A 41,465-nucleotide genomic window follows, 5' to 3' on the forward strand; every position below is an offset into this window, starting at 1 on the left:
ACAGTTGTGCTGGCGACCATAGCAAGAGTGAACCACCTGATCCCTTCCCGAACTCAGAAGTGAAACCTCTTAGCGCTGATGGTAGTGTGGGATTACCCATGTGAGAGTAAGTCATCGCCAGCTCATTATTCCAAAACACCCCCGACCATAAGGCCGGGGGTGTTTTTTTTATGCGTGGGATTTGGTCAAATAACTGTTGTTTATCTAATTTCCATAAGAATTTAATAGGTACTCATCTTTTTATAAGTAGTATTTGGGCTGCTAGAGCTGCCTAAGCTAAGTACATAGAAGTATTGCTGATTCCTGTTGATCTTATGGGATTTTAAGCCTCGAGTGTTTAATCTAAAAGAGTTCACAGGCTGATCTTATAAATCTTAGCAAATAAAAAACCAGCGAATCGCTGGTTTTTTATTGCAAACTATCTTAGCCGAATACATATCTCATGGCTGAGATTAATAGGTTGTAGATATACTTTCAGGTTAAAGATTTTAATGAGCACAATTAGCAATTACTATTTACCAAATATTAAATAAAATAGCCTAAGCATAGTTGAATTACCTCTCTTTATTCAGTCATTAGAGAGAGTCTTTCAGCATTTTTTTATGTTGTTTTACTTGTTTGGCATAACGTTTACCTTGTTTACGCATTTTACGATTATTTTCATAACCCGACGGACCTACATTATAATAGGCGAGCGCTTTCTTCCAGTCACCGGATGATTGATTATATTTAGAAAGAATATATGTACCACATTGGATATTACTGCTTTCATTGTATAAATCACCTGGACAAGTTTGTTGCCAATATCTCGGAATCACTTGCATCAAGCCTACCGCACCTGCTGGCGAAGTTGCTTGGCTACGATAAGTAGATTCCTGACGAATCACAGCCGCCACTAGAAGCGGATCTACACCCTGATTTTGTGCATGTTGAACAATTAAAGGTGAAACACGATTAGCTGTACTCGATGGGGTAGAATAAGCAGTTTGAATGCCTTTAGACAGCTTAGCTGCGCGTTTTTCTACCGAGCCTCCGCCCAAGGATGAGCAACCCGCAAAAAGAAAAGTGCCCAATAAAATAGAAGAAAATTTAAAAGAATGAGAATTAAATAGTGAACATTTAGATTTAATTGGATTTAATAGATGAGAAAAAAACAAACTGTGAATTCCATGCCTGAATAAACGTATTTTGATGTTAGGCAGCCTATATACAAGAGTCAAGCTTGCTGCTGATGAAAGCACTTTATTAATGTACAAATTTTATCTATCTACTAAAAAATCTCTAAGTTGAAAGGTTTTTCAGCATCCAGATTTCACAGGCTTCACTATGTCCGGTATTGCCTTGAGGATGATCAAGATGCTGAAAACCTAATTTTTCATAAAGTTTCACCGCTTGCCAAAGCGCTTTAGTTGTTTCTAGATAGACTGACTTAATCTGATGAGCCTGTGCAAATTCACAGGATAATTCTAAAATTTTCTTGGCAAAACCCTGCTGACGGATTTCAGGTAAAAAGTACATCTTCTGAATTTCTAAAATAGTTGCATCACCTTTTAAGGGCGCAATTCCACCACCACCGTAAATTTTATTTTGTTGATCTACAACAACCCAGTAAGCTGATTCCGGTTGCTGATAAACTTGATATAGTTCATCTAGAATAGAATCACCTACGGCAAAACCAGATTCTGCTGCCAGTCCAAACTCTTGGGAAACACCACGAATAATGCTTGCAATTTGAGCATTATCTTCAGGCTGAATAGGACGAATAGAGTACATATTGGACTGATTTTATTTTGAAAAAACGATGAATTTTTATAACGTTAAATGCTTAAAAAAGCCATCGTTTATTCAATTTAGATAAGTTTAATTCGCTATTTAATGAGCAATCATTATTTTAATTCGCTCGATGATTTTCCTAATTCCCGACGGGCAATAATCAGTTGCTGAATTTGCTGGGTGCCTTCAAAAATATCCAGAATCTTGGAATCACGCGCCCATTTTTCCAAAAGTTCAGTTTCGTTATAACCAATGGCTGCTGCCAGTTCGACACATTTTAAGGTAATTTCATTACCGATCCGACCGGCCTTGGCTTTGGCAATAGAGGCTTCACGTGAATTTGGTTTGTGATTATCGGCCATCCAGGCGGCCTTCAGCATCAGCAAGCGTGCTGCTTCCCATTCAGCTTCCATACGATAGATTTGTGTTGCGATATTAGAGCTTTGTAAATACGGTGTGGTATAAGTGGAGTCCAGCTGATCCTTAAAAATCTCCTTGATGCGTTCCAGCGAGGCTTTCGCACAACCAATCGCCATGGCGGCGACCAGCGGGCGAGTATTATCAAAGGTTTCCATCACGCCAGCAAAGCCTTTAGCAACATCGATTTCTGCATGGCCGAGCAAGTTTGCAGCAGGTACTCGACAGTTGATAAAGCTGATCGTGGCGGTATCGGATGATTTAATCCCTAATTTATGTTCCAGTCGTTCGACCTTCATTCCTGGAGTACCTTTGGTCACCACAAATGATTTAATAGCTGATCGTCCCAGCTTTTTATCCAGAGTTGCCCAAACGACCACTGCATCAGCACGCTCTCCAGAGGTCACAAAAATTTTCTCGCCATTCAGAATATAGTCATCACCGTCTTTAGTCGCAGTGGTACGAATTGCAGCGGAATCTGAACCGCAACCTGACTCGGTAATCGCCATGGCGGCCCAAGTTCCATGAAAACGGTGCAATTGTTCCTCATTGGCAACAGCTGCAATGGCTGAGTTTCCTAATCCTTGGCGTGGCATCGAGAGTAATAAGCCAGTATCGCCATAACACATTTCAATAATGCTTAGGGCGGTAGACATATTGATGCCATTTTTATTAGTCGTATCTGCATCGCCACGTTTATTGACTGCTGCACCGGCATTCATGCCTTCGCTACCATGATTCATACCGTCGACCACAGAAGCGAGCATGTCTAGTTCTATCGGATAAGCATGTTCAGCCTTGTCATATTTACGTGAAATCGGACGCAAAACATTGAGGGCAACTTCATGTGCTTGATCAATCAAAAGCTTAAATTTTTTTGGAGTTTGTAGATTCATCATTGTTCTTCTTTATGTTCTGATCAGGCATGTAAGCCAGAATGGAGAATGGCAGTGGCTCTTAGGTCTCTATACCAGCGTTCTACCGGATGTTCTTTGGTAAAACCATGACCACCCAAAATCTGTACACCATCGGTGCCTATTTTCATGGATTTTTCTGCGCAGAGCAGACGCGCTAGATAAGCCTCACGATGGAAAGCTTGACCGGATTCAGCCAGACTGGCGGCATTCAGGATCAGCATTTGCATCGCGTCAATTTCAATGGCCATATCAGCAATCATAAAGGCGACACTCTGACGATGAGAAATTGGTTCGCTAAAGGCAATACGGTCATTGGCATATTGCACACAGTATTTTTTGACTGCTTCACAGGTGCCCACTGCCATCGCACACCACATTAAATTACCCAGATCAACAAAAGCTGCATAATCAAAATCTTTATCTCCCAGACGTTGAGCTGGAGTATTTTCAAATTTGAGCGTAACGGTTTCAGTGGCCTTTAAACCCATAGCCGGCGATTTTTTCGCAGTGATGGTACTGTCGCGTTGCACCACAAAGACCTCAGCTCTGCCATCCAGATCAGCACTGACCAGATACAGATCGGCACTTTCTCCCAAGAGCACTAAGGTCTTTTCACCCAGAATTAGATAATGTCCCTGATGTGCAACAGCCTTGGTTTTAAGTTGCTCCGGGTTAAACGCTGCTGTTTTTTCCTGTACTGCAAAGGTGGCCTTTAACTCAGGATTCTCTGCGAAAGCGCCCAGATATTCTGCCTGAATCTGCTCTGAGCCCCAGCGGGTAATGGCGTTAATGACACTAAAAGTCGAAAGTAAGCCAGCCGTCAGACTGAAATCACCCTGAGCCAAATGTTGAGCGATTAAAATATTGCTGACGATATTCTGTTCCGATGCAACGCCCCCCAATGCTTCAGGCAGGGCATAGAAATTCAAACCTAAATCAGTGCTGTATTGCGAGAGTTCATGGGGAAATAATTCATGCTGATCTGCATTATGCGCCAAGGGATACAGCACCTCTTGGGCAAATTGCTGCATGGCATTACAGGTCATTTGCTGCTCTTCAGTCAGGTTTAGATCAAATAAGGATTTAGACTGATGCGGGAGACGTTGTTTTTGAATCTTCTGGCCAGATTTCAGGATTTTCTGGGTTTGACTCAGTGTTTTGAATCCTGCTTTTGAACTTTGATAAAGCGATTTTTCAACAAATTTACGCAGTTTTAATTGGTCTAATACTTCGCTACCCGCGATTTTGGTCAGTATGGACAAGCCAAATCCTTGGGCTTTATTCACCATATTATTCATTCTGATTATCCTAAAGGTGTTGTCACGTCATTTTTTTTAATACTGACATGCACTCAGAGATAAAACCATGTCATCCCTGACACGAATGATTGACAATTTTTAGGTTTCAGGGATTGAAGAAATGGAGGAATAAATTAATGAAAAATAAAAGAAAGATAAAAATATAAAAAATCGAATATGTCTAAAAATTGACCCGAATGACAAAATCATCCGGGTCTTTTTGATGCAGATTTTATTTTAAGAGAGATGATGTCTAATCATGGCACGCACATTGGTTTTGGCATCAATCACGGTCATAAAGGTATAGGCACCAATAAATTTACGGCTAATAAACATAAATTCTTTGGGTGGAACACTGAAATAACGTGAAGCCATAGATCTCGATGCCTGTTGCATCACACGGCTATGCAGCTGGCTTTTTTTCCAGTCATAGCGATTATGTTCATCCATGATGCCAGCTGGCAATTCTTGATTATTTAGCGGTGAACTAAACGCTTCGGTGGCCAGTAAAAAGACTTTGGCCATATCCGGTTTGATGCTTTGCGGAATCGAATCAAAAAACTCATAACCAGTCATCGCCTTGACCATCATATCCGAGTCATGATGATAGCCTGCCTGGATCAGGTTACGCGCAACACTGAGCAGATGCTGGTCAAACTGGCGGATCGCGCCAAAGTCGAGCAGAATGATCTTGTCGTGCACATCTGCGCCATTGCCCAGACGAACCAGATAATTACCAAAGTTCGGATCGGTTTGCATCTCGCCCCATTCGAAGATTTCACGCACTGCAATTTCCAGTGACGCTTCACCTAACAGGTTGCGGCGTTCTTGGGGCAGGGATAACATTACCGGGCTATTGATCGGCACACCACGTTCAAAAGTCATGCATAGCACACGATCTGAGCAATATTCATTAATAATGGTTGGGACGATATAACGAGGATCATCTTTTAAACGCGCCGCAAAACGACGCGTGGTATCTGCTTCAATCTGATAATTTACTTCACGGTGCATCATCTCACGAACTTCATCGAACCACTGGTCGAATTCGCGGGTCTGCGGCACGATGCGAGTCAATTTCAGCATGTTTTTAAACAGGCTCATATCCGAATCAATGGCTTCTGCCACACCCGGATACTGAATTTTTAACACCAGTTCCATGCCATCAGATTTTCGGGTAGCGCGATGTACCTGTGCCAAAGAAGCTGTGCCCAAAGGTTCATGATCAATGGTGAGATCGTCGAGTTTTGAACCGAGTTGTTGCTGTAACTGGGTCTTGATGGCTGGCCATGCCAATGCCACCGTCTGATTGTTCAGGGTATTTAGAGCTTGAGTGACTTCTTCTGGCAGAAAATGCTCACCATACAGTGCCATCATCTGGCCAATTTTAACGATAGACCCTTTTAGCTTGCCAATTTCTGCCACCAGATAATCAGCCTGTTCTTTCATGGCTTTTTTACGTTTCTTTTCTTTTTCTTCTTCACTTGAGAACATGGAGCTTGCACTAGAAGCCGCCCAACGCGTGCCTGCCAGCAAGGATGCCTTTGCGATCGATAAGCGTCGATCCATAGAGGAGGTTTTCAGTTGTTTAAGCTTATCGTTCTGATCTGACATGTAAACTCGATCCTTTCATCATCAGCATGAAGCAGAATAAATCATTGTAAGGGATAGTAGCGTTTCTGCACGTATTAAAAAAGTTTAAGCTGCTGAATTCATAGTAAAAGCTAGGCAAGCTTTCATTTATTCACCAACTTGTATCAGTTTAGACGGGGCATTATGCCATTTGAAATTGGATTTTTAATTCAGATCGTTGCTGTAACTGTTGTTTATTTGTTTGAATATGTTGATGAATCAGGCGCTGTACGCTGTCATGCATGAAGCCCAAAGCATAGCCTTTTACAATCACAATACTTGGCAAGCCAAAAAACAGATATTTAGCATCGTCCAGTGTCGCATCGGTAAATACGCCATGTTGCACTAAGGTCGACTGCAAAAATACCTTTTCTTGCTGCACCTGACTGGAGGCTTTATCATTCCAGTAATTCTGGCGCATCGCCATAAGATTATTGTGCTTATAGCTCATAGATCTGGGCTCATTTGAAGATTGAATGCGGATTATATGTGGGTCATGTGCCAATTTTCAATTGTGCAACTGTTTAATCTTTCAGTCCGAGAAAGGCATAGGATTTTTGTCCGGACTGCGTTAATATCAGTGGATAATTTAAACAATATTGATTGTTAAACATTTATTGGGATTGTACCGGTTTCGGTCAAGGGGAAGTTATGCGTCTTGCATGGTTTTTAGTTGCAATTTTTGCGGGTACTGCGGTTCAGACGCAGGCTGCTATTGGGTATTCCAAGGAATATACACAGTGCATGAATTTTAGTTATGGTAATACACCTAAAGCGGAAAAATGCCTGGAAAAAGAGCTGAAAGTTCACAATAAACGTCTGAAGAAAAACTATAAAACTTATCTTAAATTGAATCCGAATCAAACCGCCGCCATTCGCAGTCAGCATGTATTGTGGGAGCGTAAACTGGCCCAGCAATGTAATTTTAGAATGTCAGGAAAATATGCCAAACAGCAACAAGGGCAATGTATGCTGGCTTTGATTATGGATCAGGCCAATCTTTATCAATCCCGTTCTTATGCGTCCGGTTTTCGATAAGTCGTCATACCATTAACATGGATATTTAACAAAAACACCTCTGAATAAAGTAAACATTTATCTGCATAATCGCTCACAAAAACAGGAGTTTTATAATTTTTGTGAGCGTAGAGAATTCGTGTTTTTCATGCTTTTAGCATTATAAAAGCAGGCAAAACAAGGTATCATAAGGCGTTTAAAAAAATGACCTTGGAGACGCCTTAAGTGGATCGACCGACTATTAGCCCTGAACATATGCAGGAAGCCGCTGAAAATTTAACCACCATTCGTGATTTTATTCGTTTTGGTGTGACAGCATTACGTCAATACGATGCACATTTGGGCCAAGGCACAGAAGATTATTTTGCTGAAAGTTCAGCGCTAGTGTTGCAAACCCTGTCACTAGAATGGAAAGCGGACGCTGAAATTCTAGATGCCAAATTATTGCCAAGTGAAAAAGCCGAATTTTTAAGTCTGCTGGAACGCCGTATTAATGAAAAAGTTCCAACTTCATATTTATTGAATCTGGCTTACTTTGACGGCAAACCCTACTATGTCGATGAGCGTGTGCTGATTCCACGTTCACCGATTGCTGAACTGATTCAGAACCGTTTTGCCCCGTATTTCCTGGGTGAACATGGTCAAATGGGTGAAGCGGTTAATAACTTGCCGGAAAACCCGAATCCGAAGATACCACAACGCATTCTAGATATGTGTACCGGTTCCGGCTGTATCGCAATTGCCTTGGCTTATGCTTTCCCTGAAGCGGAAGTAGATGCGACTGATATTTCGAAAGAAGCCTTGGAAGTTGCGCAAATCAATACTGAGCATCATGACAAGCAATATCAGATCGCTTTGCTTGAATCAGATCTGTTTGAAAAAATTCCAGCTGAAAACCAATACGATTTAATCGTATCTAATCCGCCGTATGTCGATGCGGAAGATATGGCTGATTTGCCTGAGGAATTCCATCATGAGCCTGAGCTTGCACTTGCTGCAGGTCAGGACGGTCTGGATCTGGTGCGTAAAATGCTGGCTCAAGCAGCAGATTATCTGACTGAGAATGGCCTGATCGTGATCGAAGTGGGTAACTCAGAATGGGCGATGCGCCAAAACTTTAATTCGGTTGATTTCTACTGGTTACAATTCCAGAAAGGTGGTACGGGTATCTTTGCATTGACTGCAGAGCAATGTCGTACCTACCGTGATTTATTCATACAGTCTATTCAAGCATAAGGAGTCGTTTGACATGGCAGGTAATAGTATAGGGCAACTGTTCCGTGTAACGACTTGTGGTGAATCTCACGGTGTTGGCCTGATGGCGATCATCGATGGGGTTCCACCCGGCATTGAGCTGACTGAAGCTGATTTGCAAAAGGATCTGGACCGCCGTAAGCCGGGTACATCGAAATTTGCAACCCAACGTAAAGAACCCGATGAAGTAGAAATTATTTCCGGTGTGTTTGAGGGTAAAACCACCGGTACTTCAATTGGTTTGTTAATTCGTAATACGGATCAAAAATCGAAAGACTACGGCAATATTGCGCAGACATTCCGACCGGGTCATGCTGACTATACCTATACCCAAAAGTATGGTTTCCGTGATTACCGTGGTGGAGGCCGTTCAAGTGCGCGTGAAACGGCAATGCGTGTTGCTGCGGGTGCAATTGCCAAGAAATTCCTTTTCGAGAAATTTGGCATTGAGATTCGTGGTCATGTAACCCAGATTGGTACTGAAAAAGCAGAGAAACTGGACTGGAACGAAGTTCCAAACAATCCGTTTTTCTGTGGCGATGTGGATGCAGTACCGCGTTTTGAAGCGCTAGTAACTTCGCTTCGTGAACAGGGCACAAGCTGTGGTGCTAAACTTGAGATCATTGCATCTAAGGTGCCAGTGGGTTGGGGCGAGCCAGTCTTTGATCGTCTGGATGCTGACATCGCGCATGCCATGATGTCGATTAATGCCGTTAAAGGTGTCGAAATCGGTGATGGCTTTGGCGTCGCTGAACAGTTTGGTCATGAAAGCCGTGATGAACTCACCACAGAAGGCTTCCTGGCCAATCATGCTGGCGGTATTCTAGGTGGTATTTCTAGCGGTCAAGACATTCGTGTTGCGATTGCCTTGAAGCCAACTGCGTCTATTACCACGCCGGGTAAAACCATCAATATTGAGCGTGAAGATACTGATGTACTGACCAAAGGCCGTCATGATCCTTGCGTGGGCGTGCGTGCAACCCCGATTGCTGAAGCGATGCTGGCGATTGTGCTGATGGATCACTTCATGCGTCACCGTGCGCAAAATGCCGATGTAGTTGCGCCATTTGCACCGATTGAACCTAAATAATTTGCTTTAACTTTAAAGTGAAATTGTTTTGAAGTCAGACTCCGGTCTGACTTTTTTATTTATAAAATGAATCACTATAAAAATATACGATTGGCAAGCAAAGCTGATATTCAGCAACTTACCATACTAATTAATACAGCTTATCGTACTCGGGGTGGATGGACCACAGAAGAAGGAATGATCCAGGGTGATCGTATTCAAGAACAACAGTTATATGAATTGCTCAATTCAGCAGATTTTCAGCTGTTTGTGTTGGAAATTGAAAATAAGCTTCTTGGTTGTATTGGCGTGAGCTTAGGGCAGCAAGTAGCAGAGATTGGAAGCTTTGCTGTTGCACCTGCTGAGCAAAACTCGGGTTATGGCAAGCAATTATTGGACTTTGCCGAATCCCATATTTTCGAAATATTTAAGAAGAACGTGATTCAGATGTCAGTGTTAAATGTTCGTACTGAACTGTTGGCATATTATCAGCGCCATGGCTATCAGCTGACTGAAAAGATTGAAGCATATCCACTGGGTCAAAAGCTCGGAGAACCTTTGATTCCGTTACATTTACTGATTTTAGAAAAAATCATCAGATCAATATGATTGGTTGGTGAAAATTCAAGCTTTTTGCTACTTAAATTGAGTGGTGAAAAAGCTCATCAATATGCTAAGTTTTCTGTTCAGTCTAAGCGGCTTAAGATTAGGCAGAAAACAGACCAGGATGTCACATGCTGCATATTATTTTAACTTCTTTATTTCCCCTCATCGGACTGATCAGCTTTGGTTATCTGCTTAAGCGTAGGCAATGGTTGAGTGATGATTTTTGGCGAGGCGCTGAAAAGTTAAATTATTATGCATTGTTTCCGGTAATGCTGTTTTTAAATCTGGCCACTGCCAAGATTCAAATGAATGTCATTCAGGATGTAGTACTGGTCGTATTTAGCATCATGGCTGTGGTCAGTATTGCGCTGTATATCTTGCGCCAAATTTACCGAATTTCCTATGCGCGTTTCGGCGTCTATGTTCAAGGTTTACTGCGCTTTAATACCTATATTGGCCTTGCTGCTGTCAGCGCCTTATTTCAGCAGCAGGGTATGACTATTTTCGCTGTGATCATGGTGCTGTGTATTCCTTTGGTGAATATCTTGTCAGTGCTGGCATTTACCCGTAGCCACGATATGCAGCTGAAAAAAATCGTCCTGGATTTGTCTAAAAATCCATTAATTTTAGGCTGTATAGTGGGTGGTTTATTTAATCTTTCCGGTTTGTCACTCTGGACTGGAACAGAGCAGTTCCTTAAACAGATTGCACTGTGCAGTTTGCCGCTCGGTTTGATGTGTGTGGGAGCAGCCTTACAGTTTCAGGGTTTTCAGCGTGATGTATTGCCACTCAGCCTGATAACCTTTGGTCGCCTGTTCGGAATGCCGCTGATTGCATTTTTAGTGTGTAAAATTTTCCAGATTGATGCATTAACTACTCAGGTATTGGTCTTGTTCTTTGCACTTCCTACCGCCTCAGCTTCTTATGTCTTAACCCGGGTGTATGGTGGCGATAGTGAGTTAATGGCTAGTATTATCAGTGTACAAACAGTGGTCGCAGCAGGAAGCTTAGTACTGATGCTTTCTTGGATTATCTAAAATTCTAGAATAAATGATAAAAGTCTAAATTTTGCTTTGGATGACATATACTTTGAATTATTAAAATAGCCTAAGCAAATGTTGAGTTCTATTTAAACGCCAAAATTAAATAAGTTCTGGAATTTTATAAAGGATAGAACTTGCTCATTTTACTTAGGACAGCAAAATCTAAAAATTTGATATCTAGGCAATATCCTCCATCACCCATGTATGCTCTTAATTAAAAAGAATCACAGATAAATTCACGTGAATTAACATAAATAAAAACTGTGTTTTTCCTAAAAATGGTATATAAATTGCTCATGATAATAAAACATTATTGCAGGAGAGAAATGCTTCTGCATTCGCCGAAGGAGCAAGTTCCCAGGAAACTCTCAGGCAAAAGGACTGTGATAATGGATAAAAACTCTGGAGAGAAGTGTTCAATCACTCACCGAAGGGGAAGGTGGCCGCATTGATGTGCAATGTATCTACCGAAGCTCTCAGGTACACATGACAGATGGGAAAAGACATCAATATAATCAAGGAGGTGTCTATGCGTCATGTCGTGGTGATTGGGGCCGGTATTACCGGAGTAACCACAGCTTATGAGCTGGCACAATCAGGCTATCAAGTGACTGTGGTTGATCGGCATCTTTATCCGGCAATGGAAACATCCTTTGCCAATGGCGGCCAGCTTTCTGCCTGTAATGCCGAAGTATGGAACCAGAAAGCCACGGTACTCAAAGGCATCAAATGGATGTCACAAAAAACCGCACCACTTTTGCTCAATCCTTCTTTCAGTGTGCATAAATACAGCTGGCTCATGGAATTTCTGGGCAATATCAAACATTATGAAGCCAATACCCGAGAGACTGTACGGCTGGCTTTACTGGCAAGAGCACGCTTATTTGAAATTGCCGAAACAGAAAATATTGATTTCAATTTAGAAAAACGTGGAATTTTACATTTTTATCATAACAAGACAGATTATGATGTTGCGATCAAAGTCAATGATCTGTTGTGTAGCGGTGGTCTGGAGCGCAATGCCATTTCCAATGCAGAAATCAAGCAGATCGAACCTGCATTAACTGGCGATTATTATGCAGGATTTTACTGTCAGAGCGATGCCACCGGGGATATTCATAAATTTAGTACCGGTTTGGCCAAAGCCTGTATGCAAAAAGGCGTGAAATTTGAGTTTGGTCAAGATGTTTTTGTTGTTGATCATCAGGCTCAGAATATTCGGGTTAAATGCAAACCTAGTACTGAAAATGTCCATTCCTCTCCAGAGGATGTTCTGGAAATTAATGCAGATGCCATTGTGGTCTGTGCAGGGGTTGGCAGCTATCAATTGGCTGAAATATTTGGTGAACGAGTCAATGTCTATCCAGTCAAAGGCTACTCGATTACCGTGCAACTGAATGATGAGCAGAGCCAGAACAACGCACCTTGGGTCAGTCTGCTAGATGAAAGTGCGAAAATTGTCTTGTCACGCCTAGGCAAGGATCGTTTGCGTGTTGCAGGAACAGCCGAGTTTAATGGCTATAACCGGGATATTCGTGCTGACCGAATTCAACCTTTAATTGACTGGACCAATCGTAATTTTGACCTGTGTACTGAGCATGTTGTTCCGTGGGCAGGCTTACGCCCCATGATGCCAAATATGATGCCTGTGGTACGCCGTGGCAAACATGAGCGGGTCTTTTACAATACCGGACATGGTCATCTGGGCTGGACTTTATCAGCTGCAACGGCTGCGATGATTAGTCAGGAAATTGCGCAATACTATCCAGCTTAAATTGATAGCCCGCTTGCGGGCTATTTTTTACATCAAAGATATCATTTTATATAACAATAAATTTTAATATTTTTAAATTAAATCAATCATATAGTCGATAAATACCGGTAAATCGTTCACAGCCTTTCTGCTGGCTACTGACCGCTAAAATGGCTTTACTATAGTTAAACTCATAGCGGCAGTCATTTTCATTATCGGTGATCTGGTTTTTTGTCTCAGGCGTGGTATAGGCTAAAAAAGGAACGGTCTGCTTCTCGGTCCGGTTATTTGGATTACGATATGCCAGGCCTTCAATCTTGATCCGGTCTTTGGTCAGTTGATGAATCTTGAGATGCACGGGCTGCTTGGCGATTTGTCCCTGTTCAAACTTAATATAATGCTGGGTCAGACTTTGATTCAGTGAAATATAGACATTTAAATCATCTAAACGCCATTCAAACTGCTGTTTAAAACAGTCTAGCGTTTTGCATTGCTGTAAGCGGGTCGCCCATAGTTGTTGGCTATCTTGTAATAAACGCACAGGTGCATCAGTAATCAGAAAAGCAGTAAAGTATTGGTCTGCGAGTTTTGCACGAGATTCAGCCAGCGATGCTGAGCAGACTTTATTCATGGCAGCCGTTTTTTTGCTGTCATCGCTACAATCCATTGTGATCGCTGAGCTACCCGTAGAAATCGTCCCCAGACCGAGCATCAGGCCAATTATTTTCAACATATTTATATCAGTTTTCAGTAGCATGATCGCTTATACTTTCACTGTGTTACGCTTGGTCTAACTATAGCGAAATAGAAAGCAAGTGTACAAGATTTCAATGGGCTATTTCTAAAGGATGTATAAGGTGATCGCACAAATTCGTATTGGCCAGGGTCTGGATGTGCATGCATTTGAAGAAGGTGATTTTATCACTCTGGCAGGCATTCAAATTCCGCATACTCACGGTCTGAAAGCACATTCGGATGGTGATGTAGTGCTGCATGCACTCTGTGATGCTTTGTTGGGTGCTTTGGCGCTCGGAGATATTGGCCAGCATTTCCCTGATACAGATCCTGAGTTTAAAGGTGCAGATAGTCGGGTATTACTCAAGCATGTTTATCAGCTAATTCTGGATCGTGGTTATCACCTGAATAATGCCGATATTACCGTGGCCTGTGAACGTCCAAAACTGGCGAAACACAATTTGGCCATGCGTCAAAGTATTGCAGATGTCTTGGATATTGATGTGACTCAAATCAGTATTAAAGCCACCACCACTGAACAGTTAGGTTTTACCGGTCGTCAGGAAGGCATTATGTCGATGGCAACCGTGTTATTGAGCCATAGTAAATAAAATCAGGCAAAATAATTTGGATTAATTAAGGAAAGTTCCAGTTCCTGCGTTGCTTTACGGCCTTGTAACTGTAGGGCAACTGCATGCATTAAACCAGTCCAGGTTTCATTTGGTTCCCAGATCTGATGCAAGTATTCTTGTGCTGTAGGTAGATCCATATCCATATAGTACTGACGATATAAGTACATCAGACAGCTGACATGGTAGTTTTGCGAACAATGTACCCAGACCATTTGCTCTTTTACCAGATGATCGATCAGATCCAGTACCAGCAGGCATTGATTGTCTGAAGGGGTTTCCCAGGAAATCGGAACCTGAATATAGTTCAGTCCCAGCTCAAGGCAAATTTTATCTTCATGCGGCAGATACTGTTCGCTATCGGTCAACGCCACATTGATGACTGTAGATACACCGTATTCTTTCATCAGCTGTAATTGGGTAGTGGTCGGTTGACCGGAGCTAAACAGATGTTCGTGTATGAACTGAAAATTCTCAATCTGGCTTAATGCCGTTTCAATATCATTCATCAGATAAATTTTCCTTGTTCTAGAAATGCAAACGCCATCTTGGCGATGGCGTTGGTCAGATCATTTAACGATTAGGTAAAATGTCTTTCAATGCCTCATGCATGTCGAGTAAAACTTTTTCAGTCGTTTCCCAGTCGATACAGCCATCCGTAACGGATTGACCGTATTCCATATCATTCAGGTTCGCCGGAATGTCCTGACGACCACCCTTAAGATGACTTTCTACCATAATACCAACAATTGACTTGTTTCCATCAAGAATTTGTTCGGAAATGTTTTTAAGTACAAGTGGTTGCAGGTACGGGTCTTTGTTAGAGTTGGCGTGGCTGGCATCAATCATGATCTTGGTGCTGACTTTGGCCTTGGCTAGAGCAGCTTCTGCATCGGCAACCGAGCCTGCATCGTAGTTCGGCTTGCCATTACCGCCACGCAGTACCACGTGAGCATAAGGATTGCCTGAAGTGCGAATCACAGCCACCTGGCCTTGATCATTCAGACCGAGGAAGCTGTGACCATGTTTCACAGATTGCATCGCATTGGTCGCGACCGTTAAACCGCCATCAGTACCATTTTTAAAGCCGACTGGTGAAGAAAGACCAGAAGACATTTCACGATGGGTCTGGCTTTCTGTGGTACGTGCACCAATTGCTGACCATGAAATCAGGTCTTGGTAATACTGTGGCGAGTTTGGATCAAGTGCTTCAGTGGCACATGGCAAGCCCATTTCATTCAGTTCAAGTAATAGCTTGCGACCGATACGCAGACCTTTTTCAATATTGAATGAATCATTCATGTCTGGGTCATTGATCAGGCCTTTCCAGCCTACGGTAGTCCGTGGTTTTTCAAAATAAACCCGCATCACGATGTATAAGCTGTCTTTAACTTTTTCGCTCAGTACTTTTAAGCGTTCAGCATATTCATGCGCCGCCGCCGGATCATGGATAGAACAAGGGCCAATTACAACGAACAGGCGTTTGTCTTCACCATCCAGAATTTTACGAATCGTTTCACGACCATGCAGTACGGTTTGATAAGCAGTTTCAGTCAACGGTAACTCTGCTTTAAGCTCAGCAGGGGTTACAAGAGGAATCATGCTGTGGATATTCACGTCATCAATATCTGATGCTGAAATAGGATTTGACTGTTGTGTATTCATTGCCGTCACTGGTTCGATCATACAAAAGGTTGTTTAATAGCCCGAATATAACATGAATGATGCGTCACTTTGTTATAAAAAAGATGAATACTTCTTTGAAAAAAAAGTGATGAATCGGATAGTTAACTTAAACGGACGGGGAATTTTGATTCACAATTATCATTGCTGTTTCAGCAGGTTGAGCCGGTTTTGATTTCACAGGATTAATCATGAAATTCACGCCCAGCGCAAATAGGGTAATACCTAAAATTTTGCGGATCAGTTTTTCCGGCATACGTGAGCTGAGTAAAGTGCCGACAATAATCGCCGGAATAGACCCCACCAATAACCACATGAGCAGCATGAAATCGACGTTGCCTGAAGACATATGACCTAGACCTGCGACCAGTGTCAGTAATACCGCGTGCACCACGTCAGAGCCAATAATACGAATCATCGGCAGATTCGGGAACATCACTACAAGTGCCATGATACCAAATGCACCGGCACCCACTGAAGATAGCGTGACAAATATGCCCAAGATAATGCCCATGATGATGATAGCAACGCGCTTTTCTTTGGCTTGCAGCTTCACTTTTTCCAGATCCTGCGTCATATCCGGTAGTTCTTGTTTTCTGTATTTATTAAAAAGATTTTCGATCTGGGTGCGAAACAGAATGGATAAGCCGGTAATAGTCAGCATAAAGCCCAAGACCATGGTCAGGACGGCTTTGTAATGCGTCGATTGGCTCAGATAGTTCTCGAGTACCCAATGCGTTGCAAAAGATGCGGGAATACTGCCAACGGCCAGCCAGATCACAATCGGCCAGACAATATTCATTTTCTTGGCATGCACAAACGAGCCACAGAATTTAGAAATCGCGGCATAGAGCAGGTCAGTACCAATCGCGATATGCGGTTCAATCCGGAATAAACTGATAAGAATTGGCGTCATTAATGAACCGCCACCGACACCGGTGACACCTACACAAAAACCTACCAGAACGCCTGCTAAAATAAATTCAATCGGACCAAACATGCATATATGCCAAAATCAAAAAACGAGCATATCTTATGACTTTTGGATATAAGTCGTTGTCTTGATTATTGATTTACTTATGCATAAAAAAGATAAAGCTAGGTGAAGAATATTAGGTGATCTTTCATATTTATTCGCTGGGTTATGTATAAAGTGCGAATATAATGATTGATTTTAACTGTCCGATTTGCCCCATTTCTGTCTAATTGAATGTACCTGTAAATGTCGATTTAATTCTTTTTATGCAAGCTCCCTTATTGACTAAGTTATTCTAAACGGTGGGTTTCTTAAAATTAGAAGATACTTAAGCTTCTTCCGGAATAGCCATAGGATTATGTTAGAATCCCGATTCAATAAATTTCCATGCGGATCTGAGAGGAAACCCACTTGCTAAATCGAAAACTTAAAATTGGAATCGTGGTCGGTGAAGTTTCTGGAGATACGCTTGGCGCAAAATTGATTCGCCGTTTTAGTGAGCAAGGCATTGATGCTGAATTTGAAGGTATCGGTGGGCCACAAATGATCGCTGAAGGCTTTAAAAGCTATTATCCGATGGATATTTTATCGGTGATGGGCATTGTCGAAGTTTTAAAAGATATTAAAAAACTGTTTGCTGTGCGGGATGGTCTGGTGGAAACCTGGACTAAAGATCCGGTCGATATTTTTATCGGGATTGATGCGCCTGATTTTAACCTGCGTTTGTCAAAAACCATTAAACAAAAACAGTTACCGATTAAAACCGTGCAATACGTCAGTCCTTCGGTCTGGGCATGGCGTCAAGGCCGTATACATGGCATTAAAGCCAGTATTGATCTGGTGCTGTGCCTGTTTCCATTTGAAAAAGCGTTCTTTAAAAAATGGGATGTTCCTGCAGCTTTTGTCGGACATCCGCTCGCTAGCCAATTGCCGCTTGAAAATCCAATTCTGGAGGCTCAGACAGAATTAGGCCTAGACCCAGATCAGAAATATATTGCATTATTACCGGGAAGCCGCCGTGGCGAGATTGAGCGTTTGGGACCTTTGGTTCTGGATGCAGCTAATATTCTGCATCACAAATATCCGGATTATACCTTTCTGATTCCTGCGATTAATGATGCACGCAAGCAGCAAATCGAAAGTTTACTGGCCACTTATCCTGAGAGCTTAAAAACCCAAATTCGCTTGATGGAAAATACCAGCGCTGAATCCAAAATTGGCCGTCAGGTCATGAATGCATCCAATATTATTGCACTGGCGTCTGGAACTGCAACGCTTGAAGCGATGTTGCTGCACCGTCCGATGGTGACTTTTTATAAATTGCACTGGCTGACCTATCGAATTGCCAAATTACTGGTAAAAATCCCATATTTTTCATTACCAAATATAATTGCTGGCAAAAAAGTGATTCAAGAACTCATCCAATCCGCTGCTACACCTGAAAATCTGGCAGCTGAAATTGAAAAACTGATGGATATTGAAGCAGCGCAGATTCAGGTTATGCAGCATATCACCATGCACAAGCAGCTACTTTCTGGCAATAGCGAAGATCCGGTCACAGCAGTATTGGCATTAGTCCAGTAATTTTAGTCTGGTAATAAAGACTGGTTCTTCTGACAATTCAGCCGGTATTGGGTCGGCGTCTGTTCAAACTGTTTTTTAAAACTTTGACTAAACGCCGTCTCGGATGAATAACCAACCAGATAAGCGATCTGCTGGATACCAAATCCACTATTTCTCAAATATTGCGCTGCCAGACGCAGGCGGTGCTGTTGCAGATAGGCAAGGGGTGGCTCACCGACAATCTGGGTAAACAGTTGGGCGAATTTGGAACGTGACATATGACATTGTTCGGCCAGACTTTCTACAGTCCAGAATTGTTCAGGTTTGCCATGAATCGCTGCCAGTGCATTGGATAGTTCCGGATGCGAGAGCGCATTTAGCCAGCTCGAGGCATTTTCCAGGTTTAAAATATAATCACGTACGCATTCAATCAGTAAAATACTGACCAGATGATCCAGAATCTTGTCACGTCCGGGACGAAGCTGCTGGGTTTCCAGTGCCAGAAACTGCAAGCCAACCTGTAACCATTCTGGCGCCGTATCACCCAGAATATGTTGAATATGCAGGTATTTAGGTAATGCACTCAAAAGAGGTTTGGCCATCTGGATATCCAAGCTAGAACGAATAGCCAGTATGAAACTATGCTCCGCCGAATTTTCCCGATTGAGATCAACACATTGCTGTGCATTGCTCTGAAAATAAGGATTAATCGCATGGTGCTCAGAAAAATCGGCATTGTCTGGGCAGGAAACATGATGGGAGGAACCTGCGGGTAATAGCACCAGATCACCTTGTTGCAGCTCCAGTCGATCACCATTCATGAACTTTAATTGGGCCTGTCCTTGTAACAGGATATAGGCCAGCATAAAGGGTTCATGTTGATAGTCAAAGCCGCCCGGATGAAATACATTCAGATAAAGATATTCCGATTTTTCCAGATGAATATCATCAAAAATTTTACTTAAAGCATCCATGCCTAACTCTATTCTTCTGTTTTATTTCATTTAATTGACTATAAATTTTTTAACTTTGTGATTTTAGGCCAGAATTTGGCAGCATGTGCCAAAGACGCTGACATAGCTTTTCTGGACGTTGAATACTGTTCGCTACTGCTGAAATAATCAACTATAAGTGCAGAGTAACATAAAAAAGGAAGGTCGCAATGAATGCCCCTGCACAAATCCAGAAAGCGCAGTTTACGCAGGAAGCGTCGGCACTAAAAGGTGTCAAGCTGGATAAAAAACGTTTTGGCTGGTTGCTCAGCCCAGGTCTGCCTGTGATCGGAATGGGAATTCTGGCCGGTTATCATTTTGGTCCCAAAGCCACTCAAAAAATCTTTGCCATGGGCGGACTATTATTACTGCATGTCATCATTCCGACTCTGGATGCCCTGATTGGCGATGATGCCAATAACCCAAATGATGAGCAGATCAAGGCACTGGTTAACGATCCTTATTATGACCGCATTGTAAAAGCATTTATTCCCTTGCAAATGGCAGCCAATGCCTTTGCCGGTTATGTCGTAAGCCGGCCAAATGTGTCTTTGCTGGATCAGGTACTGCTTGGAGTTTCTATGGGTGCGATTAATGGTGTGGGGGTGAATACCGCACATGAACTCAGCCATCGTCCCCAGAAAAAAGACCATTACTGGTCTCATGCCAGCCTGATGCCTTTGGGCTATAACCATTTCCGGATCGAACATCCTTATGGACACCATAAACGGGTGGCGACACCAGAAGATCCGGCATCTTCAAAAATGGGTGAATCTTTTTACCGTTTCTGGCCACGTACCGTAATAGGCGGATTAAAATCTGCAATCCAGATTGAAAAAAGACGGCTCGAGCGTAAGGGACTGAAATTCTTTAATCAGGAAAATGAGCTGTTTCATGGTTGGGCCATGAGTGCCGGCTATCATGCCTTGATGCTAAAGGCGTATGGCAAGAAAATTATTCCTTATACACTGACACAGGCATTTTATGGCGTTAGCCTGTTTGAGATTGTGAATTATATCGAGCACTACGGACTGAAACGTGGACAGAAAGCGGATGGCAGTTATGAGCGAACCTTGCCGGAACATAGCTGGAATAACAACAATATCGTAACTAATCTGTTTTTGTATCAGTTACAACGGCATTCTGATCATCATGCTTTTCCAAGCCGTCCATTTCAGGCGTTGCGGCATTTTGATGAAGCGCCAGAATTACCCAGCGGTTATGCAACCATGCTGATTCCAGCCTTGATTCCACCTTTATGGTACAAAATCATGGATCAGCGGGTATATCAGCATTATCAGGGCGATCTGACGAAAGCTAACATTTTGCCTTCCAAACGTGCCAAACTTTTTAAAAAGTTTGATGTGCAAGAATCCGCAGCTTGATGATTCAAAAAATAAAATGCGCCTAATACAGATAATGCTGATCAGTTAAGGAGTTTAGAAATAAACTCCTTAATTTTTAGCGGAGCCTTATTGTTTTAAATCAAAATTTTGCAGCTCATTTGTTACTTTGGTTTCGCCCAAAGTAACCAAAGGCATTTTTCATCCGCAAAACTCGTCAGCCCCTATCAACTAACAAATTTATCGCAGAAACAATCATTTTTTAATGTAGTCCGGCCTCAAACAGTTGCGGATGACTTTTCTACATATCAAATACAGCCATGAATCTAAAAAAGAAAATGCCAGTCAATTTTGTAAGTGACTGGCATTACCTAATACAGGCGCATTTTTTGATAAATTCTGTCTAGAACCAGTCGCTTTGCATATTCAGGCAAGTATCATCCATATTCATCAATAATTTGGCCTGATGCTCAATTTCAGGGAGTTCCCAGCGAATAAAATATTGAGCTGCTTGAATTTTCCCTGCCAGAAAAGTCTGATCTTCTGCCTGCGAAGATGTGCCAAACTTGAGTTGAGCCTGATTCGCCATTTCTAGCCAGAGCCAAGATAGAATAGTTTTGCCCATCATATCCAGATACAATCCTGAATTGGCCAAAGCGTCACTGACTTTTCCTTGATGTAAGGCCTGGCCTAAAACCTGAGTAGTTTTTTGTACAGTCGCCAGATGCTGTTTGTAGATCTCTGCGAGTTCCACTATCTTAGGTTCATGAGTCTCTGACAAGGTCTTCTGGATGCGCTGCATGAGCAGATTTAGCCCTTTGCCATTATGCTGCCAGAGTTTACGTCCCAGCAGATCCAGAGATTGAATACCGTAAGTGCCTTCATGAATCGGATTGAGTCGGTTATCACGATAACATTGCTCCACCGGATATTCACGGGTATAACCCGCGCCGCCCAAGACCTGAATGGCCAGATCATTGGCTTTCGGACCATAGGCAGAAGGGAAAGATTTGACCACCGGGGTAATGAGATCAAGCAGAATTGCACTATCTTCATCTTGAGCTGCCTGAAGTTCATCAATTAATCGGGCTGCAAATAAGCAAAGTGCCAGCGAACCTTCTACATATGACTTTTGCGCCAGTAGCATGCGTTTGACATCGGTATGTTCAATGATATTCACTGGTTTCGAGTCAGGTGTTTTTTCATGAACTGGCCGGCCTTGCGGACGGTTTTTAGCATAATCCAGAGATTCCAGATAGCCACGATAACCAATCATGGCTGCGCCCAGACCGACACCCACACGTGCTTCATTCATCATCTTGAACATATATTTTAAGCCATGACCGGGTTCACCAATTAAATAGCCTAAGCAATTATCATTTTCTCCAAAGCTTAAAACTGTAGATGTAGTACCTCGATAGCCCATTTTGTGCAGTAAGCCAGCCAGCTGTACATCATTAGCTTCACCGAGTGAACCATCCTCGTTGGTTTTGAATTTTGGTACGATAAACAGGGAAATTCCTTTCACGCCTTGCGGCGCATCCTGAATCCGCGCCAAGACCAGATGCACAATATTTTCGGTAATGTCCTGATCGCCACCCGAAATAAACATTTTCTGGCCTTTAATTTTATAAATTCCATTTCCCTGAGGAATGGCTTTAGTGGTCAGATCGCCCAAAGAGGAACCTACATTCGGCTCTGTCATGGCCATGGTGCCAGCAAAGCGGCCACTCAACATATGCGGTAGGAATATTTGCTTTTGTTTTGGGGAGGCAAAAGCCTGTATCAGGTTCGCCGCAGCGGCCGTTAGAAAAGAATAAGCCACGGTGGACGGATTGGCCGACATAAAATACGCATTGCAGGCCATATTCACCAAAGTGGGCAGTTGCATGCCACCATCTGCATAATCATGCTGGGCGCAAAGCAGGCCGGCATCGGCAAACTGTTGCCAGGCTGTCTTCACTTCATCAATGGTTTTGACCTGTTTGCCATCAAAGTTCGGTTCTTGTTGATCAGCTTTGGCATTATGCGGTGCAAAATAATCAGTCGCGATACCTTTTGCCGTTTCCAGAATACTGTCGAAAGTATTTTTGTCATGATCCTGATAGCGTTGCAGTTTAGTCAGCGCTTCAAGTTTGAATACGTCATAAAGCTGGAAATGCAGATCTTTATCATTAATCAGTTGGGTCACGGTACTATCCTGAATGTGCAATCCTTGAGATAGCATCAAGACTAGCAGTTGCTTTTATTGAGGAGGATTGTCAATAATGACATGAATCGGGTGAAAAGTGACAATTAGTAAAGTATGCAACAGGTGGTGATTTTAGGCTTTCATGGGGCTCTGGCTTCGGCCATTACGGGTGTGGTCGATTTATTTACAATGGCTGGCGTAAGCTGGAACCGGATCCAGCAGCAGGACGTACAGCGCCTGTTTAAGGTGAGTATCGCCAGTCCGGAGGGACATCCGATTCGGTGTATCAATGGGCTGCAGTTGCAGGCACATTTTTCTTATCAAGAGATTCAAACTGCAGATATTCTGGTGGTACCGACCATCGCTGCACCGATTCAGGATGTATTGCAACAGAATCCAGAACTGATTCATTTTTTAAAATCTGCACATGCAGAGGCGACTTTAATTGCAGGAAACTGTACGGGGAATTTTTTTCTGGCAGAAGCAGGCATTTTAGATGACCGGATTGCAACAACACATTGGGGTTTTCAGGAAGTGTTTCGTTCACGCTATCCTAAGGTGAAACTGAATGCCGATCTGATGATTAGCCGGGATCAGAATATCTATTGTGCAGGTGGAGGCCTGGCCTGGTTTGACCTAGGTTTGCATCTGATTGAGCGCTTGTATGGCTTTGAGGTGGCCATGCAATCGGCTAAATCTTTCGTAATTGATTACCGCCGTGATAGCCAGTTGTCTTATTCATTGCTGAATATTGGCCAGCCGCACCATGATGAACTGGTACAAAAAATCCAGAACTGGCTAGAGCAGCATTTTCATGAAGACTTTAGTTTGAACCAGCTGGCGGAACAGTTTAATGTGACCGGCCGAACCCTGATTCGACGTTTTAAACAAGCCTTAGACATACCGCCCAATCAGTATCTACAAGCGATCCGGATTGAAGCCGCACGTAAACGACTGGAAGAAACCGATCAAGCTGTGGATGTGATTATACAAAATGTCGGCTATCAGGACCCAAGTTCATTCCGTCGTTTATTTCATAAAAAAACCGGTCTGACGCCGTTGGAATACCGGCGCCGGTTTAGCCGGCGCTTTTAAAAGCGTTTAATGAGAAGGCTGCACTTTTCCTACTTTACGGCCATGCAGAAGGTAATACCAGACCAGACAGCTCAGGGTGAGCAGCGCCGAGAACAGATAAAGCTGGCGATAACCAATTTGGTCCAGCAGCATACCTAGGAAATACGGGCCAAAACCAAGACCGGCATCCAGGGCAATAAAGAAGGTTGAGGTTGCGAGTCCCATACGCTGCAATGTCGTACTTTTCACCGCAATGGTTTGACACACCGACTGGATATTCCCAAAACCAAAACCAAGCAAGGCAGCACTGGCAAGTAACATCACAGAGTTTTGCGCCTGACTGAGTAGCAATATCCCCAGTGCCATAATCACAATGGCAGGATAGATAATGATATTTTCGCCTTTACGATCCATGAGCGGGCCGGTAAAAGGACGCGAAAGCAGAATGGCAAAGGCATACATCAGAAAGAAAAAAGATGCTGCTTCGACCAGATTGATTTCTTTGGCATAAAAGTGAATAAACGATAATATGCCTGAATAAGAAGTAGCCACCAGCAGAACAATCAGTGCAATCGGTAGGGCATTCGGTTCAATATATTGGGCTAGTTTGCTGGTGCTTTGCGAAGTAGAATCTGCCGACGAATGACTTGCCTTAAGGCGTGGTGGCTGGATAAACAAGCCACAAATCAGGCAGCTGAGCGCAACGATACTGGTAAAGATGAAAATTACCTGATAATTAAAATTTGTCATCAGCCAGATTCCGACAAAGGGACCAATCGCTGTGCCCAAGGTGCTGCTCATGCTGAAATAGCCAATTCCTTCACCACGCCGTGTGGCAGGAATGGTCTGTGCAATCACTGTACCCAGTACAGTAGAAGCCATACCCATCATAAAGCCATGTATCAGACGGATGCCCAGTAAAACTTCCAGCTTGGCCGGAATCATATATAGTCCGGAAAAGAGCAGAAAGCCAGTCAGGCCAATGACAAGCGTATTTTTTAGGCCCAGACGATTCAGTAATTTTCCGATCAATAGTCGTCCGAATAGGGTGCCGACAATAAACAGACCTGATACCAGACCGGCTTGTGCAGTCGATGCACCTAGCTCAGCAACCGAGTAGCCGACAATCACAATCACCAGCAGATAGAACACCAGAACCAGCTGGAAATTCACCAGACTGATCAGGATAAAATTGGGCGTCCATAAAGGCGTTTCTTGTTCTTGGCTCATTGAGGTCTGTCCTGAGATGAGGGATATAACTGCTGAATGAGTTGCATCAAGGTATTTTTACTGCCTTCAAGATCATCTGATTCAATGTGCTCAAGCAACTGATCTTCAAATGCATCGATCTGTTTGGAACACATCGCAAAGGTCTCAATTCCTTGCTCACTCAACTTGAACAGCTTTTGACGTTTGTCTTCAGTTTCGAGTTGGGCAATCAGATCGAGTTCAACCAGTTGCTGAATCCGCTTAGTAATACCGGGCTTGGATACATTGAGATAACTGGAAATATCTGCCAGCGTGCATTGTTGCTTTGACTGGATGACGTATAACACCTGCCATAAGGAATAATTTAATTGAGATGACAACAAGATCGTATTGATCTCATCGCTCATCAGTCGTGCGCAGCGTAATAACAGCGTACGAAGTCGGGGAGATTCGGAAAACATATGGTTAGTTAACCTGGGTAACTAAATTTAGGCCTAATTTACGCCTGTTTTATCTAAAGCTCAAGAGGAGAGTTTTAAAAATTATTCAGAGTAATATTTTCTTTATCAGCAAGAGTTACATAGTTTAACCTGATTAAAAAATAATCAACAAAAGACTACATACTTTTTATAACAGCCACGCCTAAGCTAGCCATGTCACTAGAAAAATTCATGACTTAAAAATTGAAGGGCAAAGATGCCAAATAACAATGCATAGGTGAAGCTTATGACTCTGGGTTTAACTGCATTAGAGTTAGCACGAATACAGTTCGCCTTTACTGTATCTTTTCATATCATTTTTCCGGCAATTTCTATTGGCTTGGCCAGCTTTCTGGCCATTCTGGAATGGCGCTGGCTCAAAACCCAAAATCCGATTTTTCAGGATCTATTCAAATTCTGGGTGAAAATTTTCGCTGTGGCATTCGGGATGGGTGTCGTCTCTGGTGTGGTCATGAGCTACCAGTTTGGAACCAACTGGAGTGAGTTTTCCCGGGTGGCAGGCAGCGTGACTGGACCTTTATTGGCCTATGAAGTACTCACCGCTTTCTTTCTGGAAGCGGGCTTTCTGGGCATCATGTTATTTGGCTGGGGGCGAGTGGGACCAAAGGCGCACTTTTTCTCGACCTTGATGGTTGCGATAGGCACCTGTATTTCCATGTTCTGGATTTTATCGTCTAATAGCTGGATGCAGACCCCACAAGGCTTTGCGATTGAAAATGGCCTGATTGTGCCGCAAGACTGGCTTGCTATCGTGTTTAACCCATCTTTCCCTTATCGTCTGGCCCATATGGCCATGGCTGCCTTTCTGGTTTCCGCCTTACTGGTCGCTGCTACAGCCGCATGGCATCTGATCAAAGGCCGTCGTGATGCACTGGTCAAGACCTCATTTTCCATGGCGATGTGGCTGCTTCTAGTACTAGCACCTTTACAGGTCATCGTCGGTGATATGCACGGTATTAATACCCTTGAGCATCAGCCAGCAAAACTTGCAGCCATGGAAGGGCATTGGGAAACCAATCATAATGAAGGGATGCCCTTATATCTCTTTGGTATTCCAGATATGGAGGCCGAAGAAACCAAATATGCAATCGGAATTCCCAACTTGGGTAGCCTGATTTTAACCCACTCGATGGATGGCAAGGTTACGGGGCTTAAAGACTTTGCGCCTGAAGACCGGCCGAATTCACTGGTGGTGTTCTGGAGCTTCCGGATTATGGTTGGACTAGGCGTATTGATGTTGTTACTGGCATTATGGGGAGCGTGGGCACGTACCCGAGGTCGCTTTTATGAGTCCCGTGCATTGCACCGATTTGCCTTGATTATGGGACCTTCCGGATTTATTGCCATGCTGGCGGGATGGTTTACCACAGAAGTCGGCCGTCAGCCTTGGGTAGTCTACGGCATCATGCGGACCAAAGATGCATTGTCACCAGTTTCCGCTGAACAGGTGGGGCTAACCCTGATTATTTTTGTAGTCGTCTACTGTGTGGTATTTGGTATCGGGATTTACTACATGTTGCGTCTGATGCACAAAGGCCCGGATTTTATTCATACTCGACCAGATCATGAATCAGACAGCGATGTAGTGCAGGCCTCGCGTCGACCATTAAGTAGTATTCGCGAACGTATTGAAGAAGTTCCTGAACAACCGGATCAGGAGGATAAAAAATGATTGATTTATCATTAATCTGGATTGTGATTATTGGTTTAGGTGTATTGATTTATACCATTCTCGATGGTTTCGATCTGGGCATCGGCATCTTGTTTCCTTTTTTCCCGCATCAAGATGAACGTGATGTCATGATGAATACCGTGGCTCCGGTCTGGGATGGCAATGAAACCTGGATGGTTTTGGGCGGTGCAGGGTTATTTGCAGCTTTTCCACTCGCTTACTCGACCGTACTCTCGGCGCTGTATATGCCAATTATTCTGATGGTGATTGCCTTGATTTTCCGCGGCGTGGCTTTTGAGTTCCGCTTCAAGGCAAACCGCAGTAAGCATTGGTGGGATAAAGCCTTTATCGGTGGTTCTGCGATTACCAGTTTCCTGCAAGGCATGATTTTAGGGGCCTATATTCAGGGCATTGAAACTCGAAATGGTGTCTATGTCGGTAGTGGTCTGGACTGGCTCACTCCATTCAGTATTTTCACCGGAATCAGTGTGGTGGTGCTCTATGCGGCATTAGGCTGTGGCTGGCTGATCTATAAAACCGGAGATGATTTGCAGGATCGAATGTTTAAACTGATGCCTAAGCTGATTATTGCCTTACTGATCATATTGGGTGCGGTCAGTATTTATACGCCGTTGACTCATCCTCAAATTGCTGAACGCTGGTTTAGTCAGCCACAATTTACCTATTTTATGCCAGTTCCAGTTCTGGTTCTGCTATTTACCTGGCTGGCTTTGCGTGCCTGTAAAAGACGCAGTGAATTAGGCCCATTTACCTATATGCTTGTTCTGGTTTTCCTTGCCTATACCGGATTCTTGATAAGTCTATGGCCATATATTATTCCGCCAAGCGTGACTATCTGGCAGGCAGCAGCGCATGAAAATAGCCAGCTATTTGCCTTGATTGGCGCCTTGATCCTGATTCCAATTATTGTGATTTATACCGGTATGTCCTATTGGGTATTCCGGCATAAGGTCAGGGTCGGCGATGATGGCTATCATTAAGGAGTGGTCATGAAAGGCAAACAGGCATTATGGTTTGTAGGGTTGTGGCTGGCAGGATTTTTAACGCTGGCCCTGATTGCTGGCGCATTCCGCTTTCTGGTGCATTTGGCTTATTAAATTAGTAAAACTAAAAAAATGAAAAAAGTGATCTGAATGTCCTGATCACTTTTTATTATTTGCCATTTATCTTTGATAAAACCAAATTTACGATTTTACCTGTTTACGATACACACTTGGACGTACAGGACGAGTATGTTTCCAAAGGCCTTTTTTCTGTTTCTTAGCTTTATTTTGCAATTCCATCATATAGCGTAAATGGTTTTTATCCTTGATATATTCTTCATAGACCCACGCTGCACCACGTTTGACAATCTCTTCATTGATATTTTTGCGATAGCGGTAGATCACACCGACACAGCGGCCATAACGGTCAATGTCGGTAATCTTGACCCGAACCATTTTATTATTCACCATGCTTTTGACCAGACGCTGCGATTCCTTGCCATAGGCTTGTGATGATTCAGGGGCATCGACAAAAGCAAAGCGCAATTTGGTCTCAGAGCGACGAATGTTAAAACGGTAGCAGGTGAGGGTATCACCATCACTTACGGCTTTTACACGGCACCAGTATTTTTTGCCTTTCTTAAAAGGGCGGAAAACATCTTTTAAATAAACTGTAATTTTATGCAGCAGATAATAAGAAAAACATAGCAATACTAAGCCCAGCACAATTTGCCAGGTGATGGAGAGATTTAACAAAGGCAAGATCCAAATCAGCAAAACCAGCTGTAAAATCACAGCTAAAAGTCGAGCCATTTTAGAGCAAAGCCAGTAGATCTACGGATTAAAAGCTAATCACTCAGTGTTTAGTTTTGTACCAGCTAAAATAGCCTAAGTATATTTTTCTGGCGAAAAGATGAATCTGCAACCATCTAAACTTATATATAAAATAGCCTAAGCAATTTAAATTTCTTTATAAATAGCCTAAGTGAAAATTTTATAAATTTCAGCTCTCAAAAATTGATGTCTCTTATTCTCGTGCAAATCCTTATGCCAATATATCCCCATATTAATTTTCGGCAGTTCCACAGGGACTTCAAAAATATTTAGACTGGTAGCCAATTGTAAATGTACCAATACATTTTTAGGAATAGTCAGCATAGCTGTCTTTTGTTGTTCCAAAATTTGCAGAGCAGTTGAGTAATGCTGACAGCGTAAAAAAATCTGTCGTGAATATTGTTTACGGCTTAAATAAATATCCTCAACTAAAACGCCAGTACGGCGTGATGACACGCCAATATGAGGTGAGGCAAGATAAATCTGCTCATTCATTTCTGTTAATTGTGTACACACTACAAATTCATCTTGAACCAGACGCTCAAACTGGATTTTTTCAGCAATGTTTTGTTCCAGATCTATGACAAAATCGACCTGTTGAGAGGCGAGGTCTGCTGCTATATTTTTACGGTCCAGCTTCATGCTGCTAAGTTGAATTTCCAGATTGAGTTGTTGAAAGTGCTGAACCAGTCTGGGAAAGATCATTGGCTCAATTTCATCATGTACGGCAATTTTCAAACTCTGAATCATTTCCGGTCTGAAGTGCTGATGCTGTATTGAAATATTTTGAATCGCAAAAAGTGCATTCTTCAGCTCAGGATAGATCTGTTCCGCAAACGGCGTAGGTTGCATTTTGCTGCCAGTACGTACAAATAAATCATCCTGTAAATGCTGTCTTAAACGTTGTAAAGCATGACTGGCAGCAGACTGGCTAACTGATAAAATCTGTGCAGCTTTAGAAATACTGTTCTGCTCATAAATTGCCATAAAAAGCGGATAAAGGTTAATGTCGATACGATGAAAATTTCGCAGGTCCATGACTGTTTTAGAATGAATGCTATGCATAATAATGTATGGAGTAAAATCATTTTATTCATAATAGGTTTTGGGTTAAGGTGTTGTAAAGCGTATGAATTAGAATATTTAGAGGGATAAAGAGATGTTTGAGCTTTCAGCACGTGCACAAGATTATTTAAATAGAACCAAAAAATTTATTGCTGAGGAAATTGAACCAGTTGAAGCTGATTTCTGGCAGCAAGTTCATGAGTTGAACCAAGGCGGCGACTGGACCAAATGGCAATGGCCTGCAGAACTGGAAAGCTTAAAAGCCAAAGCCAAGGCAGCTGGCCTTTGGAATATGTTTCTCCCTTGTTCTGAACTTGGCCAGGGTTTATCGGTTCAGGAATATGCACATATTGCCGAACTTTCAGGTCGTAGCCTGATTGCACCAGTCGTATTTAACTGTAATGCGCCAGATAGCGGCAATATGGAAGTATTGTGGCGTTATGGTTCTGAAGAACAGAAACAGCAATGGCTGATGCCACTTTTAGAAGGAAAAATCCGTTCGGTCTTTTGTATGACTGAACCTGCAGTCGCATCCAGTGATGCGACCAATATGCAGGCAACGGCGATGGTGGAAGGTGATGAGATTGTTCTCAATGGCCGTAAATGGTGGTCATCAGGTCTAGGCGATCCAAATGCCAAAATCATTATTTTTATGGCGCATACTCCAGATGAAACAAAAGACCGTCATCATCAGCATTCGATGGTTTTAGTTCCTGTGGATACTGCCGGCGTTAAAATCGAACGCATGCTACCTGTATTTGGTGACTACGATGCACCACATGGCCATGGTGAAGTCAGCTTTGAAAATGTCCGCGTTCCGGTAGCGAATTTTATTGGTGGCGCCGGTCAGGGCTTTGAAATTGCCCAAGGTCGTTTAGGACCAGGCCGTATTCATCATTGCATGCGCTGTATCGGGGCTGCGGAAAAATCCTTAGAGTTGATGATTGACCGAGGCATGAGCCGGACAGCATTTGGCAAAGAGATTTTAAAACTTGGCGGCAATCTGGAACGTGTCGCGGAAGCCCGGGTTGCAATTGATCAGGCACGCCTTTTGACCTTGTATGCCGCCTATAAAATGGATACTTTAGGGAATATGGCGGCACTGACTGAAATTTCTGCAATTAAAGTCGTTGCGCCAAGTGTGCTGGAAAAAGTTGTCGATATGGCAATCCAGATCCACGGCGGTGCCGGTGTTTCTCGAGATACACCATTAACCGGATTCTTTGCCCAGGCACGTGCCTTACGTTTGGCTGATGGCCCGGATGAAGTGCATAAGGGCATGATTGCCAAACTGGAACTGGCAAAACGTGGCTACAGTACACGCCACAAAAAATAAACTGGCTTAAATAGAAGATTGCAACGTATTAAAAAATTTTAAGGAAAAATTATGGCGGTTATTGATGTAGGTGGAGCAGTTCGTGCAGGTGAAGAACTGGATGTACAAGCCATCACCAATTGGTTAATTCAGCAAAATGTGAATGTTGAAGGCCCTGTGCAAGTGACCCAATATTCAGGCGGAGCTTCAAACTGGACCTACCGTTTACAGTATGCCAATGCCGATTTAATTTTACGTCGTCCGCCACAAGGTACCAAAGCCAAATCAGCCCATGATATGGCACGTGAATATCATGTGCAGAAAGCCTTGGCTGAACATTATCCCGTCGTGCCTGAAATGGTCGCGCTTTGTCAGGATGAATCAGTGATTGGTTGTGATTTCTATGTGATGAAACGGCTTGAAGGAATTATTCCTCGCGCCAAAATGCCACCTGAGCTGCAGCTTACTGAATCCGATATCCGGATTTTATGTATCAATGTGATTGATAAACTGATCGAATTGCATCAGGTGCCTTATCAAGAGACCGAACTAGAAAATCTCGGTAAGGGTGAAGGCTATTGTCGCCGTCAGGTAGAAGGCTGGGATGCCCGTTATGAAAAAGCCAAAACGCTGAATGTTCCATCCTTTAAATATGTACGCAACTGGCTTAAAGATAATATTCCATCAGACTCTAAAACCTGTGTCATTCATAATGACTGGCGTTTTGATAATGTCATCTTGAATCCAGAAAATCCAACGGAAGTGATTGGTGTGCTGGACTGGGAAATGGCCACCCTCGGTGATCCACTGATGGACTTGGGTTCTGCTTTAGCCTATTGGGTGGAAGATACCGACAATGCCATCTTTAAGGCAACACGTCGCCAGCCGACCAATTTAAAAGGTATGTTCACCCGTAAAGAAGTGGTGGATTACTACTTGGGGAAAACCGGCCTTCAACCGGAAAACTGGGCATTTTATGAGGTGTTCGGGATTTTTCGTCTCGCGGTGATTGCCCAACAGATCTATTATCGTTATTACCATAAACAGACCAATAATCCGGCGTTCAAGGATTTCTGGGTGGTGATTCATGCCTTGCATATTCGTGCCTTAAAACTGATTGGCAAGCAAAAACTGGAAGCCAATGAGATTGCACAAAAGTATGTGCTTAAATTTAAAGAGATAATGCCAAAATGACTACCATTTACTTGATCCGGCATGGCCAGGCCTCTTTTGGTGCAGAAAGCTATGATCAGCTTTCACCCAACGGCGAGTTACAGGCAAAGCTTTTGGGTCACTATTTTGACGAAATCCTAAAAGAAGCACCTTATGTGGTGGCTGGCTCCATGCAGCGTCATCAACAGACGGCGCAGTTATCTCTGGATGAATGTTTTCCAGAAAGCGAGATTCTGACCGATAGTGCCTGGAATGAGTTTAATCATCAGCAGGTATTTGCGCGTTATGAGCCGCGCTTTAATCAGCCTGAATTGCTCAAACAGGATGTGTCAGAACATGAAAATCCACGGGATTATCTGAGCAAAATTTTTAGCGGTGCCATTGCACGCTGGACTGGCGATGATTATCACCATGAATATGATGAATCTTGGCCAAGTTTCAAAGCACGTGTGGAAAGCGGCTTAGAAAATCTGTGTGACCAGTTGGCCAAAAGCCGTCCGCGCTATGCAGTGGTCTATACCTCAGGTGGTGTGATTTCTGTTGCAGTGGGTAAAATTCTAGGGCTGAGCCCGGAGAAAACCTTTGCCCTAAACTGGGCGATTACAAATACCAGTATCACGACACTGCGTCTGGTGGGTAATGAACCGCAACTACTCAGTTTAAATGAACATCATTTTATCAAGGCACAGCGTCCAGACTTATTGACCTGGATTTAAAATGAGATTGAAAACGTAATACGCTATAAAAATAAAGGAATAGGGTAAACACATGGCTAAAACAATTTTAATTACCGGCGCAAGTTCAGGGATCGGCGCCGGTATGGCACGTGAATTTGCAAAAAAAGGCTATAACCTGGCAATTTGTGCACGTCGCCTGGAGCGTCTGGAAACCTTAAAACAGGAACTGGAAAGTCAATATGGCATCAAAGTCATTGCCAAAACACTAGATGTCACCGATTACGATCAAGTGTTTGAAGTGTTTCGTGCTTTTAAAGAAGACTTTGGCACCATTGACCGAGTTATTGTGAATGCTGGTGTCGGTGAGGGCCGCCGGATTGGTAAAGGTAATTTTGCTATCAATAAAGCCACGGTTGAAACCAACTTTATTTCGGCATTAGCACAATGTGAAGCTGCAGTTGAAATCTTCCGTGTACAAAACTCTGGCCATCTGGTGATGATTTCATCTATGAGTGCAATGCGCGGTATGCCAAAACATTTAACGGCTTATGGTGCAAGTAAGGCCGGCGTGGCTCATTTAGCGGAAGGCATTCGAGCTGAATTGATCGATACGCCAATAAAAGTGACCACCATTTTCCCAGGATATATTCGTACTGAAATTAATGAAGGGGCAAAAAAGCTACCTTTTGAAGTAGATGAAAAAACTGGTTCGCGTTTATTGGCAGCAGAAATTGAAAAAGCACCAGTTAAGGCTTATGTGCCGAAATGGCCTTGGTTGCCACTCGGTCTAGCCATGAAAGTATTACCACTTAAACTGGTGAACAAGTTAGGTTAAAAGCGCTCTTAGATCTATAAAAAGAGAAGCTAGAGCGCTTCTCTTTTTATTTTTTATGACAAACTGAGAAAAATTTCTGAATCAGTATTTTTTTCTAAAAAATGTATAGCTTGAATTTACAAAAAAGCGAAATCTTATAAATCCTAATATATTGATTATTAAAATAAAGTTTTAAATTATCAAAAATTATATTTTTATTTTATTGATGAATTTGCAATTAAATCAATTACTTTTAAATTTTCGTTTCATGAGAAAGACCATCTTTTACTTTTCCTAATTTTCGCCAATTTTAAGAACTTTTCCAAACTGTCCAAAACTTAGACATACTCACTCTAAAAGTGGAAAGATAACTTCTCTTTTTTAGAATTTCCTTTAATGTACAACCGTTCAGAAATTAAAGGTTGTCCATATGTCTACATCTGCGGATATGACTGACCAGCAGCGAATCTCCAAGGTCAGAAGTATCGTTACCCAGGCCGGGGAAGAGGTGCGTGCTCGTTATCCCATACTCAAACATCAGAACTTTATCGGTGCGAGTATTTTAGGCTTCGCCTGGGCAGGCATGATTGCATGCGCGGTAGCATATGGAACAGGTTATCTCTCAGCATGGTTTACCATTCCCTTGATTGCGATTTTTGCGTCATTGACCCATGAATTGGAACATGACCTGATTCATTATATGTATTTCAAAAAAACACCTTGGGCACATCATCTGATGCTGGCACTGGTCTGGTTGGCACGTCCAAACACCATCAGTCCGTGGGCACGTCGTCGTTTACATTTGCATCATCATAAATATTCAGGCACTGAACATGACCTGGAAGAACGTGGCATCAGTAATGGTATGCCTTGGGGCATTCGCCGAATTCTGGTGATTAGTGACCAGTTGATGTCAGTGTATCTGCGTCCATTTCAGATGATTAAAATGATTCATCTTTTTCTGGAAAAACAGCCTGAAAAAGAACGTAAAATTGCCATGATTTCTCAGCTATTTGGCTTTTTACCTCTCAGCATTATTTACTATGGATTGTGCTACCTGTTTGTGGTCTTTCATGGTTTAAATGCAGTTTCACCACTCTTCGGTTATGAGATGCTCTGGTCGCAAGGCATTGTCGACGCGATGCCGATTGTAAATCTGCTGGCAGTCATCTGGGTGATTCCGAACTTTATCCGTTCTTTTAGCTTGCAGTTTGTCAGCTCAAATATGCATTACTATGGCGATATTGATCCACGTGATGTGATCAAACAAACCCAAGTGCTCAATCCATGGTGGATGGTTCCGTTCCAGTTATTCTGCTGTAATTTTGGTTCGACCCATGCGATTCATCATTTTGTGGTCAAAGAGCCATTTTATATCCGTCAACTGACGTCCAAAACGGCGCATAAAGTAATGAAAGAAGTGGGCGTGCGTTTTAATGATGTGGGAACTTTTAAGCGTATGAATCGCTGGAATGACTATAAAATCTAAGCTTTAATTTCCATAAGAAATCCCGTTTTTAAGCGGGATTTTTTTTATATTTATCCTTTGTGATTTACCCAATGGCAAGATGTATAAGCCTGTATTTTGCAAGAATCCTATCTTAGTTAAATTTAGGTGAACATTCATTTAAAATGACTGTTGAGGAAATAGTTCAAAAGAATAAACTCAGGTAAAATTAAGTATATCCCTATATAAATTAGCCCGCTATGTTGCTGAAAGCCGCCACCATTGCCTTGATTCCTGCACTTGTCATTCAGGGTAATCGTGTCAAGAAAAATACCCTAAGACTGCCGGAACCTGAAGGTGCACGTGAAGGTCAAACCGGAACCGGCAACAAACTGTCTCTGCTGATTTTAGGGGATTCGGCAGCAGCAGGTGTAGGCGTAGAACATCAGGATGACGCATTACTGGGTGCAATTCTGCATGAACTGAAAGATGACTTTGAAATTGACTGGAAATTACAGGCCAAAACAGGCGATACCAGCTCAAAAGTAATTCATGCTTTGGACCAGATGGAAGTCCAGCACTATGATGTAATCGTCACGTCGGTTGGCGTCAATGATGTGACCAAACTGATACCTGTCGAGGTTTGGATTCAGAAACAGGAACAGCTTTATAGTAAAATTCAGCAAAAATTTAGTCCGAAACTGATCATTGCTGCCGGTGTGCCGCCAATGAATATGTTTCCGGCGCTACCGAATCCTTTAGCCTGGCTATTTGGCCAGTATGCTAAACAGATGAACCAGCAACTAGAAAATTTTGTGAATCAGCAAGTGAATATGCAATGGATTGAATACGATATTGAAAAATACCGTGCCATGAATTTACAAATGGCTGCAGATGGTTTTCATCCGAGTAAGGAAGTTTATACACTTTGGGGACAAGAAGTCGCTGGCAAGATTCGGAAGACCTTCTAAAATAGTTGAAATCTCTCAATTTAGCTAATTCTATGTCTGATATTGAAACACATCCGCTACCGCCATTTTTACCACCCAATGCAAAATTGCTGATGTTGGGCAGCTTCCCGCCACCTGCCACACGCTGGAAAATGAACTTTTATTATCCAAACTACCAGAATGATATGTGGCGGATTTTTGGACTGATTTTTTTTGAGAATAAAGATTACTTTTTGGACTTACCCAATAGAAAATTTCAGGAAAACTTAATCCGGGGTTTTTTAACTGAAATGGGGATTGCGATTTTTGATAGTGGCTATCAGATCCGGCGTTTAAAGGGCAATGCTTCAGACAAATTTTTGGAAATTGTAGTACCTACCAATATTGAGCAACTGCTCAGCCAAATGCCGCAGTGCAATCATATTATGACCACAGGCGACAAGGCCACAGACACCATGATGCTGTCCATGCCTGAAGGGACTTTAAAGCCGAGTATTGGTCAACCTAGCCAAGCCCATTTTGTCGGACGTGATCTGTATTTATATCGCATGCCTTCATCTTCTCGAGCCTATCCGGTTTCTCTGGAGAAAAAAGCCGAAAGTTACCGGACGATGTTTGAACATGTGGGTCTGGTTTAATATTTAATCCAATAATCAGATAAAATGGTTAAAGAGGTTTTAGGCTACAGAGAAGACATAAACTTACTATTTGTAAGTTATTGGCTTTATTTATTCATATTTGGATATTCAACCCAGCGATGGCTATTAATTTTAATCTCCCGGACATGATGAAAGCTGGACCAGATTAACTGGCTACCTTTGGTCCATTTTAAAGCTCGAATACGCGACTCCACCTGCTGTATTTCCTCAGGTGAGGCCGGACGTAAAGGCCCAATTTCTGCATATAAGCGTACTCCTGGATAACGCTTAAATTTACCTTTAAGCAACGAATGAAACCAAAACAGTTTGCTACTGTTCACAGCCTGTATGCAGGCCATCGGCTGATGCTGCAAATTCTCAGAAAAAGTAGTGGAATAAGTATCAAAAAAGAAACCTGTACTGGTCTTTTTGTTGAGAAATATGGTTCCGATCGGAGTAATATTAGGAAAGCCTTTGGGGTTGACTGTTGCAATAGAGCAATGCATGGCAGCCCGTTGTGCATCAGCGACCACCTGGCGAATCTGTTGCCATTCACTATCAGAAATCATGTCTTGATTCTCTTATTATTTTTTATAAATTTTATAATAACTTAACTAGCTGGGCATTGCCTGAAAAAACTGAAGCTACGGCAGTTTGAGCAATCTAAAACGTCACTCAGATTATAAAAAAGAGCCACATGGGCTCTTTAAAAAATACAAAATTCGGCGATTAGCCATCGTATTCGACATAATCCCACAAATTTAAACGTGCTTTAATTTCCTGACGGATCTCGGGCAACATCGGCAAAAGAGTGCCATCAATCCATAAGCTCAACGCTTGGGCAGAAAGTACTTGCTGCTGTTCATCGACCAGTTGTGCACCTTTCAACATAATACCGGTCTCATCAGTGGCTTCGGTTTCTACACCTTTAAATAAAACTTGTAGTTCATAACCGCTATCCTGAATCAGCCATTCCAGTTCGAGCTGAATATTTTCAGTGGATTTCAAAACCACTTGTCCCTCGACCGTATCGGAGTCGGACAGACAGTCATGTTCCACCCGAATTTTGGCCAAATACCATTCTTGCTGGGATAAATCATGGAGGGTTTTTACAGGCGTCAGAATATCACTGAACTTAAACTGACGGATTAGATCAAAAAATTGCATGGGAGTGGAGGGCGAACAATCGCAAAATACGAGAAAAATGTAATTCTAAAGTAAGCGCAATAGACTGTAAAACCCTTTAAACGATGATTGGACTAAGTTAATTTAAGCGGTCATTCTCAAAATACAGGCTTTTCATGTCGTCGTAATTGTGAGGTCATTCTAATGTCATTACATTAACCATTCACCGGGAAATTTCGTCACCAGATTCATCATAAAACGCTGGAATTTTGTAGTTTCCGGATCATGTAAATGCTGAATACTACGGCCATCTTTTTGATGTTCCAGCCAAATCATTTCATTTTTTTCGTTCAGTTTAAGTTGATAAGCCACGCGTGGTAAGTACTGATCCATCGCACTGGTGATTTCCTTCTGAAAATCTTCCGATTCAATGACCAGACCGACTTCGGTATTCAGATAGGCTGAACGCGGATCAAAATTAAATGAACCGACAAACACCATGCCATCCAGATCAAAAAATTTGGCATGCAAACTGGAGCTATTTTTGTTTTTAGCCGGGATGATGTCTCCAGTCATAATTTCATACCAGGTCCGTTCCGGACGGACAATGTAGGGTTTAAATTCCCAGAGTTCGATGCCACTTTTCAATAATTGCTGACGATATTGCTGATAATAGGCATGCACCGCAGCCACATCATTGGCCTGAAAAGAGTTGGTCAGGATTCTGATTTTCACACCTTGTTGCGCACGGCGGGTTAAATAGTCGGCCCCTTTTTGCGTGGGAATAAAGTACGAGGACACCAGTTCCAGATGTTTTTTTGGCTCACCCATCAGTTCGAGCATATGGGTATAAATATAATCGCCATTTTTGGCATGGGGGTGTGCTTTTGCGGGACTATCCGCAACAAAATAAGCCGGCGCCCAGTGAATGGGTTGTTTTTTTAAGTGTTGTTCGACTTGTTTCTCGGCAATGCCCACCCGGCGTTTGAGTTCAGTTTCGTCAACATCTTCTCGTTCAAATTCAGTTCTGAGCCTTTTAAGCATTTCAGGATGGCCGGCATCATTCAAGATCTGTCGAACGTCATAACTCAGATCATCATTCCAGAAGTTAATAAAGGTCTGATTGGCATCTGTTACGCTTTGCCCTGCGAAGAATATATCCACATCGGTGAACTGAAAATCTTCACTGGCATCAAAATATTCACTACTGATATTGCGGCCGCCGGTCACGGCTGCAGTGCCATCCGCAATGATCAATTTATTGTGCATGCGATGATTGACCTTTTTCATCCGGAAGCCATAATCCAGCGCACGTAAATGACGAAATTTATAGGGATTAAAAATCCGAACTTCAAAATTTGGATGTTGGCTTAGAGCAAGAAGCTTGTCATCAAGCTGGGTACCATTTTGATCGTCAATCTGAACCCGTACTTTGACACCGCGATCGGCGGCTTTAAGTAATTGGGACAAGATCATATTGCCAATATAATCATCCTTCCAAATGTAATATTGTAGATCCAGATGATATTTAGCTTTGTTAATCAGGTGCAGACGTGCTGCCATACTCATAAAGCCATCATAGAGCGGCAAGAAAGCCGTTTTACCGCTATTAATTTGCTGTTTTGAAAGTTGATTGTCGATCCAGTGCGCAGGTCGAACCGGCGTAATTTTCGCTTCTTCAGCAGTGTTGGGAGCCAGTTCACAGCCAGAAAGCATGATGCTAAAAGTAAAAATGCTCAAACATACAAAGGGCGAAGGTTTAGTCATTGATGTTCCATTAATTATAGGATCTTTTATTCCTTATCTGGTGATGTTAATAGTTGAATCTCCGAATAGAAAGAGGTTACTGTTAGTCATCTGTAAATCAGCAAAAAAAGGACAGTTTTACATGAAATCACGTGCAGCAGTTGCGTTTGGTCCAGGCCAGCCATTAGAAATTGTAGAAGTGGATGTTGCTCCACCAAAAGCAGGTGAAGTACTGGTAAAAATTAGCCATACAGGCGTGTGTCATACCGATGCATTTACCTTGTCTGGTGAAGATCCTGAAGGTGTATTTCCTGCAATTTTAGGTCATGAAGGTGCGGGTGTGGTTGTTGAAGTCGGTGAAGGCGTCACCAGCCTGAAACCGGGCGATCACGTGATTCCGCTTTATACTGCTGAGTGCGGCGAATGCTTGTTCTGTAAGTCAGGTAAGACCAACCTGTGTGTTGCTGTGCGTGCGACCCAAGGTAAAGGCGTAATGCCAGATGGAACGACCCGTTTCTCTTATAATGGCGAGCCGATCTATCACTATATGGGTTGTTCAACTTTTTCTGAATATACTGTGGTAGCTGAAGTTTCTCTGGCGAAAATTAATCCTGAAGCCAACCATGAGCATGTTTGCCTGCTGGGCTGTGGTGTGACTACTGGTATTGGTGCGGTACATAACACGGCGAAAGTTCAGGAAGGTGACAGTGTTGCAGTATTTGGTTTAGGTGGTATTGGGCTTGCTGTAGTACAAGGCGCACGTCAGGCTAAAGCTGGCCGTATCATTGTGATTGATACCAATCCGGATAAATTTGAACTGGCGAAACAGTTTGGGGCGACAGATTTCCTGAATCCAAAAGACTATGATCAGCCGATCCAGCAAGTGATCGTCGAAATGACTGGTTGGGGTGTAGACCATTCATTCGAATGTATCGGTAATGTAGATGTAATGCGTTCAGCATTAGAATGTGCGCACCGTGGCTGGGGTCAATCAGTGATTATTGGAGTAGCCGGTGCAGGTAAAGAAATTTCAACCCGTCCATTCCAGTTAGTCACAGGTCGTAAATGGATGGGTACTGCGTTTGGTGGGGTGAAAGGCCGTTCACAATTGCCGGGAATGGTAGAGCAATCCATGAAAGGTGAAATTCAACTTGAGCCTTTTGTGACACATACCATGCCATTAGGTCAGATCAATGAAGCTTTTGACCTAATGCATGAAGGCAAGTCGATCCGTACAGTCATTAGATCTCTTGCGAAAGTAAAAAATTGTTTATACTAGCCCCATGAAATATGAAAATTTAACTAGATTTAATGATGGGGAATTTAAACGA

40 protein-coding genes, 1 rRNA gene and 1 riboswitch are annotated in these 41,465 nt (G+C 42.7%); of the genes, 22 read left to right on the forward strand and 19 right to left on the reverse strand.

Annotated elements, in window-relative coordinates:
* Positions 1 to 8 precede the first annotated feature (8 nt).
* A 5S ribosomal RNA gene (rrf, locus tag NI468_RS11975) occupies positions 9 to 123 on the forward strand.
* A gap of 452 nt (positions 124 to 575) precedes the next feature.
* Here the strand turns inward: rrf and NI468_RS11980 are convergent.
* From NI468_RS11980 to NI468_RS12005, 6 genes are all read right to left on the reverse strand, one after another.
* Positions 576 to 1,157 (reverse strand): lytic transglycosylase domain-containing protein, encoded by a 582-nt coding sequence (locus tag NI468_RS11980; RefSeq protein WP_005106797.1) that lies wholly within the window; start codon positions 1,155 to 1,157, stop codon positions 576 to 578.
* 124 nt (positions 1,158 to 1,281) lie between these two features.
* Entirely contained in the window at positions 1,282 to 1,773 is a 492-nt protein-coding gene (locus NI468_RS11985) for a GNAT family N-acetyltransferase (protein WP_005100090.1), read from the reverse strand.
* A gap of 113 nt (positions 1,774 to 1,886) precedes the next feature.
* Positions 1,887 to 3,086 (reverse strand): acyl-CoA dehydrogenase family protein, encoded by a 1,200-nt coding sequence (locus NI468_RS11990; protein ID WP_253102122.1) that lies wholly within the window; start codon positions 3,084 to 3,086, stop codon positions 1,887 to 1,889.
* A 23-nt stretch (positions 3,087 to 3,109) separates the two neighbouring features.
* A complete protein-coding gene (locus NI468_RS11995) occupies positions 3,110 to 4,396 on the reverse strand; it encodes an acyl-CoA dehydrogenase family protein (RefSeq protein WP_253102125.1) in 1,287 nt (428 codons plus the stop codon).
* A gap of 246 nt (positions 4,397 to 4,642) precedes the next feature.
* A complete protein-coding gene (locus NI468_RS12000) occupies positions 4,643 to 6,019 on the reverse strand; it encodes an ABC1 kinase family protein (RefSeq protein WP_004280475.1) in 1,377 nt (458 codons plus the stop codon).
* A 160-nt stretch (positions 6,020 to 6,179) separates the two neighbouring features.
* On the reverse strand, positions 6,180 to 6,488 hold the full coding sequence (locus NI468_RS12005; protein WP_004731213.1) for a hypothetical protein: 309 nt from the start codon (positions 6,486 to 6,488) through the stop codon (positions 6,180 to 6,182).
* Positions 6,489 to 6,688: 200 nt separating this feature from the next.
* Between NI468_RS12005 and NI468_RS12010 the strand changes: the two genes are divergently transcribed.
* From NI468_RS12010 to NI468_RS12035, 6 genes are all read left to right on the forward strand, one after another.
* Positions 6,689 to 7,075, forward strand: coding sequence for a lysozyme inhibitor LprI family protein (locus tag NI468_RS12010; RefSeq protein WP_005100100.1), 387 nt, complete (start codon positions 6,689 to 6,691; stop codon positions 7,073 to 7,075).
* Positions 7,076 to 7,279: 204 nt separating this feature from the next.
* A complete protein-coding gene (prmB, locus tag NI468_RS12015; protein ID WP_005100101.1) occupies positions 7,280 to 8,290 on the forward strand; it encodes a 50S ribosomal protein L3 N(5)-glutamine methyltransferase in 1,011 nt (336 codons plus the stop codon).
* 13 nt (positions 8,291 to 8,303) lie between these two features.
* Positions 8,304 to 9,398, forward strand: coding sequence for a chorismate synthase (gene aroC / locus NI468_RS12020; protein WP_004280471.1), 1,095 nt, complete (start codon positions 8,304 to 8,306; stop codon positions 9,396 to 9,398).
* Between the two features lie 66 nt (positions 9,399 to 9,464).
* Entirely contained in the window at positions 9,465 to 9,986 is a 522-nt protein-coding gene (locus NI468_RS12025; protein ID WP_005246131.1) for a GNAT family N-acetyltransferase, read from the forward strand.
* A 125-nt stretch (positions 9,987 to 10,111) separates the two neighbouring features.
* Positions 10,112 to 11,020 (forward strand): AEC family transporter, encoded by a 909-nt coding sequence (locus NI468_RS12030; RefSeq protein ID WP_005262773.1) that lies wholly within the window; start codon positions 10,112 to 10,114, stop codon positions 11,018 to 11,020.
* Between the two features lie 312 nt (positions 11,021 to 11,332).
* Positions 11,333 to 11,420, forward strand: a riboswitch (glycine riboswitch).
* A gap of 135 nt (positions 11,421 to 11,555) precedes the next feature.
* Complete coding sequence (locus NI468_RS12035) at positions 11,556 to 12,800, forward strand: D-amino acid dehydrogenase (protein ID WP_253102092.1); 1,245 nt, start codon at positions 11,556 to 11,558, stop codon at positions 12,798 to 12,800.
* Between the two features lie 82 nt (positions 12,801 to 12,882).
* Here NI468_RS12035 and NI468_RS12040 read toward each other — a convergent pair whose 3' ends face one another.
* Positions 12,883 to 13,536, reverse strand: a complete 654-nt coding sequence (locus tag NI468_RS12040) for an A1S_1983 family putative colistin resistance protein (RefSeq protein WP_253102096.1) — start codon at positions 13,534 to 13,536, stop codon at positions 12,883 to 12,885.
* 100 nt (positions 13,537 to 13,636) lie between these two features.
* Between NI468_RS12040 and ispF the strand changes: the two genes are divergently transcribed.
* Positions 13,637 to 14,125, forward strand: coding sequence for a 2-C-methyl-D-erythritol 2,4-cyclodiphosphate synthase (ispF, locus tag NI468_RS12045; protein WP_253102099.1), 489 nt, complete (start codon positions 13,637 to 13,639; stop codon positions 14,123 to 14,125).
* Positions 14,126 to 14,127: 2 nt separating this feature from the next.
* Here the strand turns inward: ispF and NI468_RS12050 are convergent, their stop codons facing one another.
* From NI468_RS12050 to NI468_RS12060, 3 genes are all read right to left on the reverse strand, one after another.
* A complete protein-coding gene (locus NI468_RS12050) occupies positions 14,128 to 14,652 on the reverse strand; it encodes a protein tyrosine phosphatase family protein (protein WP_005251987.1) in 525 nt (174 codons plus the stop codon).
* Between the two features lie 64 nt (positions 14,653 to 14,716).
* Entirely contained in the window at positions 14,717 to 15,808 is a 1,092-nt protein-coding gene (locus NI468_RS12055) for a 3-deoxy-7-phosphoheptulonate synthase (protein WP_174766804.1), read from the reverse strand.
* A gap of 127 nt (positions 15,809 to 15,935) precedes the next feature.
* Entirely contained in the window at positions 15,936 to 16,826 is an 891-nt protein-coding gene (locus tag NI468_RS12060) for a sulfite exporter TauE/SafE family protein (protein WP_004280461.1), read from the reverse strand.
* 387 nt (positions 16,827 to 17,213) lie between these two features.
* Between NI468_RS12060 and lpxB the strand changes: the two genes are divergently transcribed.
* Complete coding sequence (gene lpxB, locus NI468_RS12065; protein WP_004280460.1) at positions 17,214 to 18,386, forward strand: lipid-A-disaccharide synthase; 1,173 nt, start codon at positions 17,214 to 17,216, stop codon at positions 18,384 to 18,386.
* Between the two features lie 2 nt (positions 18,387 to 18,388).
* Here the strand turns inward: lpxB and NI468_RS12070 are convergent, their stop codons facing one another.
* Complete coding sequence (locus NI468_RS12070) at positions 18,389 to 19,339, reverse strand: AraC family transcriptional regulator (protein ID WP_005262782.1); 951 nt, start codon at positions 19,337 to 19,339, stop codon at positions 18,389 to 18,391.
* Positions 19,340 to 19,527: 188 nt separating this feature from the next.
* On the opposite strand from NI468_RS12070, the gene NI468_RS12075 reads away from it, so the two are divergent.
* Positions 19,528 to 20,742 carry an alkane 1-monooxygenase gene (locus NI468_RS12075; protein WP_005266271.1) on the forward strand — a complete coding sequence of 405 codons (1,215 nt, stop codon included), beginning with the start codon at positions 19,528 to 19,530 and terminating at the stop codon, positions 20,740 to 20,742.
* 361 nt (positions 20,743 to 21,103) lie between these two features.
* On the opposite strand, the gene NI468_RS12080 is transcribed toward NI468_RS12075, so the two are convergent.
* Positions 21,104 to 22,927 carry an acyl-CoA dehydrogenase gene (locus tag NI468_RS12080; RefSeq protein WP_005266273.1) on the reverse strand — a complete coding sequence of 608 codons (1,824 nt, stop codon included), beginning with the start codon at positions 22,925 to 22,927 and terminating at the stop codon, positions 21,104 to 21,106.
* Positions 22,928 to 23,005: 78 nt separating this feature from the next.
* Between NI468_RS12080 and NI468_RS12085 the strand changes: the two genes are divergently transcribed.
* A complete protein-coding gene (locus NI468_RS12085) occupies positions 23,006 to 23,986 on the forward strand; it encodes a GlxA family transcriptional regulator (protein WP_253102102.1) in 981 nt (326 codons plus the stop codon).
* 6 nt (positions 23,987 to 23,992) lie between these two features.
* On the opposite strand, the gene NI468_RS12090 is transcribed toward NI468_RS12085, so the two are convergent.
* Together NI468_RS12090 and NI468_RS12095 are read right to left on the reverse strand one after the other, a co-directional pair.
* Positions 23,993 to 25,195 carry an MFS transporter gene (locus NI468_RS12090; protein ID WP_253102104.1) on the reverse strand — a complete coding sequence of 401 codons (1,203 nt, stop codon included), beginning with the start codon at positions 25,193 to 25,195 and terminating at the stop codon, positions 23,993 to 23,995.
* Positions 25,192 to 25,635 (reverse strand): MarR family winged helix-turn-helix transcriptional regulator, encoded by a 444-nt coding sequence (locus tag NI468_RS12095; RefSeq protein WP_004647091.1) that lies wholly within the window; start codon positions 25,633 to 25,635, stop codon positions 25,192 to 25,194. The genes NI468_RS12090 and NI468_RS12095 overlap by 4 nt, the downstream gene beginning before the upstream one ends.
* 265 nt (positions 25,636 to 25,900) lie before the next feature.
* Here NI468_RS12095 and NI468_RS12100 point away from each other — a divergent pair, with 265 nt between their 5' ends.
* From NI468_RS12100 to NI468_RS12110, 3 genes are read left to right on the forward strand one after another with little or no spacing between them, the layout of a single operon-like run.
* Positions 25,901 to 27,346 (forward strand): cytochrome ubiquinol oxidase subunit I, encoded by a 1,446-nt coding sequence (locus NI468_RS12100; protein ID WP_005266275.1) that lies wholly within the window; start codon positions 25,901 to 25,903, stop codon positions 27,344 to 27,346.
* Positions 27,343 to 28,347 (forward strand): cytochrome d ubiquinol oxidase subunit II, encoded by a 1,005-nt coding sequence (gene cydB, locus NI468_RS12105; protein ID WP_005266276.1) that lies wholly within the window; start codon positions 27,343 to 27,345, stop codon positions 28,345 to 28,347. The genes NI468_RS12100 and cydB overlap by 4 nt, the downstream gene beginning before the upstream one ends.
* Before the next feature lie 9 nt (positions 28,348 to 28,356).
* Positions 28,357 to 28,464, forward strand: a complete 108-nt coding sequence (locus NI468_RS12110) for a hypothetical protein (RefSeq protein WP_004647088.1) — start codon at positions 28,357 to 28,359, stop codon at positions 28,462 to 28,464.
* Between the two features lie 87 nt (positions 28,465 to 28,551).
* Here NI468_RS12110 and NI468_RS12115 read toward each other — a convergent pair whose 3' ends face one another.
* Both NI468_RS12115 and NI468_RS12120 read right to left on the reverse strand, forming a co-directional pair.
* Entirely contained in the window at positions 28,552 to 29,163 is a 612-nt protein-coding gene (locus NI468_RS12115; RefSeq protein WP_005266277.1) for a thermonuclease family protein, read from the reverse strand.
* Between the two features lie 168 nt (positions 29,164 to 29,331).
* Positions 29,332 to 30,249 (reverse strand): LysR family transcriptional regulator, encoded by a 918-nt coding sequence (locus tag NI468_RS12120; RefSeq protein WP_005266278.1) that lies wholly within the window; start codon positions 30,247 to 30,249, stop codon positions 29,332 to 29,334.
* Positions 30,250 to 30,343: 94 nt separating this feature from the next.
* Here NI468_RS12120 and NI468_RS12125 point away from each other — a divergent pair, with 94 nt between their 5' ends.
* The 7 genes from NI468_RS12125 (at position 30,344) to NI468_RS12155 (ending at position 37,263) form a co-directional block, all read left to right on the forward strand.
* Positions 30,344 to 31,585 carry an acyl-CoA dehydrogenase family protein gene (locus tag NI468_RS12125; RefSeq protein WP_168386893.1) on the forward strand — a complete coding sequence of 414 codons (1,242 nt, stop codon included), beginning with the start codon at positions 30,344 to 30,346 and terminating at the stop codon, positions 31,583 to 31,585.
* A 51-nt stretch (positions 31,586 to 31,636) separates the two neighbouring features.
* A complete protein-coding gene (locus NI468_RS12130) occupies positions 31,637 to 32,758 on the forward strand; it encodes a phosphotransferase family protein (RefSeq protein ID WP_253102106.1) in 1,122 nt (373 codons plus the stop codon).
* Complete coding sequence (locus NI468_RS12135) at positions 32,755 to 33,453, forward strand: histidine phosphatase family protein (RefSeq protein ID WP_253102108.1); 699 nt, start codon at positions 32,755 to 32,757, stop codon at positions 33,451 to 33,453. Before NI468_RS12130 ends, NI468_RS12135 begins: the two co-directional genes overlap by 4 nt.
* A gap of 52 nt (positions 33,454 to 33,505) precedes the next feature.
* Positions 33,506 to 34,249 carry an SDR family oxidoreductase gene (locus NI468_RS12140; protein ID WP_253102110.1) on the forward strand — a complete coding sequence of 248 codons (744 nt, stop codon included), beginning with the start codon at positions 33,506 to 33,508 and terminating at the stop codon, positions 34,247 to 34,249.
* 409 nt (positions 34,250 to 34,658) lie between these two features.
* A complete protein-coding gene (locus NI468_RS12145; protein ID WP_004280438.1) occupies positions 34,659 to 35,717 on the forward strand; it encodes a fatty acid desaturase in 1,059 nt (352 codons plus the stop codon).
* Positions 35,718 to 35,935: 218 nt separating this feature from the next.
* Positions 35,936 to 36,646 (forward strand): SGNH/GDSL hydrolase family protein, encoded by a 711-nt coding sequence (locus NI468_RS12150; RefSeq protein ID WP_004731172.1) that lies wholly within the window; start codon positions 35,936 to 35,938, stop codon positions 36,644 to 36,646.
* Between the two features lie 32 nt (positions 36,647 to 36,678).
* Entirely contained in the window at positions 36,679 to 37,263 is a 585-nt protein-coding gene (locus NI468_RS12155; RefSeq protein WP_253102112.1) for a uracil-DNA glycosylase family protein, read from the forward strand.
* Between the two features lie 86 nt (positions 37,264 to 37,349).
* On the opposite strand, the gene NI468_RS12160 is transcribed toward NI468_RS12155, so the two are convergent.
* The 3 genes from NI468_RS12160 to NI468_RS12170 form a co-directional block, all read right to left on the reverse strand.
* Positions 37,350 to 37,832, reverse strand: coding sequence for a pyridoxamine 5'-phosphate oxidase family protein (locus NI468_RS12160; RefSeq protein ID WP_253102114.1), 483 nt, complete (start codon positions 37,830 to 37,832; stop codon positions 37,350 to 37,352).
* 160 nt (positions 37,833 to 37,992) lie between these two features.
* Positions 37,993 to 38,430 carry a hypothetical protein gene (locus tag NI468_RS12165; protein ID WP_253102116.1) on the reverse strand — a complete coding sequence of 146 codons (438 nt, stop codon included), beginning with the start codon at positions 38,428 to 38,430 and terminating at the stop codon, positions 37,993 to 37,995.
* 168 nt (positions 38,431 to 38,598) lie between these two features.
* Positions 38,599 to 40,155: a phospholipase D family protein gene (locus tag NI468_RS12170; RefSeq protein WP_253102118.1), complete on the reverse strand. Its 1,557-nt coding sequence runs from the start codon at positions 40,153 to 40,155 to the stop codon at positions 38,599 to 38,601.
* 121 nt (positions 40,156 to 40,276) lie between these two features.
* Between NI468_RS12170 and NI468_RS12175 the strand changes: the two genes are divergently transcribed.
* Entirely contained in the window at positions 40,277 to 41,413 is a 1,137-nt protein-coding gene (locus tag NI468_RS12175; protein WP_253102120.1) for an S-(hydroxymethyl)glutathione dehydrogenase/class III alcohol dehydrogenase, read from the forward strand.
* Positions 41,414 to 41,465: the final 52 nt, after the last annotated feature.

The organism is Acinetobacter lwoffii (genome assembly GCF_024129355.1).
Lineage (GTDB): Bacteria > Pseudomonadota > Gammaproteobacteria > Pseudomonadales > Moraxellaceae > Acinetobacter > Acinetobacter lwoffii_I.

Excerpts from the sequence above, each read along its gene's own strand:
- NI468_RS11985 (WP_005100090.1), bottom strand. The coding sequence starts at position 1,773 with ATGTACTCTATTCGTCCTATTCAGCCTGAAGATAATGCTCAAATTGCA.
- NI468_RS11990 (WP_253102122.1), bottom strand. The coding sequence starts at position 3,086 with ATGAATCTACAAACTCCAAAAAAATTTAAGCTTTTGATTGATCAAGCA.
- NI468_RS11995 (WP_253102125.1), bottom strand. The coding sequence starts at position 4,396 with ATGGTGAATAAAGCCCAAGGATTTGGCTTGTCCATACTGACCAAAATC.
- NI468_RS12000 (WP_004280475.1), bottom strand. The coding sequence starts at position 6,019 with ATGTCAGATCAGAACGATAAGCTTAAACAACTGAAAACCTCCTCTATG.
- NI468_RS12005 (WP_004731213.1), bottom strand. The coding sequence starts at position 6,488 with ATGAGCTATAAGCACAATAATCTTATGGCGATGCGCCAGAATTACTGG.
- NI468_RS12010 (WP_005100100.1), top strand. The coding sequence starts at position 6,689 with ATGCGTCTTGCATGGTTTTTAGTTGCAATTTTTGCGGGTACTGCGGTT.
- aroC (WP_004280471.1), top strand. The coding sequence starts at position 8,304 with ATGGCAGGTAATAGTATAGGGCAACTGTTCCGTGTAACGACTTGTGGT.
- NI468_RS12025 (WP_005246131.1), top strand. The coding sequence starts at position 9,465 with ATGAATCACTATAAAAATATACGATTGGCAAGCAAAGCTGATATTCAG.
- NI468_RS12030 (WP_005262773.1), top strand. The coding sequence starts at position 10,112 with ATGCTGCATATTATTTTAACTTCTTTATTTCCCCTCATCGGACTGATC.
- NI468_RS12035 (WP_253102092.1), top strand. The coding sequence starts at position 11,556 with ATGCGTCATGTCGTGGTGATTGGGGCCGGTATTACCGGAGTAACCACA.
- NI468_RS12040 (WP_253102096.1), bottom strand. The coding sequence starts at position 13,536 with ATGCTACTGAAAACTGATATAAATATGTTGAAAATAATTGGCCTGATG.
- NI468_RS12050 (WP_005251987.1), bottom strand. The coding sequence starts at position 14,652 with ATGAATGATATTGAAACGGCATTAAGCCAGATTGAGAATTTTCAGTTC.
- NI468_RS12055 (WP_174766804.1), bottom strand. The coding sequence starts at position 15,808 with ATGAATACACAACAGTCAAATCCTATTTCAGCATCAGATATTGATGAC.
- NI468_RS12060 (WP_004280461.1), bottom strand. The coding sequence starts at position 16,826 with ATGTTTGGTCCGATTGAATTTATTTTAGCAGGCGTTCTGGTAGGTTTT.
- NI468_RS12070 (WP_005262782.1), bottom strand. The coding sequence starts at position 19,339 with ATGGATGCTTTAAGTAAAATTTTTGATGATATTCATCTGGAAAAATCG.
- NI468_RS12075 (WP_005266271.1), top strand. The coding sequence starts at position 19,528 with ATGAATGCCCCTGCACAAATCCAGAAAGCGCAGTTTACGCAGGAAGCG.
- NI468_RS12080 (WP_005266273.1), bottom strand. The coding sequence starts at position 22,927 with ATGCTATCTCAAGGATTGCACATTCAGGATAGTACCGTGACCCAACTG.
- NI468_RS12085 (WP_253102102.1), top strand. The coding sequence starts at position 23,006 with ATGCAACAGGTGGTGATTTTAGGCTTTCATGGGGCTCTGGCTTCGGCC.
- NI468_RS12090 (WP_253102104.1), bottom strand. The coding sequence starts at position 25,195 with ATGAGCCAAGAACAAGAAACGCCTTTATGGACGCCCAATTTTATCCTG.
- NI468_RS12095 (WP_004647091.1), bottom strand. The coding sequence starts at position 25,635 with ATGTTTTCCGAATCTCCCCGACTTCGTACGCTGTTATTACGCTGCGCA.
- NI468_RS12100 (WP_005266275.1), top strand. The coding sequence starts at position 25,901 with ATGACTCTGGGTTTAACTGCATTAGAGTTAGCACGAATACAGTTCGCC.
- cydB (WP_005266276.1), top strand. The coding sequence starts at position 27,343 with ATGATTGATTTATCATTAATCTGGATTGTGATTATTGGTTTAGGTGTA.
- NI468_RS12110 (WP_004647088.1), top strand. The coding sequence starts at position 28,357 with ATGAAAGGCAAACAGGCATTATGGTTTGTAGGGTTGTGGCTGGCAGGA.
- NI468_RS12115 (WP_005266277.1), bottom strand. The coding sequence starts at position 29,163 with ATGGCTCGACTTTTAGCTGTGATTTTACAGCTGGTTTTGCTGATTTGG.
- NI468_RS12120 (WP_005266278.1), bottom strand. The coding sequence starts at position 30,249 with ATGCATAGCATTCATTCTAAAACAGTCATGGACCTGCGAAATTTTCAT.
- NI468_RS12125 (WP_168386893.1), top strand. The coding sequence starts at position 30,344 with ATGTTTGAGCTTTCAGCACGTGCACAAGATTATTTAAATAGAACCAAA.
- NI468_RS12130 (WP_253102106.1), top strand. The coding sequence starts at position 31,637 with ATGGCGGTTATTGATGTAGGTGGAGCAGTTCGTGCAGGTGAAGAACTG.
- NI468_RS12135 (WP_253102108.1), top strand. The coding sequence starts at position 32,755 with ATGACTACCATTTACTTGATCCGGCATGGCCAGGCCTCTTTTGGTGCA.
- NI468_RS12140 (WP_253102110.1), top strand. The coding sequence starts at position 33,506 with ATGGCTAAAACAATTTTAATTACCGGCGCAAGTTCAGGGATCGGCGCC.
- NI468_RS12145 (WP_004280438.1), top strand. The coding sequence starts at position 34,659 with ATGTCTACATCTGCGGATATGACTGACCAGCAGCGAATCTCCAAGGTC.
- NI468_RS12150 (WP_004731172.1), top strand. The coding sequence starts at position 35,936 with ATGTTGCTGAAAGCCGCCACCATTGCCTTGATTCCTGCACTTGTCATT.
- NI468_RS12155 (WP_253102112.1), top strand. The coding sequence starts at position 36,679 with ATGTCTGATATTGAAACACATCCGCTACCGCCATTTTTACCACCCAAT.
- NI468_RS12160 (WP_253102114.1), bottom strand. The coding sequence starts at position 37,832 with ATGATTTCTGATAGTGAATGGCAACAGATTCGCCAGGTGGTCGCTGAT.
- NI468_RS12165 (WP_253102116.1), bottom strand. The coding sequence starts at position 38,430 with ATGCAATTTTTTGATCTAATCCGTCAGTTTAAGTTCAGTGATATTCTG.
- NI468_RS12170 (WP_253102118.1), bottom strand. The coding sequence starts at position 40,155 with ATGACTAAACCTTCGCCCTTTGTATGTTTGAGCATTTTTACTTTTAGC.
- NI468_RS12175 (WP_253102120.1), top strand. The coding sequence starts at position 40,277 with ATGAAATCACGTGCAGCAGTTGCGTTTGGTCCAGGCCAGCCATTAGAA.